The organism is Kitasatospora sp. NPDC040550 (genome assembly GCF_055594965.1).
In genome coordinates this window covers 217,354-266,015 of record NZ_JBVIWC010000010.1, presented here as the reverse complement: position 1 = coordinate 266,015, position 48,662 = coordinate 217,354, and the positions used below count along the sequence as shown (strand labels likewise).

Annotated in this window: 38 protein-coding genes; 18 read left to right on the top strand and 20 right to left on the bottom strand. The window is 74.6% G+C overall.

The window, feature by feature from the left end; all coding sequences use genetic code 11:
• Positions 1-415: 415 nt before the first annotated feature.
• Both ACZ58X_RS17720 and ACZ58X_RS17715 read left to right on the top strand, forming a co-directional pair.
• The gene (locus tag ACZ58X_RS17720; protein WP_470334553.1) at positions 416-1,243 is read left to right on the top strand and encodes an SDR family NAD(P)-dependent oxidoreductase; all 828 of its coding nucleotides are present in this window, start codon (positions 416-418) and stop codon (positions 1,241-1,243) included.
• 90 nt (positions 1,244-1,333) lie between these two features.
• Positions 1,334-2,428: an alanine racemase gene (locus ACZ58X_RS17715; protein ID WP_470334552.1), complete on the top strand. Its 1,095-nt coding sequence runs from the start codon at positions 1,334-1,336 to the stop codon at positions 2,426-2,428.
• 195 nt (positions 2,429-2,623) lie between these two features.
• Here the strand turns inward: ACZ58X_RS17715 and ACZ58X_RS17710 are convergent, their stop codons facing one another.
• Positions 2,624-2,875: a DUF6296 family protein gene (locus ACZ58X_RS17710; protein WP_470334551.1), complete on the bottom strand. Its 252-nt coding sequence runs from the start codon at positions 2,873-2,875 to the stop codon at positions 2,624-2,626.
• A 392-nt stretch (positions 2,876-3,267) separates the two neighbouring features.
• On the opposite strand from ACZ58X_RS17710, the gene ACZ58X_RS17705 reads away from it, so the two are divergent.
• Positions 3,268-4,878, top strand: coding sequence for an acyl-CoA synthetase (locus tag ACZ58X_RS17705; RefSeq protein WP_470334550.1), 1,611 nt, complete (start codon positions 3,268-3,270; stop codon positions 4,876-4,878).
• Between the two features lie 24 nt (positions 4,879-4,902).
• Here the strand turns inward: ACZ58X_RS17705 and ACZ58X_RS17700 are convergent, their stop codons facing one another.
• The 4 genes from ACZ58X_RS17700 to ACZ58X_RS17685 all read right to left on the bottom strand — a co-directional run bounded on the left by ACZ58X_RS17700 (position 4,903) and on the right by ACZ58X_RS17685 (position 9,731).
• The gene (locus ACZ58X_RS17700; protein ID WP_470334549.1) at positions 4,903-5,736 is read right to left on the bottom strand and encodes a polysaccharide deacetylase family protein; all 834 of its coding nucleotides are present in this window, start codon (positions 5,734-5,736) and stop codon (positions 4,903-4,905) included.
• 250 nt (positions 5,737-5,986) lie between these two features.
• On the bottom strand, positions 5,987-6,970 hold the full coding sequence (locus tag ACZ58X_RS17695) for an aldo/keto reductase (protein ID WP_470334548.1): 984 nt from the start codon (positions 6,968-6,970) through the stop codon (positions 5,987-5,989).
• Positions 6,971-7,185: 215 nt separating this feature from the next.
• Complete coding sequence (locus tag ACZ58X_RS17690; protein WP_470334547.1) at positions 7,186-8,421, bottom strand: glycosyltransferase; 1,236 nt, start codon at positions 8,419-8,421, stop codon at positions 7,186-7,188.
• 116 nt (positions 8,422-8,537) lie between these two features.
• Positions 8,538-9,731 carry an RsbRD N-terminal domain-containing protein gene (locus ACZ58X_RS17685; protein WP_470334546.1) on the bottom strand — a complete coding sequence of 398 codons (1,194 nt, stop codon included), beginning with the start codon at positions 9,729-9,731 and terminating at the stop codon, positions 8,538-8,540.
• A gap of 223 nt (positions 9,732-9,954) precedes the next feature.
• Here ACZ58X_RS17685 and ACZ58X_RS17680 point away from each other — a divergent pair, with 223 nt between their 5' ends.
• Positions 9,955-11,631: an FAD-binding dehydrogenase gene (locus ACZ58X_RS17680; RefSeq protein WP_470334545.1), complete on the top strand. Its 1,677-nt coding sequence runs from the start codon at positions 9,955-9,957 to the stop codon at positions 11,629-11,631.
• Positions 11,632-11,647: 16 nt separating this feature from the next.
• Here ACZ58X_RS17680 and ACZ58X_RS17675 read toward each other — a convergent pair whose 3' ends face one another.
• Complete coding sequence (locus ACZ58X_RS17675; protein WP_470334544.1) at positions 11,648-12,442, bottom strand: hypothetical protein; 795 nt, start codon at positions 12,440-12,442, stop codon at positions 11,648-11,650.
• A 211-nt stretch (positions 12,443-12,653) separates the two neighbouring features.
• Positions 12,654-15,437: an SdrD B-like domain-containing protein gene (locus tag ACZ58X_RS17670; protein WP_470334543.1), complete on the bottom strand. Its 2,784-nt coding sequence runs from the start codon at positions 15,435-15,437 to the stop codon at positions 12,654-12,656.
• 466 nt (positions 15,438-15,903) lie between these two features.
• Between ACZ58X_RS17670 and ACZ58X_RS17665 the strand changes: the two genes are divergently transcribed.
• Positions 15,904-16,605 (top strand): TetR/AcrR family transcriptional regulator, encoded by a 702-nt coding sequence (locus ACZ58X_RS17665; RefSeq protein ID WP_470334542.1) that lies wholly within the window; start codon positions 15,904-15,906, stop codon positions 16,603-16,605.
• Between the two features lie 163 nt (positions 16,606-16,768).
• Here the strand turns inward: ACZ58X_RS17665 and ACZ58X_RS17660 are convergent, their stop codons facing one another.
• The 5 genes from ACZ58X_RS17660 to ACZ58X_RS17640 all read right to left on the bottom strand — a co-directional run bounded on the left by ACZ58X_RS17660 (position 16,769) and on the right by ACZ58X_RS17640 (position 21,299).
• Complete coding sequence (locus ACZ58X_RS17660; RefSeq protein WP_470334541.1) at positions 16,769-18,406, bottom strand: amidohydrolase; 1,638 nt, start codon at positions 18,404-18,406, stop codon at positions 16,769-16,771.
• Between the two features lie 51 nt (positions 18,407-18,457).
• Positions 18,458-19,876, bottom strand: coding sequence for an APC family permease (locus ACZ58X_RS17655; protein WP_470334557.1), 1,419 nt, complete (start codon positions 19,874-19,876; stop codon positions 18,458-18,460).
• 318 nt (positions 19,877-20,194) lie between these two features.
• Positions 20,195-20,368, bottom strand: a complete 174-nt coding sequence (locus ACZ58X_RS17650; protein ID WP_470334540.1) for a CsbD family protein — start codon at positions 20,366-20,368, stop codon at positions 20,195-20,197.
• A 46-nt stretch (positions 20,369-20,414) separates the two neighbouring features.
• Entirely contained in the window at positions 20,415-20,963 is a 549-nt protein-coding gene (locus ACZ58X_RS17645) for a hypothetical protein (protein WP_470334539.1), read from the bottom strand.
• 180 nt (positions 20,964-21,143) lie between these two features.
• Positions 21,144-21,299, bottom strand: coding sequence for a DUF6131 family protein (locus tag ACZ58X_RS17640; protein ID WP_470334538.1), 156 nt, complete (start codon positions 21,297-21,299; stop codon positions 21,144-21,146).
• 403 nt (positions 21,300-21,702) lie between these two features.
• Between ACZ58X_RS17640 and ACZ58X_RS17635 the strand changes: the two genes are divergently transcribed.
• The 6 genes from ACZ58X_RS17635 to ACZ58X_RS17610 all read left to right on the top strand — a co-directional run bounded on the left by ACZ58X_RS17635 (position 21,703) and on the right by ACZ58X_RS17610 (position 30,936).
• A complete protein-coding gene (locus tag ACZ58X_RS17635; RefSeq protein ID WP_470334537.1) occupies positions 21,703-23,655 on the top strand; it encodes a glycoside hydrolase family 5 protein in 1,953 nt (650 codons plus the stop codon).
• Positions 23,656-23,814: 159 nt separating this feature from the next.
• Entirely contained in the window at positions 23,815-24,336 is a 522-nt protein-coding gene (locus ACZ58X_RS17630) for a signal peptide protein (RefSeq protein WP_470334536.1), read from the top strand.
• 344 nt (positions 24,337-24,680) lie between these two features.
• Entirely contained in the window at positions 24,681-26,096 is a 1,416-nt protein-coding gene (locus ACZ58X_RS17625; RefSeq protein WP_470334535.1) for a family 2B encapsulin nanocompartment shell protein, read from the top strand.
• Positions 26,083-27,561 (top strand): SufS family cysteine desulfurase, encoded by a 1,479-nt coding sequence (locus ACZ58X_RS17620; protein ID WP_470334534.1) that lies wholly within the window; start codon positions 26,083-26,085, stop codon positions 27,559-27,561. The genes ACZ58X_RS17625 and ACZ58X_RS17620 overlap by 14 nt, the downstream gene beginning before the upstream one ends.
• A 443-nt stretch (positions 27,562-28,004) precedes the next feature.
• Entirely contained in the window at positions 28,005-29,858 is a 1,854-nt protein-coding gene (locus ACZ58X_RS17615) for an alkaline phosphatase family protein (protein WP_470334533.1), read from the top strand.
• 121 nt (positions 29,859-29,979) lie between these two features.
• Positions 29,980-30,936 (top strand): TAXI family TRAP transporter solute-binding subunit, encoded by a 957-nt coding sequence (locus tag ACZ58X_RS17610; RefSeq protein WP_470334532.1) that lies wholly within the window; start codon positions 29,980-29,982, stop codon positions 30,934-30,936.
• A gap of 302 nt (positions 30,937-31,238) precedes the next feature.
• Here the strand turns inward: ACZ58X_RS17610 and ACZ58X_RS17605 are convergent, their stop codons facing one another.
• Positions 31,239-32,825: a glycine-rich domain-containing protein gene (locus ACZ58X_RS17605; protein ID WP_470334531.1), complete on the bottom strand. Its 1,587-nt coding sequence runs from the start codon at positions 32,823-32,825 to the stop codon at positions 31,239-31,241.
• 709 nt (positions 32,826-33,534) lie between these two features.
• Between ACZ58X_RS17605 and ACZ58X_RS17600 the strand changes: the two genes are divergently transcribed.
• Entirely contained in the window at positions 33,535-33,906 is a 372-nt protein-coding gene (locus ACZ58X_RS17600; RefSeq protein WP_470334530.1) for a fic family toxin-antitoxin system, toxin component, read from the top strand.
• 21 nt (positions 33,907-33,927) lie between these two features.
• Here ACZ58X_RS17600 and ACZ58X_RS17595 read toward each other — a convergent pair whose 3' ends face one another.
• The 3 genes from ACZ58X_RS17595 to ACZ58X_RS17585 are packed head-to-tail and all read right to left on the bottom strand — an operon-like array spanning position 33,928 to position 37,271.
• The gene (locus ACZ58X_RS17595) at positions 33,928-35,307 is read right to left on the bottom strand and encodes a sensor histidine kinase (RefSeq protein WP_470334529.1); all 1,380 of its coding nucleotides are present in this window, start codon (positions 35,305-35,307) and stop codon (positions 33,928-33,930) included.
• Positions 35,304-35,981, bottom strand: coding sequence for a response regulator transcription factor (locus ACZ58X_RS17590; RefSeq protein ID WP_470334528.1), 678 nt, complete (start codon positions 35,979-35,981; stop codon positions 35,304-35,306). Before ACZ58X_RS17590 ends, ACZ58X_RS17595 begins: the two co-directional genes overlap by 4 nt.
• Before the next feature lie 24 nt (positions 35,982-36,005).
• Positions 36,006-37,271, bottom strand: a complete 1,266-nt coding sequence (locus ACZ58X_RS17585; RefSeq protein ID WP_470334556.1) for an MFS transporter — start codon at positions 37,269-37,271, stop codon at positions 36,006-36,008.
• A gap of 403 nt (positions 37,272-37,674) precedes the next feature.
• Here ACZ58X_RS17585 and ACZ58X_RS17580 point away from each other — a divergent pair, with 403 nt between their 5' ends.
• Together ACZ58X_RS17580 and ACZ58X_RS17575 are read left to right on the top strand one after the other, a co-directional pair.
• Positions 37,675-38,172, top strand: coding sequence for a MauE/DoxX family redox-associated membrane protein (locus ACZ58X_RS17580; RefSeq protein ID WP_470334527.1), 498 nt, complete (start codon positions 37,675-37,677; stop codon positions 38,170-38,172).
• A gap of 55 nt (positions 38,173-38,227) precedes the next feature.
• Complete coding sequence (locus ACZ58X_RS17575) at positions 38,228-39,016, top strand: DsbA family protein (RefSeq protein WP_470334526.1); 789 nt, start codon at positions 38,228-38,230, stop codon at positions 39,014-39,016.
• On the opposite strand, the gene ACZ58X_RS17570 is transcribed toward ACZ58X_RS17575, so the two are convergent.
• Entirely contained in the window at positions 39,002-40,042 is a 1,041-nt protein-coding gene (locus tag ACZ58X_RS17570) for a LysR family transcriptional regulator (RefSeq protein WP_470334525.1), read from the bottom strand. The two genes, ACZ58X_RS17575 and ACZ58X_RS17570, sit on opposite strands and share 15 nt — an antisense overlap.
• A gap of 97 nt (positions 40,043-40,139) precedes the next feature.
• Complete coding sequence (locus ACZ58X_RS17565; protein WP_470334524.1) at positions 40,140-41,132, bottom strand: hypothetical protein; 993 nt, start codon at positions 41,130-41,132, stop codon at positions 40,140-40,142.
• 251 nt (positions 41,133-41,383) lie between these two features.
• Between ACZ58X_RS17565 and ACZ58X_RS17560 the strand changes: the two genes are divergently transcribed.
• Entirely contained in the window at positions 41,384-41,938 is a 555-nt protein-coding gene (locus ACZ58X_RS17560) for a hypothetical protein (RefSeq protein ID WP_470334523.1), read from the top strand.
• A gap of 573 nt (positions 41,939-42,511) precedes the next feature.
• Positions 42,512-43,156, top strand: a complete 645-nt coding sequence (locus ACZ58X_RS17555; protein WP_470334522.1) for a DedA family protein — start codon at positions 42,512-42,514, stop codon at positions 43,154-43,156.
• A 70-nt stretch (positions 43,157-43,226) separates the two neighbouring features.
• Here the strand turns inward: ACZ58X_RS17555 and ACZ58X_RS17550 are convergent, their stop codons facing one another.
• Positions 43,227-44,804, bottom strand: a complete 1,578-nt coding sequence (locus tag ACZ58X_RS17550) for an alpha/beta hydrolase (protein WP_470334521.1) — start codon at positions 44,802-44,804, stop codon at positions 43,227-43,229.
• Positions 44,805-45,126: 322 nt separating this feature from the next.
• Here ACZ58X_RS17550 and ACZ58X_RS17545 point away from each other — a divergent pair, with 322 nt between their 5' ends.
• Positions 45,127-45,819, top strand: coding sequence for a Tat pathway signal sequence domain protein (locus tag ACZ58X_RS17545; RefSeq protein ID WP_470334520.1), 693 nt, complete (start codon positions 45,127-45,129; stop codon positions 45,817-45,819).
• A 121-nt stretch (positions 45,820-45,940) separates the two neighbouring features.
• On the top strand, positions 45,941-47,194 hold the full coding sequence (locus tag ACZ58X_RS17540; RefSeq protein WP_470334519.1) for a threonine/serine exporter family protein: 1,254 nt from the start codon (positions 45,941-45,943) through the stop codon (positions 47,192-47,194).
• A 73-nt stretch (positions 47,195-47,267) separates the two neighbouring features.
• Here the strand turns inward: ACZ58X_RS17540 and ACZ58X_RS17535 are convergent, their stop codons facing one another.
• The gene (locus tag ACZ58X_RS17535; protein WP_470334518.1) at positions 47,268-48,542 is read right to left on the bottom strand and encodes a PP2C family protein-serine/threonine phosphatase; all 1,275 of its coding nucleotides are present in this window, start codon (positions 48,540-48,542) and stop codon (positions 47,268-47,270) included.
• Positions 48,543-48,662: the final 120 nt, after the last annotated feature.

Below are 48,662 nucleotides of genomic sequence, written 5' to 3'. Positions count from 1 at the left end.
GCGTTGGGGTGCGTGCATCGCAAGGCGGAGGAGGGAGTCCATGCGGAGCATCGGCGACTGACGACAACGCGGCGAGGTGCGTGCCCCGGCGTCGCACGCCCGGCGGGAATTGTCAGACACGCCCTAGCACGTCGAGGAGTTGGGCGGTGTCGGCGGCCGGGTGCGGGGCCTGCCAGGCGCTGCGGCCCTCGGGGCGGACGAGGGCGCACCGGTGGGGGAACGCGGCACCCGTGCCTGGGGCCGCTGCGCCACCCGCGTCCGCCTCGCCGCCCGGCGGGCCGCTCAGCGGGCCGGCGACCGAGCCGGTGCATCAGGCCTGCCGTGGCGGGCAGGTATGAGGGGTCGCCCGGCATCGGGGTGTGGCGACCGGGCCGGCCCCGGATGCGGCCGGGAGGGCGTGGGAGGGACGGCGGGCATGGGCGAGCTGGACGGCAGGACGGCGCTGGTGACGGGCGGGTCCCGTGGGATCGGACGGGCGGTCGCCCGGCGGCTCGCCGACGACGGCGCGCTGGTCGCGGTGCACTACGGCGGCAACGAGGAGGCCGCCGCGGAGACCGTGAAGCTGATCGAGGGGGCGGGCGGCCGGGCGTTCGCGGTGCCGGCCCGGTTCGACCGGAGCGACGGGCCGGACCGGCTGCTCCAAGGCCTCACCGCCGGGTTGGCGGAGCACGGCGAGGACGGCCTGGACATCCTGGTCAACAACGCGGGCGTGCACCTGGCCGGTTCGATCGGCGAGATCACCGAGGAGGAGTTCGACCGGGTGATGGCGGTCAACGTCCGCGCGCCGCTCTTCGTGATCCAGCGGACCCTGCCACTGCTGCGGGACGGCGGCCGGATCGTGAACGTGGCCTCGGCGGCCGCCCGGATCGCCTCGCCCCTCCAGATCGGCTACACCGTCAGCAAGACGGCCCTGGAGGCGCTCGCCGCGCCGCTCGCCAACGAGCTCGGCCGGCGCGGGATCACCGTCAACACCGTCAACCCGGGCGTGATCCTCACCGACATGACCTCGGCGTGGACCAGCGCCCCCGAGGCGATGGCCGGGCTGGAGTCGATCACCGCCCTGGGCCGGATCGGCACGCCCGAGGACGTCGCGGACGTGGTCGGCTTCCTGGCCGGGCCGCGCGGCCGCTGGGTGACCGGCCAGACCGTCGACGCCTCCGGCGGCACCTACCTGGGGCCGATCCCGCCGGGCAGCCCGCGTGCCGCCGCCGGGACGAGCGAGCCGGGTGCCGCGGAGTCCTGACGGGCGGCACGGTCCTCCGGCGCGGGCGGGGTCGAGGCGCCTGGAGGCGCGGTGGGAACCGGAGGCCGACCGGACGCGTGATCATGAGGCATGAGCACACATCTCCCCGAGGAGCCGGCGACCCCCGCGCTGGTCGTCGACGCCGATGTCATGGAGCGCAACATCGCCCGGATGAGCGCGGCGGCCCTGGAGGGCGGCTTCGCGGTGCGCCCGCACGCCAAGACCCACAAGTGCCCGGAGATCGCGCGGCGCCAGCTCGACGCCGGTGCGGTGGGCCTGAGCGTGGCCACCGTCGGCGAGGCGGAGGTCTTCGCCCGGAACGGCGTGTCCGACCTCTTCATCGCCTACCCCCTGTGGGTCGACGACGCCAAGGCCCGTCGGCTGCGCGCCCTCGCGGACTCGGTCGCCCTGCGGGTGGGCGCGGACTCCGTGGAGGGTGTCCGGCGGCTGGGGCGGGCGCTGCGGGGGGCGGCGGCCCCCGCGCAGGTGATGATCGAGATCGACTCCGGTCACCACCGGACCGGGGTCGTTCCGGCCGACGCGACCGAGATCGGCCTCGCCGCCGTCGACGCCGGGCTGGAGGTGGCGGGGGTCTTCACCTTCCCCGGCCACGGCTACGGCCACGACCCCCGCGCCCGCGAGCACGCCGCCCGCGACGAGGAACGGGCGCTCGGCGAGGCCGCGGAGGCCCTGCGGGCCGTGGGGATCGCGGTGCCGGTGGTGAGCGGCGGGTCGACGCCGACGGCCGGGCAGTGGCGGTCGGGCGCGGTGAACGAACTGCGCCCGGGGGTGTACGTCTTCAACGACGCGACCCAGCTGGCCATCGGCAGCTGCACCGCGGACGACCTCGGGCTCTACGCGCTCGCGACCGTGGTGAGCACCCCGGGCCCCGGCCGTTTCGTGCTCGACGCGGGCAGCAAGGTGCTGGGCTCCGACGCATCGCCGTGGGTCCGCGGCCACGGCTACCTCCCGGACCACCCGGACGCGGTGGTGGCCTCCCTGTCCGAGCACCACGCCACCGTCGTGCTGCCCGAGGGCGGGCCCACTCCCCGCCTGGGTTCCCGGGTCGCCGTCGTCCCGGTCCACGTCTGCACTCCGGTGAACCTGGCCGACACCCTGGAGGTGGTCCGGGCCGGCGAGGTCGTCGACCGCTGGACGGTGGCCGCTCGGGGCGCCAACAGCTGAACGGCGGCTGCCCTACGGCCGGAGCGCCTCCCTGGTGCGGAGCAGGACGGCCGCGGCGGCCCGGTCGGTGGACCGGTCCACCCGGCGCCCGGCCCCCTTCGCGGTCTTCAACGACAACATCCCGTCGTGGAAGCCCTGCTGACCCGGTAGGACGCAGGGCTCCGGGGCACTACGGGTGTGGCGCTACGGTGCGCGCTACGACGCGAGGCGGTCGGGCAGCGCCACCGCGTGCAGGCAGGGGTGCCGCCCCGTGCCCTCCGGGGCGGACAGGACGGTGGCGACCTCACCGGTGATCTCCACCCGGAGGTCGCCGTCGCGGTTCGTCCAGACCGGTCCGCCGCCGGGGCCCACAGCCTCGGTGACGCGGACCACGACGACGGGCGGCGGGGCGTGCCCGCCGATCGACCCGGGCAGGGTCACCGCGTAGCGGCGTTCAAGGCTCTTCATGGCCGGCCTCCTCGTCGGACTCCCCGCCCGGTGGCGTCGATTCTCCTCCGAGCTCAGGCCGTCGTACACGAACGGTGACCGTCTTCGCAGCACCCTTCGGCCCGGCACGGTGCCGGGCCCCGGAATCGATGGTCGCCCAGGCGCCTACCCGGCCGGGGCCGCTGCACACGCCCGCCCCGGCGCCACTCCGCCACCCGTCTCGACGGACCGGCGGGGCGGCAGGGCGGCGGACCGGCGGACCGGTCGGGCGGACCGACCGGGCGCAGACCCTGGTGCGGGCGGTCCGGAGCGGGCAGGCTGCTGCTGCCCGCTCCGGCCGTCTGCCCGGGCGGGCCCCGCCGCCCAACCGCCCGCCGCCCGACCGCCCGCCGTACGAAAGCGAGACCGTGACCATGAGCGACGACCCCCGAGCCGGCACCGTCGACGGGCTGCTGCGCCGGAGCGCCCGCCGGGCCCCCGATCGCGTCGCGCTCACCTTCGCCGACCGCAGCTGGACCTACCGGCAGCTCGACGACGCGGTCAGCCGCGCCGCCGGGCACCTGCTCGGGCTCGGTCTGCGGCCCGGCGACCGGGTCGCCGCCTACGGGCGCAACTCCGACGCCTACGCGATCGCCTTCCTCGCCTGCGCCCGGGCCGGACTGGTGCACGTCCCGGTCAACCACGCCCTCACCGGCGAGGAACTGCGCTACCTGCTCGGCCAGTCCGGCACCCGCGCGGTGCTCAGCGACCCGGCGCTCGCGCCGGAGGTCGAGCGGGTCCGGGACGGCCTGGCCGTCGAACACGTGCTGCCGCTCAGGGCGGACCCGACCGGGCTGCCGGAGGCCTCGCTACCGGGAACCGAGTTGCCGGGGGTCGAGTCTCCGGGGGCCGAGTCTCCGGGGACCGGCCTGCTGGAGGCCGCGTCGGCCGGCCCCGTGCCCGAGCTCGGCACCGGCCCCGCCGACACCGAGCTCGCCCAGCTGCTCTACACCTCCGGCACCACCTCCCGCCCCAAGGGCGCGATGATGCCCCACCGCGCCCTGGTGCACGCCTACCTGTCCGCCATCCACGCCCTCGACCTGCGCGAGGACGACCGGCCGCTGATCTGCATGCCGCTGTACCACTCGGCGGCCCTGCACGTCTTCCTGCTCCCGTACCTCGCCGTCGGCGCCTCCGTCCTGCTGCTGGAGTCGCCCGACATCCCCGAACTGCTCCGGCGGATCGAGGGCGACCGGATCGGCTCGCTGTTCCTGGCGCCGACCGTGTGGGTTCCGCTGGCCAACCACCCGGACCTCGACCGGCACGACCTGTCCTCCCTGCGCAAGGCCCAGTACGGCGCCTCGATCATGCCGGTGGCGGTGCTCGACCGGCTGCGCGCCCGCTACCCGCAGGTGGGTTTCTACAACTGCTTCGGCCAGTCCGAGATCGGCCCGCTGTCCACGGTGCTGCGGCCCGAGGAGCACCTCGACCGCCCGGCCTCCTGCGGACGCCCGGTGCTGTTCGTGGAGACCCGCGTGGTGGACCGGGACGGCACCGAGGTGCCGCCCGGCACCCCCGGCGAAGTCGTCTACCGCTCACCGCAGTTGTGCCTCGGCTACTGGGACTCGCCCGAACAGACCGCCGAGGCCTTCAAGGACGGCTGGTTCCACTCCGGGGACCTGGTGGTCGCCGACGAGGCCGGCTACCTGACCGTGGTCGACCGGATCAAGGACGTCATCAACACCGGCGGGGTGCTGGTCGCCTCCCGGGAGGTCGAGGAGGCCGTCTACAGCCACACCGTCGTCGCGGAGGTCGCGGTGATCGGCGTACCGGACGAGAAGTGGATCGAGGCGGTCACCGCCTTCGTCGTCGTCCGGCCCGGCACCGCCGCCCCCACCGAGGCGGAACTGATCGCCCACGTCAGGAGTCGGCTCGCACCGTTCAAGGTGCCGAAGCAGGTCCTCTTCGTCACCGAACTGCCCCGCAACCAGAGCGGCAAGCTCCTCAAGCGCGAACTCCGGGCCCGGGCCTCCGGGATCCGCTAGCCCGACCGGTCGGGGCGGCGAGGGTCACGGCGTGGTCCGGACCGGGAAGCCGGTGGCGCGGCCCTGGCTCTTCAACCAGGTGAGCACCTGGCCGAGGGCCTCGACGGTCTGCTGCCGGTCGCCGCCGCCGTCGTGGAACAGGACGGTCGGGCCGTTGCCGAGCTCCTTCTTGACGGTCTCGACGATGGCCGCCGTGCCGGGCTTCTCGAAGTCCTTCGAGTCGACGTTCCAGCCGAGCGGGCGCATGCCGTTCGCGGCGGCGATCCGGCGGCTGTCGGGGGTGAACGAGCCGCCGGGAGCCCGGTAGTACATGACCTCGGCGCCGCCGGCGGCCTGCTCGATCATCTTCTTCGCGTCCAGGATCTCCCGCTCCTGGTAGGCGACGGGCTTCTTGTCCATCGAGGTGTCGTGGTCCACGGTGTGGTCGCAGAGCCGGTGACCGGCCGCCACCACCTGCTTGACCAGGTCCGGGTGGGCCTTGGCCTGCGGTCCGATCATGCAGAAGGTCGCCTTCACCCCGTACCGCTTGAGCACGTCGAGGACCTTCGGGGTCCAGACCGGGTCGGGGCCGTCGTCGATGGTGATGTTGACGGCGTTGCCCCCGGCCTCCGAGGCGTGGGCTATGCCCTCGGGTATCCGCCCCTGCTGCCCACCGCCACCGCCGCCCTGGGCGCCGTCCTGACCGCCCTGCCCCTCGGCGGACCCGTCCTGGCCCTGGGCGACGTTCCGGTCGTGGCCGGGGACCGTCGCGGTGACCGTCGGAACCGCCCACGCCGTCGCCGCCGCGACGACGACCGCCACCGCGACGGCCGCCCGCGACCGGTTGCCCACGTTCCCCACGCGCGCCTTGAAATCCATCAACGACCCCTCCCCCGGCTCCACCTGCGTGTTCTCCGAGGTCGAGGACGTCAGCCACCCCACCGGGGTTCCCCGCTGCGACGCGCGTAGCAGACCGGTGACATTTCCCGTCGGGACGCGCTGACGCTCAGTGGGGCGGCGAGGGCCGCGAGGGTGGCGATGGCGGCGATGGCGGCGAGGGCCGCGAGGGTGGCGAGGGTGGCGATGGCGGCGGGCTCACGGAGCCGGCTCCGGATCGTCGGCCACGTGCCTACCAGCGGTCGTGCACCTGCGGCCGGATGCGGCGGTCGTACAGCTCCCGTACGGCGTCGAGCGTCGGGGCGGGCAGCGGGGCCAGCCCGGCGGCCGCGGCGTTGGCGCGGGCCTGGGCCACGTTGCGGGCCCCGGGGATCACCGTCGTGACCCCGGGCTGCTGGATGATCCACCGCAGCGCCGTCTGCGCCGCCGTGGCCCCCTCGGGCGCGAGCGCGGCGAACTCCCGGGCCGCCTCGACGCCCGTGGCGAAGTCCACGCCGGAGAAGGTCTCGCCCTGGTCGAAGGCCTCGCCGTGGCGGTTGTAGGTGCGGTGGTCGTCCGGGCCGAAGACGGTCCGCTCGCTGTAGCGGCCCGAGAGCAGCCCCGAGGCGAGCGGCACCCGCGCCAGGATTCCCACCCCGGCCGCCTCCGCGGCGGGCAGCACCCGCTCCAGCGGCTTGAGCCGGAAGGCGTTCAGGATGATCTGCACGCTGGCGACGCCCGGGCGCGCGATCGCGGTCAGCGCCTCCGCGCACGTCTCCACGCTCACCCCGTAGGCGGCGATCCGCTCCTCCGCCACCAGGGTGTCCAGGGCGTCGAACACCTCGTCCGAGGAGTAGACCGGCGTCGGCGGGCAGTGCAGCTGCACCAGGTCCAGCCGCTCCACGCCCAGGTTCTCCCGCGAACGGTCCGCCCAGGAACGGAAGTTGGCGAGCTGGTAGTGCTCGGGCCGCTGCTCGACCCGGCGGCCGAACTTGGTGGCGACGAACACCTCCGCGTCCGGGCGCTCCTTCCGGAACCGGCCGATCAGCCGCTCACTGCGGCCGTCGCCGTAGACGTCGGCGGTGTCGAGGAGCGTGACCCCCGCCTCCACGGACGCCTCCAGCACGGCCAGGGCGTCCTCCTCCCGGACGTCACCCCAGTCCGCACCGAGCTGCCAGGTGCCGAGTCCGACCACCGAGACGGGACGGCCGGTACGGCCGAGTACGCGCTGTTCCATGCCAGGAGCCTCTCACGCCGCACCGACCCGTGCCGCCGGGGGCCGGACGTCCGAGGGCGTGGAGCGGCACCGGCCGGCTCGGGCCCGACCCAGGCGCGGCAGCGAACGCAGACGACCCCTCAGGGGGACCGGGCCGATTGCCGCCCCGACTCCCTGGGTGGTCCTCCACCCAGGGAGTCGGTTCCACGACGACTGCGAACACGGGCGCAGGCCGCCTACTGCGACTTCGCGCCCCGGCTACCGGGCAGGGAGTCGAGGTGGGCGAGCAGTGGGGCGGTGCCGTCCTCCGTGGCGAGGCCGCGGGCGAGCCGGGTGGCGCGGTGGCGGTGGATCGGGTCGGTCAGGCAGGCGGTGATCGCGTCGCCGAGGGCTTCGGCGGTAAGTTCCTGGAACGGCACGGGCCGGGGGGCCACCCCCAGGTCGTGCAGCCGGGCCGCCCAGAACGGCTGGTCGGCCAGCACGGGCACGGCGACGGCGGGCACCCCGGCCCGCAGGCCGGCTGCCGTGGTGCCGGCTCCGGCGTGGTGGACGACGGCGGCGGTGCGCGGGAACAGCCAGTCGTGCGGGACGTCGCCGATGGTCAGGACGTCGCCGCCGCGGCCGTTCAGCTCGGCCCAGCCCGCCTGGACCACCGCCCGTACGCCCGCCCGCTCGACCGCCGTGGCGACCAGCCCGCTGAGCCGCTCCCCCTCCCCGACCGCCATGCTGCCGAAGCCGATGAACACCGGGGGTGGGCCGGCCCGGAGGAAGTCGACCAGCTCGGCCGGGGGCTGCCAGCCGTCCGGCCGTGCGGGCCACCAGTAGCCCGCCACCCGGGCCGAGGACGGCCAGTCGGCGGGGCGCGGCAGCACCAGCGGACTGTAGCCGTGGAAGGCGGGCCGGATGTCGGCCGCTGCCGTGGGCGGCGGGTCGGCGGGCAGTCCGAGCCGGGCGCGCAGCCTGGTCACGGCGTCCGCGAAGAGCCGTTCCGCTCGCCTCAGCACGTCCCGGCCCGCCGCGAGGTTGCCGTCCGGTCCCAGGTCGTCCGCGTTCCGGGAGTTGGGCAGCGCGAACTCCCGGGTGGCGAACGACGGGGCGAGGTAGCTGCCGACGACGGGGACGCCGAGCGCCTCGCCGGCCGCCCGGCTCAGCGGGGCCGGGCCGAAGGCGGTGAGCACCAGGTCGGCCCCGCCTGCCGCCGCCGCCGCGACCCCGTCGGCCAGACCGTCCGTGTAGGCCCGCAGCGCCGCCTGGGTCTCCGCGCGCGACGTCGCCCGGGAGAACTCCCGGACCAACGCCTGCGGGTCTCCCGGCACCGGCCGGTGTTCGAGGCCGCAGTCGGCGAGCAGCCCGGCGAAGGAGGCGTGGGCGGCCACGGCGACCTGGTGGCCCGCGTCCGACAGCCGCCGCCCCAGCCCGGTGTAGGGGGCGACGTCTCCTCGTGAACCGGCCGTGACGATCAGAATGCGCATGGCCCGATTCTGCCGCCTCCCGCCGCAACTCCGCTCCCACGTTCCGCTGTTGCGGACGGCGGTGAGGGCGCGGCGTCGGCTTCGGCTTCGGCCGGGCGGCCCTGCGCGGGGGGGTGTCAGGGGGTGGCCGTGAGGAGGGCGGTCTGGAAGACGTAGCGGTTCCACGGGGTGCGTGGGTCGCGGCCGGTGGTGGTGGCGAGGCGGCGGAGGCGGTAGCGGACGGTTTGGGGGTGGAGGTGGAGGCGGGCGGCCGCGCCGGCGGCGCCGTCGGCGTAGATCACCGCGTCGAGGGTCCGCCGGGTGTCGTCGTCCTGGGCGAGGTGGCCGAGCACGGCCTCGGTGACCCGGGCGGGGGCCGCGTCCGGGTGTCCGGTCACCAGGGCCACCACCTCCAGGTCGCCGCGGTCGAGGACCCGGCGCTCGGTCCGCACCAGGGGTGGGGCGTGCCGGAGGCCGTGGAGGGCCAGGCGGTAGTCGCGCGGGGCGGTGGCGGCGGTGACACCGGTGAGCCGGGCGCCGGTGAGGGTGTGCGCGCCGGTCAGGCGGTCCAGTGCCGCCGGGTCGGCCGCCTTGAGCAGGGCGACCCCGACGCCGTCCATGACGGTGTGCAGCGAGGTGAGTTCGAGCTCGCCGGACCGGCCGGCGGCCCGGGGGTCGAGGGCGGTGGCCACCAGCGCGGCCGCCTGCGCCGCTTCGGCGGCTCCGAAGGCTCCGGCGGCTCCGGCGGCTCCGGCGACACCGACGGCCGGGGAAACCACCAACAGGTCGAAGATGGCGGGCAGTTCGGCGTCGAGTTCGCGCAGCCGCGCGCGCAGGGTGCCGGCGTGGCTCTGCCGGCCGAGCAGCAGGTCCGCGAGGAGGCCGCGCAGCGCGCGTTCACGGTCCTCGCTGAGGATGCGGCCGGTGGACTCGTAGCCGTCGAAGACCGCCTCCGAGGACTGGTCGAGCACCGTCAGCCAGACCCGGGCCAGCGCGCTGAGGTCGCGCGATGTGACGGCGTCGGGGAAGCGTTCGCCGATCCGGTCGAAGAAGGCCAGCGCGGCGACCCGGTAGGCGCGCAGCACGGCTGCCAGCGGGCGGGCGTCGCGGGCCCGGACGGCGCCGACGCCGCGGAACATCCGGAGGTCCTCGGCGTCCAGGGCGCCGTCCACCGACCACAGGTCGAGCACCCGGCGGAGGGTCCAGACGATCAGGGAGCGGACCTCTTCGAGCTGGCGGGCGTCGAGGTTCGCGTAGGCGGGGATCTCCCGGGTGACGGCGGCCAGGGCGGCCTCGACCATGCCGGGCTGGTCCGCCAGGATCCGCGCCACGGCGGCAGGCCGGGCGGCGGCAGGGCCGTCGGCGGCAGGCCGGTCCGCAGCGGCCCCGGCGCCCGCCGACGCGCCCCCTACCGGTGTGCCGTGCTCCGGTGGCACAGTCTTCTTCATCACCACCTGACAAGCCTAGTGCCCGCCCCCGCGGCCCGCCCGTGACCATGGGGACCGTACGGTCGTCGCGCCCGGGCGACGGCGGATTCCCCCGAGGGAGAGCTGAATGCCGTTCCAGCCTGAGGTGATCGTGGTCGGGGCCGGCCTGGCCGGACTGGTGGCGACGCACGAGCTGGCCAAGGCCGGCCGGCGGGTGCTGGTCGTCGAGCAGGAGAACCGGCGGAACCTCGGCGGCCAGGCGTTCTGGTCGCTCGGCGGCCTCTTCTTCGTCGACAGTCCGGAGCAGCGGCGGGTCGGGATCAAGGACTCGCTGGAGCTGGCCCGGCAGGACTGGCTCGGTTCGGCCGGCTTCGACCGCCCGGACGACGAGGACGTCTGGGGCCGGCGCTGGGCCGAGGCGTACCTGGCGTGGGCGGCGGGCGGCAAGCGCGGCTACCTGCGCGAGCTGGGCCACCGGGTGGTGCCGCTGGTGGGGTGGGCGGAGCGGGGCGCCGGTTCGGCCACCGGCCACGGCAATTCGGTGCCGCGCTTCCACATCACCTGGGGCACCGGGCCGGGCGTGGTGGAGGCCTTCCTGCGCCCGGTGCTGCGGGCGGAGCGCGCCGGGCTGGTGCGGTTCGCCTTCCGGCACCAGGTGGACGAGCTGCTGACGGAGGACGGCCCGGGCGGCGCGGTGGTCGGCGTGCGGGGCTCGGTGCTGGCGCCTGACGACTCGGCGCGCGGGGTGAAGTCCTCGCGTGAGGTGACCGGCCCGTTCGAGGAGCGGGCGGCGGCGGTCGTGGTGACCTCCGGCGGCATCGGGCACAACCACGCGCTGATGCGCGCCAACTGGCCGACGGAGCGGGTCGGTCCGGCGCCCGAGCACCTGATCTCCGGTGTGCCCGCCCACGTCGACGGCCGGATGCTGGCCATCACCGAGCGGGCGGGCGGCCGGGTGGTCAACCGCGACCGGATGTGGGCCTACACCGAGGGGGTGCACAACTGGGACCCGGTCTGGCCGGACCACGCCATCCGGATCCTGCCGGGCCCGTCCTCGATGTGGTTCGACGCGGAGGGGCAGCGGCTGACCGGGATGTCCGGGGTGCCGGGGGCCGACTCGATCGGCGCGATGAAGCAGATCCTGGCCACCGGCCACGACTACTCCTGGTTCGTCCTGACCCAGTCGATCATCGAGAAGGAGTTCGCACTCTCCGGCTCGGAGCAGAACCCCGATCTGACCGGCCGCGACCTCAGGTTCGCGCTGCGGAGCCGGCTGGCGAAGGGCGCCCCCGGGCCGGTGGAGCGGTTCAAGCGGCACGGCGAGGACTTCGTGGTCGCCCGGACACTGCCCGAGCTGGTCGCGGCCATGAACGGGATCGCCCGCGGCCCGAAGCTCGACCTCGCCTTGATCGAGCGTCAGATCATCGCCAGGGACCGGGAGTTGGGCAACGAGTTCAGCAAGGACGTGCAGGTGATGGCGATCCACAACGCCCGCCGGTCGCTGACCGACCGGATCGCCCGGGTCGCCCGGCCGCACCGGATCCTCGACCCGGCGCACGGCCCGCTGATCGGCGTACGGCTCAACATCCTGTCCCGCAAGACCCTCGGCGGCCTGCAGACCGATCTGGACTCCCGGGTGCTCGGCGCCGACGGGGCCCCCGTCCCGGGCCTGTACGCGGCCGGGGAGGTGGCTGGCTTCGGCGGCGGGGGCGTGCACGGGTACAACGCCCTGGAGGGCACCTTCCTCGGCGGGTGCATCTTCTCCGGGCGGGCGGCCGGCCTCGCCATCTCCCGTACGCGCTGAGCGGATTGACGATTCGTCAGCTGGTGAGCCAGGGCGCCTCGGGGAGCTTGGCGTCGGCGTTGCGGCCGGAGAACTCCACGGTGGCCGGTGTGCCCAGGCCCGCCATCCGCATGGTGACCCGGCGCAGCGAGCCGTCGCCGTCCACCCAGTAGGTGAGCGGCGAGCGGTTGCCGTCCGGCGCTGCGCCCTGGGCGCGCGGGCCGGAGAAGCGGTCGTAGCTGCGGCCGTCGATCCGGTCCTGGCCGAGCCAGCGGGCGCCGGACTGGGCGAGCAGCACCGGGTTGTCGGGGCGGTCGGCGCCGAGTTGGGTGAGCAGTTGGAGGCCGGCGTCCAGCGGGTCGGCGGTGTACGAGCGCGGCGACCAGCCGGAGCGGGGGACGTGTTCGGCCTGCTGCCAGGGCGGGCTCTGGTCGCCCGCGGGTTCGGGGGCGAGGCCGAGGCCGCCGGTGTCCCAGACCACCAGCCCGTGGTCGAGCGGACCGCTCGCTCCGCTGGACCGGTAGCGGCCGGCGCCCCGGTGGGTGCGGTAGTCGACGACCCCCTCGACCTGGATCCGCACTCCCCCGCCCTCGTCCGCGGTGAGCACCACGTTCACGGGGCTGGCCTGGTAGAGGTTCAGCCGGGACAGCGCCAGGCGGGCGGCCTCGTCGCTGCTGACCGGCCGCTCCGAGGCCTGGTCGGAGACCGTCCGGTACGCGGCGACGCCGCCCGCGACGGCGGCGCACACCGCGAACGCGACCAGCGCCGTCAACCAGCGGGGGCGGCGGCGCCGGGACGGTTCTGCGGCGGGGGCCTTCGTCTTCCGGGCCATGCGGGGGTGTGCTCCGATCGGTCGTTGCGGTCAGGCCGTCAGGCGGTCAGGCGGGTGCGCCGATGGGCGGTCGGGCGGGTGGGCCGACCGGGCCGGGTGGTTCGGGCCGGCCGGGTACGGGAACCGGGCGGGTCCGCGGTCCTCTCGGTCCGCGGATCCGCCCGGTCCGGGCGTCACCCCGTCAGGCCGGGGTGGGTGGCCGACAGCAGGGCTACTGGTGCTGGCCCCGGCGTCGGCGCACCACCAGGAACAGTCCCGCGCCGAGGGCGATCAGCACCGCGGCGCCGGTCGCGATCAGCGGCATGCCGCTGCTGGCCCCGGTGTGCGGGAGTTCGCCGCCGGGAGCGGGCGCCGGTGGGGCCGGCGTGCTCGGCGGGGTCGTGGCCGGAGTCGGCGTCGGGGTCGGCGTCGACGAGGTGGTGGGTGTCGGGGTGGGGATGAGCTTGTTGACGGCGGTGACGCCGACCCCGTCCTCCAGGTTGTCGGCGGTGAGCACCAGCGGCCCGAAGACCGTGTTGTCGGGCGCCGAGTAGCCGTCGGGCGGGCTCAACTCCTGCCAGTAGTACGTCCCGGGCACGCCGGTGCCCTGGCAGATGCCGTCCTTGCCGGTGGTGCACGGGTCACCGACGGGCGTGTCCGGCTTGGCCCCGGTGGCCTGGAGGCCGTCGGTGCCGTTGGTCTCGTGCCAGAGCTGGAACGTGGCACCGGCGAGCGGCTTGCCGTCCTGGTCGTTCTTGACCAGCTTGAGCGCGCCCTCCTGCTGGCGGTAGCCGAAGTCGAAGGTGTGGTCGTTCTCGCCCGGTCCTCCGGTGGTCAGCGCCCGTTCCGGGAACTTGGCGCCGGCGGGGACGATGCCCTTCGAGTCGATGAAGTGGTTGTCGCCGACGTCGTGGTCGGTGGGCACCCAGTGGTACAGCGGGCCGCCCTTGGCGTAGTCGGCGGGGTTGTCGATCCGGATGGTGTACTTGGTGTGCGGCTTGAGGCCTCCGGGGACGTTGCTGTTGTCGAAGTAGTACTCGCCGCGCGCCGTGGTCCTCGTGGTGCCGAGGACCTTCCCCGACTCGTCGTAGAGGTTGACGGTGGCGCCCTTGACCGGGGTCTGGCCCGGGTTCTGGATGCCCTTGCGCTCGGGGTCGTACCAGACCCGGTTGCCGATCTGCAGCGGCGCCTGGTCGCAGAGCACTTCCAGGTCACCCATGGCCGCGCCCTTGCCGAACGGGGAGCCGGTCCCCGCCGGGGTCAGCCGCAGCCCGAACTTCGGGTCGTTGCTGCCGTCCGCGCGCTCCATGAAGGAGGTGCCGTAGCCGACCGGGGTGTGGTCCGGGTCGAAGGCGGAGCCCGCCACGGTGCTCTCGACCTTCGAGAGCGCGATGCCGGCGAACACCGTGTTGTGGTGGCCGACCGCGTCCCAGCCGGTGGAGAAGAACCGGGCACCGCGGACGGTCTTGCCGCAGCCGAGGTTGACGTCCATCACGTACGTGCCGTTCGACGGGCAGGCCTTGTTGAGGTCGCCGCCGGACATCACGGTGGCCGAGTTGGGCGCCGGGGCGCCCGGTCCGCGGTCAGCGAAACGGTCCTTAAAGGCCAGCAGCATCGAGCCGTCGGTCTCGAACAGGATCTCGCCGAGCTCGGGCTCGGGGAACGCGATGGTGCTGTTGCCGCAGACCTTGCCGTTCTGCGAGGCCGGGAAGGTGCTGGTCCAGGCGAACCAGCCGGCGCCGTCGCACGGGCCGCTGCCGACCGTGGACTGCCGCGGGTAGTCCATCGGCTGGTCCAGCACCGGCTTGCCGAACGCCCCGGTGCCCAGGTCGAACGGCAGGACCAGGGCGCGCACGTCCGTGAGCTTGCCGGTGGACTCGCCGGAGCAGACCCCGCCGAGGAAGCCGGTGCCGTCCTGCAGCCCCAGACCGTAGGGCCGCCAGTCCGCAGCCGACGGGCAGCCCGGGTCCGGGATCGGGTAGGCGGCCTTCGGCGCCGAGGCCGTCGGTGCGGTGGCGTCGTAGCGGTAGAGCTTGCGGTCGTTCAGGTTGACGACGAACAGGTCCTTGCCGTCGTCGGTGATCTTGATGCCGCCCAGGCTCTCCTTCCCGGGGACGTCGAGGAAGGCGTCGTCCGTCCCGGACCCGTGCGCGGTGCTGCCCGCGTTCGGGACGGTGGTGAAGACGCTCGTCCTCCCCGGCTTGGCGGGGTCGCTCAGGTCGGTGACGTAGATCCCGCCGGAGCCGGCGGGGCCGTAGTCGGTGGTGCGCTTGGCCGTCGCCGCGGAGAACACCCGCTTGTCGGCCTTGTTCCAGGCGATGCCGAAGATCGTCCCGGTGTCGGCGTCGGTGGCGACGTTCGTCGCGACGACGTCCTTGCCCGGGCCCTCCTGGCCGCGCGAGCCGTACGGGAAGGAGACCAGCGTGCGCTGGGACTTGCCCTGGTACGTGGGCGTCTGGCAGGCGGTCACCAGCGGCGCGTTCTTCTGGCAGTAGTCCGCCGGGTTCCACAGCCCGGTGGTGTAGGAGACGTTCTTGCCCCCGCCGAGGTCGACGAACTCCTCGTTGGAGCTGAGCCGGTTCGGCGCGCCGTCCAGGCCCTGGCGGGAGGCGAAGGCCGGGAACAGCACGCCCGGCTTCGGATTCACCACCTGGACGCGGTACTTGCCGCCGGTGGCCTTGCTGGTCGCGGGCGCCAGGGTGACCGTGCCGTCCGCCGCCGTGGTGCCGTCGACCGACACCCCGGCGTCGTCGGTGAGCGTCACCTTGACGCCCGCCATGTTCGGCTCCAGCGCGGGCGTCCAGGTGCCGGAGTCGTCCACGGCCCGGATCACCCGGACCGTGACCGTCCCGTCGCCGGTCTGCGAGACCGCCGCCGGGACCGCCGCCAGCGAGCTGCTGCCGACGACGACGGCGAGCGCCGCGATCCGGCCCACGACGCGGCGGCCGGACCGGCCCGGCCGTGACCGGTCCGGGCCGCGCGCGGCGCCGTTCATCAGTTCATTCGTTGTGTTCATCCCTGCTCTCATCGTCCGAAGAGCCCAAATGGCCCGACTGCCTGAGGGAGCCCACAGCGTGGCCTGAAACCGCTGTGGTTAACGTGAGCTTAAAGGGATTTCACCCAACCGGGTGGTCGATCGTGGAACTTTGATGACCTGTCAGACGTATCCACCACGACTCCCCTGACGAATGGTCACGATCCACCCCCTCCCACCAGCGGGAATCCGGGCCCGGACAAGCTCTCGACACGGAATGAGCGCCATGTCGACAAAGCCGCCCGACCACGGAGGGTGACCGAACCTCGAACAGCACTACGAATGCCCCGGGAATTCGGCACGGCCTGCACAGAACCGTCCACGATTCATTCCAACCCACCAACCCCAGGAGCAACGTTTGCCCGCGCTCGACCTCCCCCACGATCCGGCCGCGAACGGCACCACCCACCCCTGTCCTGCGTCAACACCGCTGACATAACCTGCGGGCATGAGCGAACGCGTGGTCCCCGAGCCCCAGCGCCGTCGGCGGCGACCCACCAAGCAGGGCGTCGTGCTCTCCCGGGAGCTGATCATCGACACCGCGCTGCGGCTGGTCGGGCAGCACGGCGCCGAGGCGCTCACCGTCCGCCGGCTCGGCACCGCGCTCGGCGCCGACCCCAGCGCCGTCTACCGCTACTTCCACAGCACCGACGACCTGCTGCTCGCCATCGCCGACGAGCTCATCGGGCGCGCCCAGGCCGGCTGGCGCCCCACCGGCGACTGGCGCGCCGACCTGCGCGCCATCGGCCTGCGGATCCACACCGCCTACCTCGCCCACCCCCAGGCCGCCCTGCTCGCCGCCCACCGCACCACCGGCCGCAGCCACGAGGCGGCCGCCGTCGAGACGATCCTCGGCGTGCTGCGCACCGCCGGCTTCCCCGACCCGGAGGCCGTCGCGATCTACCACGCCTTCGTCGACCAGAGCCTCGGCTTCGCCGCGCTGGACGCCGCCGCCCTCGCCCTCCCCGCCGCCGCGGCCACCGCCGACCTCCAGGTCTGGCAGGCCTCCTACGCCCGCCTCGACGCCACCACCCACCCCCACATCGCCGCCACCGCCCACCTGCTCTCCACCGACATGCGCCGCAGCGGCTACCCGTACGCCCTCGACCTGCTGCTCGACGCCGCAGCGGCCCGGCTGGCGGCGGGCTGAGGGGGAGGGGCCGCGCGGCGAGGCGGGCCGGGGCGGGCAAGGCGGGCCGGGGCGGGCGGTGCGAAGCCGAACGGCCCCGGCCCACCGCAAAGGGCGGGCCGGGGCTGCGGTGCCGGGCCGCCGGACGCTGCGGTCCGGCGGCCGGGTGCGGGGCATGGTCGGGTCACTCGGCCGCGTGGACCAGCTCGCCCCCCACGTAGGTGCGCAGCACGCGGGCCTCGGCGATCTGCTCCGGGGGGCCGGTGAGGATGTCGCGGTCGAGCACGACCAGGTCGGCGAGGTGTCCGACGGCGAGGGTGCCGGCGTCGTCGTGGCCGTTCACGTGGGCGGAGCCCGCGGTGTAGGCCGCGAGGGCGGAGGCGAGGTCGAGGCGCTGCTCGGGCAGGAAGACCCGGCCGTCGGTGGCGCCGGGTTCCCTCCGGTTGACGGCGACGTACAGGCCCGCCAGCGGGTCGGGGCTGCTCACCGGCCAGTCGCTGCCCGCCGCGAGGGTGGCGCCGGCCCGCTGGAGCCCGCCGAAGGGGTACTGCCAGGCGGCGCGTTCGGGGCCGAGGAAGGGGATGGTGAGTTCGTCCATCTGCGGTTCGTGCGCGGCCCACAGCGGCTGGATGTTGGCGACGGCGCCGAGCCGGGCGAAGCGCGGCAGGTCGTCCGGGTGGACCACCTGGAGGTGGGCGAGGTGGTGCCGGGTGTCGCGTCGGCCGTTCGTCGCCCGGGCGGCCTCGACGGCGTCCAGCGCTTCACGGACGGCCCGGTCTCCGAGGGCGTGGAAGTGCACCTGGAAGCCGAGCGCGTCGAGTTCGGTGACGTACCCGCGGAGCGCGGCCGGATCGACGAAGCTGAGGCCGGAGTTGGCGGTGGCGCAGCCGCAGCCGTCCAGGTAGGGGCTGGTCATCGCGGCGGTGAAGTTCTCCGCGATGCCGTCCTGCATGATCTTCACCGAGCCGGCCCGGAACCGGCCGTGGCTCAACTCGGCGCGGCGGCGGACGAGTTCGGGGATCTGTTCGGCGCCGCGCGCGCGGTCCCACCAGAGCGCGCCGGTGACCCTGGCGGTCAGTTCGCCGGAGCGGGCGGCGGCGAGGTAGGCGTCGGACGGGTCCGGCTGGCCGTTGAACTCGCCGAGCAGGGCGTCCTGCCAGCCGGTGATGCCGAGCGAGTGCAGCAGGCGCTGGGCCCGGAGCAGGCCGGCCAGTCGCTGGGCGGCGGTGGCCGGGGGCACCAGGCGGGCGAGCAGTGCGGTGGCGCCCTCCTGGAGGGTGCCCGCCGGGGTGCCGTCGGGTTCGCGCTCGATCCGGCCGTCGGCCGGGTCGGGGGTGTCCCGGGTGAGGCCGGCCAGTTCCAGGGCCCGGGTGTTGGCCCAGGCACCGTGGTGGTCCCGGTTGGTCAGGTAGACCGGGCGGTCGGGGACGACGGAGTCGAGCAACTGCCGGGTGGGCAGGCCGCCTTCGAAGCTCTCCAGGGACCAGCCGCTGCCGGTGATCCACTCCTGGCCGGGGTTGGCCTCGGCGTAGTCGCGGATCCGGTCCAGGTACTCGGCCACGCCGACCGTGCCGGTGAGGTCGCAGGCGGCCAACTCGACGCCGCCGTAGACCGCGTGGACGTGGGCGTCCTGGAAGCCGGGCAGCAGCAGTTTGCCGGTGAGGTCCACGACCTCGGTGCGCGGCCCGATCAGCTGGTGGACCTCGTCGTGGCCGACGGCGCTGATCCGCCCTCCGGTCACGGCCAGGCTGCTCGCCCGGGTGCGGGCGGCGTCGCCGGTGTGGACGGGGCCGCGGGTGAGGACGAGGTCGGCCTCGGTCATGGGTGGTGCTCCTTCGTGCGGTACGGGGGTGCGTGCGGTACGGGGCGCGGGTCAGGCGGTCGGGTCGAGGAAGTACGGCGAGCGGCGCCGCCAGCGGGCCCAGGCCGCCGACGGGAGGCCGGTGACGATCATCAGTACCACCACGGTCAGCTCGAACCAGCCGTTGTCGGCGGACAGTTCGAAGTGGTCGGTGGAGTCGTAGAAGGTCCAGGCCAGGTAGCCGCCGACGGCGAGCAGTGCCGCCGCGCCGAGCAACGGGCCGACCACCGCGCGCAGGCCCTGCAGCGGGTCGGTGCGCAGCAGGCCGCGGAAGCGGACGGCGGAGGCGATGGCGGTGAGCGCGTAGTAGAGGGCGACGATGATGCCGATCGCGTTGACGGCGGCCGAGATCAGGTCGTTGACGGTCGGGATGGCGATCGAGGCGAGGGCGAGCAGCACGGCGAAGCCGGTGACCAGCAGGGTGCCGACGGCGGGGGTGGCGTGCCGGCGGTGCAGTCTGGTCCAGACCGGGCCGAGCACGCCGTCGCGCCCCATCGCGTACATCCCGCGCGCGGTCGGGATCACCGAGGACTGGAGCGAGGCCACCGCGGAGAAGGTGAGCGCGATCAACGGCAGTGCGGCGAGCGGCTGGTGGGCGAGGGTGGTGCCGAAGTAGGTGAGGCCGTGGGCGCCGTTGTCGGCCAACTCGTCGAGCGGGAGCACCCGTTGGAAGGCCGTCCCGGCGAGCAGGAAGAGCAGCATCATGACCACCAGGGCGAGGAAGCCGCCACGGGAGGCGTCCCGGGGGTCGCGGACCTCCTCGCCGACGCTGAACACGGACTCGAACCCCCAGTAGCAGAACACCGCGAGCACCATGCCCTGGGCCAGGGCGCCGAAGGAGGGCAGGTCGAAGGGGTTGAACCAGTGGAGCGAGAAGGGCTGGTCACCGGCGAACAGGCCGTAGCCGCAGAAGCCGAGCAGCACCGCGTACTCGAAGACCAGCAGGGCCTTCTGGAGGCGGGCGGCGAGGTCGAGGCCGCGGACGGCGACCAGGGCGGCGCCGATCAGGACGACCAGGCCGAGCAGGGTGCACTGGACGGTGGAATCGGCGTCCAGGCGCAGTCCGGCGATGCTGCGCAGGTGTGCCTCGTCGAGGAGTTGGATGACGGCCGAGCCGGTGACGGTGGTGGTGTAGGCCATGAAGACCACGGTGCCGACGGTGTTCACCCAGCCGGTGAGGAAGCCCAGCCAGGGGTTGAGCGTGCGGCCGACCCAGCGGTAGCTGCTGCCGGCGTCGGGTTCGACGGCGTTCAGGCGTCCGTAGCCGCCCGCGATGGCGAGCACGGGGAGGAAGGCCAGCAGCATGATCGCGGGCAGGTGGAGGCCGACGACGCCCGCCATCAGGCCGAGGCCGATCCCGATGCTGCTGGTGGCGGCCGTGCTGGAGGCGGCGATGACCGCGCCGTCCAGCAGGCCGATGGACTTGTGCATGACGCCGTGCTGCGCGCCGGTTCTCGGGCCGCTGCCCGTGTCGTCCCTCAGCGTCGATGCCAACGGATCACCACCTTGCTCGTGGGGGTGTGGGGGTGGGCGCGGATGTTCGGGGGGCGCCCGGGGGTGGGGGAAGTGCGAGCCATGAAACCGGCGGCGTCGTTTCACGTCAATGCTGTTGTCATAAGCGCTCGACCGACGGCGGTGGAAACCGCCCGGCGCTCCGGAACGTGCTCGTTCCCCTCCGGGCCCGACTCCTCGTACGGAGTCGGGCCCGGAGGGGAACGGCGGGCGCCGCTGCGGCGCCGCGCCTGGCCGTCAGTGCTTGAACGCGTCCTTGACCTTGGCCCCGGCCTGCTTGAGGTTGCCCTTGGCCTGGTCGCCGCGGCCCTCCGCCTCCAGGGCGCGGTCACCGGTGGCCCGCCCGACGGACTTCTTCACGCCGCCCTTGACCGCTTCGGCCTTGTGCGCGACCTTCTTGCCGATACTCATGACTGGATTCCTTTCGTGATGGCGTCCGACGCGCGGACGCGGCCGCCTACCGTCGGCCGGAGTCCCGGCCGAACAGCAGGTGCGACCTGCGGCGCCCGTTGTCGGCCGCCGGTACGTCGCCGGCCACCGGTACGTCGTCCTCCGGCATCGGGCCGAGGCGGGTGCCGGCCGTCTGTTCCCGAGTGCCGCCGGGCCGCCCGACGAGGTCCTGGCGCTCCCGCGCGAGGCCGTCCCGCGCGAGGCCGTCCCGCTCGGTGGCGGCCGAGGTCGCCTCGGCCCGAGCGGTGTCGCGCTGTTCGACCAGTTCGTCGCGGTGCTTCCCGGCGGCAGCCGTCTCCCGGCGGGAGCGCCGCAGTCCGCGGCGTGCGGTGGCCCCGCGCCGGGCGCCGGTCAGCAGGAGGGCGAGCCCCAGCATGCCGACGGCCCCGATGACGATGCCGTAGAGCAGCAGCGTGCCGGTGGAGCCTGTCACGTGGTACCCGAACACCGTGAACGCGTTGGTGAGCTCGTGCCCGCTGCCCGCGTTGCCGAGGATGCCGGCCACGGCGACGACGGCCGCGGCGGCCAGCAGGATGAGTCCGACGATAATGATCATGGCATGCTCCGTTCGGCTCTGTGCCGTGTGACGGTGGGGACGGATGAGTCCGGCCGACGGTGCGGCTCGCACCACCCGCCTCGCCCGGTACGCGTTCCCCCGCCCGGCCCCGGCCGGTACGCGTTCCCCCGCCGGGCCCCGACCGGGCCCGGCGAGCGCTGGGAGAGCAGACGGCCACGCCTACCAGTAGTGGCGGCGGCCGCCGACCTCGCGGCCGACCGCGCCCATGACCAACAGGACGAGGCCGATGAGCAGCAGGATGATGCCGACGGTCCACAGGATGGAAATGCCGCTGACGAATCCGATGACGAGGAGGATGACTCCGAGGACGATCACGACGAGCTCCGTTCTTTCGCCCTCCCGGTGTGGTCCTTCGCTGGTGCGGAGGCATGCTGCGCCTTCCCCGTTCTCGGGCTTCGATTCAGGAATCCCGGAATTTCCCTGGTGACCGCCGCCGGACGCGAGCCGGCCGGGGTGACCGGCTTGGCCGGGGCGGGCCGAATCGGCCGGGGCAACCAGGCCGACCGGTACACCGGCCCGCCCCGGGAGGTGCCGTTCGTCCGAAGCGGCTCCCGGGCCCGCGCACCGGGTGGTTCGCCCGCTCCCCCGGCGGCACCGGTGCGTGGTCGCGCGTGGTCGTGCCCGCTCCACCGGCGACCGGTCCACGGGTCTCGTCCCGGACAGTGGTTTTGACGTACCGTCGACAAACCCTGCCCCCGTCACCCTCACCGGAGCATCCGTGACACCCCTCAGAAAGGCCCGCACCGCCGCGCTCGCGGTGGCCGGCCTGCTTGCCGCGCTCATCAGCGCCGTCCCGCCCGCACAGGCGGCCTCCCCCGCCTCCCCCACCGCCCAGGCCGCCCAGGCCGCCGCGCCCGTGCCGAGCGGCGCCCGGCTCGCCGCCTCCTGGACCGGCCCGCTCAGCACCCGGGGGAGGTACGTGGTCGACGCGAACGGCGACCGGTTCAAGCTCAAGGCCGGCAACTGGGCTGGAGCACAAGGGACTTGGGAGGGCAGCGGCCCGACCACGGACCCCGCGGACAACCAGGCCGGCCAGGTCTCGTACAACATCCCGCTCGGCCTGGACCGGGCCCCGCTCGACCGGATCCTGGCGGGCTTCCACGGCCTGGGCCTGAACGCCGTCCGGCTGCCGTTCGCCAACGCGATGATCCACGACACCGCCGCGGTCCCGGACGCCGCCGTCGCCGCCAATCCGCAGCTCAGGGGCAGGACCCCGTTGCACGTCTACGACGCCGTGGTGGCCGCGCTGACCGCCGACGGATTCGCGGTCGTCCTCAACAACCACACCACCAGCTACCGCTTCTGCTGCGGCCTGGACGGCAACGAGCGCTGGAACAGCGGTCAGAGCACCCAGCAGTGGGAGGACGACTGGGTGTTCATGGCGAACCGCTACAAGGCCGACAAGCGGGTGGTCGGCGCGGACCTGCGCAACGAGGTGCGCCGCGACACCTGGGACGACCCCAACTGGGGCCTGGGCGACGCCCACGACGAGTACGCGGCCTTCGAGGAGGCCGGCAACCGGATCCTCCAGGCCGACCCGGACCTGCTGGTGATCATGGAGGGCATCAACTGGTACGGCATCCCCGCCGCCGGGTTCTCCCACGGCCGGCCGATGCTCACCCCGGTGGCGACCCTGTCCAACACCCTGATCCGGTCCGACAAGCTGGTCTACGCGGCGCACTTCTACGCCTACACCGGCCCCGCCAACACCGGCGCGGGCAGCGGCCCGGGCTCGACCTCCGACCCGCGCTACGAGGACTTCACCCCCGAGCAGCTCGCCCAGGTGGTCGACCAGGAGGCGCTGTTCGTCACCCAGGACGGCCAGCACTTCACCGCCCCGGTCTGGGTCAGCGAGTTCGGGGCCGGCGGTCGCGGCTCCACCGACGCCAAGGAGCAGGCCTGGTTCGACCGCTTCACCGACCTCCTGGTCGCCAACGACACCGACTTCGCGGTCTGGCCGCTGGTCGGCTGGCAGCACGACGGCGTCCCGAACGACAGCTGGGCGCTGCTCTCCTACGACACCGGCGGCCGGCAGCTCGGCCTGAACGATCCGGGCGACTGGCGCGCCGCCGACTGGAACAAGCTGGTGAACGCCCCCTCGTACACCGGGCCGGTCGCACCGGTCGCCCGCTGGAACATGCTCGACCTCGACCACGGCGACCAGAACGTCTCGGCCCGGATGCTGGCCCGGCCCGACTGGAGCCCCGGCAACCGCAAGGGCGACTGCCCGGACGGCCAACGGCTGGCCGGCCTCGGCCGCGGCAGCAGCCGGGGCCTGTGCACCGACGCGGGGCAGCCGCCGCTCGGCGCCGGGGACTGGGTGACCGTCACCGACCAGCGCTACGTCACCGGCGGCGACTGGGCCTCCGGCTACGACAAGCTCCAGTGCCCGGACAACACCTTCGCCGTGGGCTACGGCGTCCACAACAACGCGATGTCCGCGCTGCTCTGCGCCCCGGCCGCGACCGCGCTGCCCGGCACCGGTCGCACGGTCTGGTTCGACCGCGGCGACAACCGGCCGGCGAACGGCGGCTCGGTCGCCAGCGACTGGGCGCCCGGCTCCTACAAGGGCCAGTGCGCCGACGGCGAGTATGTCGCCGGGGTCGCCGACACCTGGCGCGGACTCCAGTACGGCGTCCCGGACGCGCTGCTCTGCCGCCCGCTGCGCTGACCACCGCATCGGCGGGCCCGGGCCCGGCGGATGCGCCATCCGCCGGGCACGTGCAAGGTGGTGGAGTACGAACCGCCCGGCCGGCGACCGTCCGTGACCCTGCGGACACCGTCCGCCGGGCGACCGGCCCCCAGCCGCCCCTCGACCGAAGGAGGCGCCATGCCGTCCAGGACGATCCCCCGTCGGGCTCTGGTGCTGACCGCCGCCGCCCTCGCCGTCCTGCCCGCCACGGCGCTCACGGCGCCCGCGCGGGCGGCCGCCGCGCCCCCGGCCGCCACGGCCACCACCGCAGCCCCCTCCGGTCCGGCCACTGCCGTGCCGGTGCGCTTCGTGGACCTGCCCGACTCCGCGCTGCCGACGGACCGGGCGCCGCACCGGATCACCTTCCGTTACCGCAACGACACCCCGAAGGACCAGACGGTCTCCCCGCAGATCCTGGTCGAGTCGCCCCAGCGGGGCCCGTTCCTCAGCCCCTCCGACGTCCGGCTGGAGATGCGGGGGACGGACGGCAGCTGGCACACCGTGCCGCTGGCCAGCCAGACCGGCACGCTGTACACCGCGCTGGTCCCGGCGAAGATCGTCCTGCACTCCGGCCACACCCTCACCGAGAGCTACCGGATCACCGTCCTGCACGCGCCCGCCCCGGGCACGGTCGAGCCCCGGCTCGCGGTCTACCCCTGAGGCCCGCTCCTGCGGCCCCTGCCTGAGGACTGCGCCTGAGGTCGACGCCTGAGGTCTGCGCCTGGTCCCGGCCCACCGGCGCAGCCCGGGTGCCCCCACCGTGCGCCCCAACTCGCCCCCCGTGCTTCCAAGGTGCGCTTGGGGAAGCATCGGCCCCTGTTATGGAAAACTCACCCGATCGAGTGAGTTTGGCGGGCGGGAGTCGCCCGTTTGCGCAGGGGCTGTCCGCTATCCGGCGCCTTCAAACGTGCCCACGTCAATCCGCTCCAGCGGCAAGAATCGGCGAGGCGGTCCGACACCGGTCGGATCCCGTCCTCCCACACCTGCCGCAGAGGGGACCAGCCGTGACCACCGAGGCCGTTCCGCAGAACCAGCCCAGCCAGCAGAGCCTCAGTACCTCCGCCGCCCGCAACCTCGCCACCACCACCAAGACCGTGCCGCAGATGCTCGGGATCACCCCGCGCTACCTGCTGCGGGTGCTGCCCTGGGTGGACCTGGAGGCGGGCGTCTTCCGGGTCAACCGCCGCCGGGGCTTCATCCTCGGCGACGGCCTGGTCGGCACCTACGTCGACGGCTCCGGTGCCACCCGGGTCATCCCCGAGGACCTGCGCGAACTGGCCTTCCTCAGCCAGGTCGACGGCCCGGTGCTCACCGCCCTGGCCGCCGGGTTCACCGAGCGCGAGGTCGCGCCCGGCGAGCTGATCGTCGACGCCGACGCCCCGGCCGAGCAGCTGCACGTCATCGCCTCCGGGCGGGCCGAGAAGCGTGCCACCGGCGAGTACGGCCAGGACGCCCTGCTGGGCATGCTCGGCGACGGCGACTTCTTCGACGCCGCCGCCTGGGCCGCCGGCGCCGCGATGCCGTTCCGGGTGAAGGCCGTCAGCTCCTGTACGGTGCTCACCCTGGACCGCCGCCTGCTCACCGAACTCGCCGCCCGGGAAGCCTCGTTGCGCACCCAGCTGGACGAGTTCGCGACCGCCCGGAGCCAGGTCGACGCCGAGCACCCGATCGACCTCAGCTCGGGCCACTCCGGCGAGCCGTACCTGCCGGAGACCTTCGTCGACTACGACGAGAGCCCGCGCGAGTACGAGCTGAGCATCGCCCAGACCGTGCTCAAGGTGCACACCCGCGTCGCGGACATCTACAACTCCGACATGGACCAGGTCCAGGCCCAACTCCGGCTGACCGTCGAGGCGTTGCGCGAGCGCCAGGAGTGGGAGATGCTCAACCACCCCGAGTACGGCCTGCTCAACAACGTGGTGCCCACCCAGCGGGTGCGCACCCGCGGCGGCGCGCCCACCCCGGACGACCTGGACGAGCTGCTCGCCCGGGTCTGGAAGCAGCCCGCCTTCTTCCTCGCCCACCCGCGGGCGATCGCCGCGTTCGGCCGCGAGTGCACCCGGCGCGGGGTGCCGCCGCAGATCGTCGAACTGTTCGGCAGCCCCTTCCTGACCTGGCGCGGCGTGCCGCTGCTGCCCTCCGACAAGCTGGACCTCAAGGGCTCGGCCAACTCGGCGCCCGGCACCACCAACATCCTGCTGATGCGGGTCGGCGAGGAGCGCCAGGGCGTGGTGGGCCTGCGGCCGGCCAAGGTCCCGGACGAGGTCGAGCCCGGGCTGGCGGTGCGCGCGATGGGCGTCGACCGGCAGGCCATCACCTCCTACCTGGTGACCAGCTACTTCTCGACCGCCGCGCTGGTGGACGACGCCGTCGCCGTGCTGCAGAACGTCGAGGTGTCCAACTACCATGACTACTCCTGACGGATTCGGGCGCGGCACCGGCGTCAACGCGGCACCGGGAGCACCGGCTGTCCCGGGAGCTCCGGGAGCACCCGCCGCGCCGGGAGCTCCGGCCGCACCGGGCGGACTCACCGCCGCCCCGGCCGCCGCGCCCCCGTTCCCGCTCCCCGAGGCCCTCGCCCACGCCGCCGGCGGCCCCCGCTACTGGCTGCCCACCCGGGCCGACCGGACGTCACCGCCCACCGCCCCCGCCGCGGGCTTCGACGTCGAGGCCGTCCGCCGCGACTTCCCCCAGCTGCACCGCGAGGTCAACGGCCGCCCGCTGGTCTGGCTGGACAACGGCGCCACCACCCTCAAGCCCCGCCAGGTGGTCGAGGCGGTCGGCGAGCACTACTCGGCGGGCACCTCCAACGTCCACCGGGGGGCGCACACCCTCGCCAAGCAGGCCACCCAGATCTACGAGGAGGGCCGCGCCGAGGCCGCCAAGCTGCTCGGCGCCCCGGACCCGGACGAGATCGTCTTCGTCCGGGGCACCACCGAGGCCGTCAACCTGGTGGCCCAGACCTGGGGCCGGGCCAACCTCGGCGTCGGCGACGAGATCCTGGTCTCCGCGGCCGAGCACCACTCCAACCTGGTGCCCTGGCAGCTGATCGCCAAGGAGCGCCGGGCCCGGGTCGTCCCGATCCCGCTGCTCCCGGACGGGCAGCTGGACCAGGACGCCTACCGGGACCTGCTCTCCTTCCGGACCAAGCTGGTGGCGCTCACCCACGCCTCCAACGTGCTCGGAACGGTGCCGCCGGTGGCCGAGATGACGGCGCTGGCCCACCGCTACGGCGCCAAGGTGCTGGTCGACGGCGCCCAGGCGGTGGCCCACTTCCCGGTGGACGTCACCGCGCTGGACGCCGACTTCTACGCCTTCTCGGGGCACAAGATCTTCGCCCCGACCGGGATCGGCGCGCTGTACGGCAAGCGGGAACTGCTGGAGGCCATGCCCCCGTGGCAGGGCGGCGGCAACATGATCGACTCGGTGAGCTTCGAGGAGACCAGCTACGCCCCCGTCCCGCACCGCCTGGAGGCCGGCACCGGCCACATCGGCGGGGTCGCCGGGCTGCGGGCCGCCCTGCGGTACGTCGCCGGGCTGGACCGTGCGGCCGCCACCGCGCACGAGGAGCAGCTCACCGCGTACGCCACCGCGGCGCTGCGAACGGTACCCGGGCTGCGGCTGATCGGCGAGGCCCCGGGCAAGATCGGGGTGCTCACCTTCCTGCTCGACGGGACGGACCCGATCGCCCTCGCGGGGGCGCTCGACCAGCAGGGCATCGCCATCCGGGCCGGCCACCACTGCGCCCAACCCGCCCTCGCCGCCTACGGGTTGCAGAGCGCGGCGCGGGCCTCGCTGGCCCTTTACAACACCGTGCAGGACGTCGACGCCCTGGTCGCCGCGCTCCAGGGCGTCCAGGGCGAGGCCGCCGCGGCCGGAGCCTGACCGGACCGGGGGCGGGCACCCCGACCACCCCCGCCCCCGGTCCCCCGGCCCCGGTCCCTCATCTCCCGGACCCTCACCTCCCGGTCCCTCTTCTCCCGCCCCCGGCCCCGCTCCGCAGCGGGGCCGGGGGCGTTCCGTGAGATCGACCACGGTTTCGCGCCGGGTCGGTCGGTGGCCCCGGCCGGGATGGAAGCGACATTTCTGGCCGGAAACCGTCGAAAGACGTCCCGTATTCGTCGGATTCGAGGGGCATTCAACGGACTTGTCTTCCCGGTGTCAGCCCCGGCGAAGAGTTCCGTCCCCCGGCGATTTACCGCGTGTTCACATGCACTCGTCAACCGTGTTCACCGCTACGCTCTAGCGTCTAGCCGCCGCGCCGCTCGTGCTACGCGCGTCACGGCCCCACTTCTGACACACATGACGATGACGTCGAGGATCCGACCATGCACGCAGTTCCCTCCCGCAACAGGTGGCTCCGCTACGGTGCCGGCCTGATCGGCGCTGCCTCGCTGACCGCCTTCGGCGGTGCCCCCGCGGCCTTCGCCGCCGACGGCCCGCAGACCGCCACCCCGGTCAAGCACCTGGTGGTGATATTCCAGGAGAACGTCTCCTTCGACCACTACTTCGGCACCTACCCGAACGCGGCCAACACCGCCGACGACAAGGTGAAGTTCACCGCCAAGCCCGACACCCCCAAGGTGGACGGCCTGAGCGACGACCTGCTGCACAAGAACCCGAACCGCAACAACCCGGTCCGGCTGAGCCCGTCCCAGGCGGTCACCTGCGACCAGGACCACACCTACAAGGACGAGCAGCTCGCCTTCGACGGCGGCAAGATGGACAAGTTCGTCGAGCACACCGACATCGAGAACTGCAAGGCTCCGATGTACACCGCGCCCGGCCTGGTGATGGACTACTACGACGGCAACACCGTCACCGGCTACTGGAACTACGCCCAGCACTTCGCGATGAGCGACAACTCCTTCGGCACCAACTACGGGCCCTCCACCCCCGGCGCGATCAACCTGGTCACCGGCAACACCCACGGCGGCTACCCGGTCGACCCGAAGACCGGCCAGCAGACCACCGACGCCTACGTGGTGGCCTCCCCGGACGCCAAGGGCGTCGGCACCGTCATCAACGACCCGGACCCGGGTTACGACGACTGCTCCAGCCCCGCGCACAACCAGCTGGTGATGACCGGCAAGAACGTCGGCGACCTGCTCAACGACAAGGGCGTCAGCTGGGGCTGGTTCCAGGGCGGCTTCAAGCCGACCGGCACCAAGGACGGCAAGGCGGCCTGCGAGTCCGCGCACAAGAACATCGTGGGCGCCTCGCAGACCGACTACAACCCGCACCACGAGCCCTTCCAGTACTACAAGTCCACGGCCAACCCGAAGCACCTCGCTCCGAAGGACGTCGAGGAGATCGGCCACGCCGGCCAGGCCAACCACCAGTACGACCTGACCGACTTCGACGCCGCCCTCCAGCACGGCAACCTGCCCGCCGTCAGCTACCTCAAGGCCGCCAACTACCAGGACGGCCACGCCGGTTACTCCGACCCGCTGGACGAGCAGCACTTCGTCGTCGACACCGTCAACAAGCTGCAGAAGTCCAAGGACTGGGCCTCCACCGCCGTCGTCATCGCCTACGACGACTCGGACGGCTGGTACGACCACAAGTTCGCCGAGCCGGTCAACGGCTCCAAGGACCCGGCCAACGACAGCCTGAGCGGCGCCGGCCAGTGCGGCCAGGACGCCGGCTGGGGCGGCTACGCCGACCGCTGCGGCTTCGGCCCGCGCCTGCCGCTGCTGGTCGTCTCGCCGTACGCCAAGGCCAACTTCGTCGACCACACCCAGACCGACCAGACCTCGATCCTGCGCTTCGTCGAGGACAACTGGAAGACCGGCCGGATCGGCGACTCCTCCTTCGACGAGCACGCCGGCTCCATCGAGGGCATGTTCGACTTCAAGAACCCGCAGTCGGCCACCCTGATCCTGGACCCGACCACCGGCGCCCCGGTCGGCGGCGACACCCCGAGCGGCCGGCCCACCGGCGGCTCCTCCGCCACCACCCCGGCCGGCTCGGGCGGCTCGGCCACCTCGGCCGACGGCTCCACCGCCGTCGCCGGAGCCACCGCCGTCGCCGGAGCCACCAGCAGCGTCTCCGGCCCGCCGCTGGCCGAGACCGGCGCCGACTCCAACACCGGGCCGATCGCGGCCGCGGCCGTCGCCCTGCTGGCGATCGGCGGCGGAGCGGTCTTCCTGGCCCGCCGCAAGCGCGGCCGCCGCGCCTGACGCACGGCCCGCGCCCCGCACCACCTCCGGCACCGCCGGGTCCTGCTCCCAGGGCCCGGCGGTGCCCGCGTTCCCGGGGCCCGGCGTCCGCCGCACCCCGGGCTGGGCTACCCTTCCCGCCATGACCGCCAGCGCTCCGCGCCGCCGCACGCTGCTGGGCGCGGCCCTGGCGGCGGCCCTCGGCGCGGGCTGGGCGGCCGGCTGCTCCGGCCGCGAGGCACCCGCCCGCGCACTGCGGCTGGCCACCGGGCCCGAGGGCGGGCCGTACAACGCCTTCGGACACTCCTTCACCGGGGCCGTGAACGCGAGCGGCCGGCTCACCCTCACCCCGGTGAGCAGCGCGGCCAGCGTCGACAACCTGCAACAGCTCGCCGACGGCTCGGTGGACCTCGCGCTCACCACCGCCGACGTCGCCGAGGACGCCGTCCTGGGCCGCGACACCTTCGACCGTCCGCTCGGCCTGACGGCGCTGGCCCGGGTGTACGTCAACTACCTGCACCTGCTGGCCCCCGCCGACGGGCCGGTGCGCGAGCTGACCGACCTGGCCGGCCGCCGGGTGGCCACCGGCGCGGTGGGCTCCGGCAACCAGGTGACGGCCGGGCGGCTGCTGCGCCGGGCGGGGATCGACGTGCGGCAGCAGTCCCTCGGACTGGCCGAATCGCTGGCCGCGCTGCGCGCGGGCACCCTGGACGCGGCGTTCTGGTCCGGCGGCGTCCCGACCCCCGCAGTGGCCGCGCTGGCCCACGAACTGCCGCTGCGCTTCGTGCCGTTGGACGCCGTCGCCGCGCTGCTGCGGGAGCGCTACGGCCCGGTGTACACCGCCGTCACCCTGCCCGCCGGCGCCTACGACCTGGCCGGCCCTGTGCCCACCCTCGGCGTCGGCAACTACCTGACCGCCCGGCCGGGCGTCCCCGAGGACGCCGTCCGGCGGCTGCTCGGCATCCTCTTCGACCAATGGGCCACCCTGCTGCGCTCGGTGACGGCCGGCGCCCGGCTGGAACCCCGCTTCGCCGTCTCCACCGGCGCCGTCCCGCTGCACCCGGGGGCGGCGGCCTACTACCGCTCGGTCTACGGGTAGGAGCACCTCGTCAGGTCCGCGGTGGCCTGCCGGTGTGCGGCAAGCGGCCACCATCCGACGGGCGGCCCACCGCCACCGAAGCACGGGGCCGCCCGGCACGAACGACGGGTCGAGGCGAGGTCGCGCGCGAAGGGGACGAAGCGGGCGATCGTCCATCGACGGGTCGGGGGATCGGCCAGGAGGCCGGGGCCAGCACGAGCCGGCCCCGGCCGAGGACGAGGACCGCGGGCCGGCAGGTGCCCCCGGCTACCGCGGTCGCCCGCCGTCCCGCCGGGCCGGTCGCGGTCCGGCAGCGCCCCGGTTCACGGGGTGGCGACCAGGAGGACGCAGCCGCTCGCGCCGGCGGTCCCGTTCGCGCCGTTCTGTCCGTGGGGTTGTGCCCTGCGGCCGCCGCTTCCACCGTTTCCGCCGCTTCCAGCGTTGCCTGTCGCGGTGCCGGCGGGACAGGCACCGGTGATGTCGGGAGGCAGGGTGATGGTCCCACCGGTGCTGCCGGTCTGCTCCTCGGTCACCACGCCGCCGGCGGTGCCGGTGTAGGCGGTGGAGGTGGCCTTCACTCCGGTGGCGGTGGCCTCGCAGACCGGGGAGGTCCCCTGCTGGCCGCCGGTGGCCTTGGCGAAGCCGCCGGATCCACCCGCCCCGCCGCCCTGGCCGGCCGGGCCGCCGTCGGTTCCGGAACCGCCCGCAGGACGGTTGCCGGAGCCGTGACCGCCCGCTCCGCCGCCTCCGCCGGGCGCGAGGACCGCGATCCCACCGGAGCCGGTGACGGACGCGGCTTGGCCGCCGGTGCCACCGCGGCCGGGGCTGCCCGCGGACGCGGCCGTGCCGCCCGCCCCGCCGGAGGTGGCGAAGGGCACCGTGACGTCCAGGACGGTGCCCGGCTGGAGCCCGGTGAAGGTGCAGGTGAGGGCTGATGCCGCGCCGCCGCCCGTGCCGCCCTGGCCGCTGCTGCCGTCGCCATAGATGCCGTTGGCGTCCTGACCGCCGCCACCACCGCCGCCGCTACCCGCGGCGCCCACGGCCGTGACGGTCAGGGTGCTGCTCTGGGCCGGGACGGTGTACCGGGCGACGCCGGGGGCGCAGACGGAGGTGGAACCGCTCGGAAGGCAGGACACGACGGGGGTGATCAGGACGCATCCCGGCGCGCCGTCGCCAAGGCTGAATCCGGGGAGCCCCGAGCCGCCCAGGGCGTTCGAACCGCCTCGGCCGCCGAAGCCGGCCCCGGGGCACTGGGGTGCGAGGCCGTCGGGAGAGATCCTCCCGCCGCTGCCGCTGCCGCGGAACGGGCCGGGTTGCCCGGCGGAGCTGGTGGCGGCCGGACCCGTGACGGCCGTCAGCCCGTCGCCGGAGGCCGTACAGGCCGGCGAGGTGCCCGGCTGGCCGCCGGTCGCCCCCTGAGGGCCGTTTGCCGTACCGCCCGCGCCCCCGCCGCTGCCGCCACCGGCACCGCCGTCGACGCCACCGAGCCCGCCAACACCGCCGAGCCCGCCGAGCCCGCCGACGCTGCCGGCGCCTCCTCCGCCACCGGCGGCTGAGATGGCCAGGCCGGAAGCGGTGACGGAGGCGGCCTGACCACCGCCCGCAGGGCTCAGGACCCGCGAACCCACTGCCAGGGCACCGGCGTTGCCGCCGGCGGGCACGGTCACCGCCAGCACCGTGCCCGGCGCCAGGCCGGTGACGGTGCAGACGATCGCCGCACCGGCTCCGCCCCCGGCGCCGCCAATCCCTCCGCCCCCACCGCCGCCCCCACCGATGACGGCGAACCGGACCTGCAGCGCGTCCTGCGGCACGGTGTAGGTGGAGGAGCCCGGGGTGGCGCAGACCGTTGTACCGCTCGCCACCGAACACGCGCCGGCGTCCACGGCCGCAGCTGTGCTGCCGGTCGCCACCGCGGCGCCTGCCACAGGCAGTGGCAGAACCGCGCCACCACTCAGCGCCAAGGCGCCCACCGAAGCGAGCGCGCCCAGCAGACGGCGCCCCCGCCCCTCGCCTCCGCCTTCCCCCGGAATCCATCGTCCCAACACGTCGCCTCGGCCTCCCATACAGGTCATCTCTGGTGGAAGCGCAGCGGATCCACACCGCGCACTCACGGAAAGTGTCAACACGGACACACTCGGTGCGCAACGGCAGTCCTCCGCGGCTGCCCGCCCACCAGCGCTCCAGGCCCGAGCACCCGATGACAGCTCGCCACCCGCACGGCCCCGGTCCGCACCCCGAACGCGTAGCCCCGCGTGCCCCGGCACCCATCGACGAGACCCTGGAACGGCGGCCCCCGACCCGAACCCCCGAGCGGTCCGGGTGCCGCGGACCCCGCCGCCGACCGGACCACCAGCCGCTACCACGGAATCGGCCACTCGGGCCCTGTCCGCCATATGGCTCCTCGTCGTCACCCGGGCCCACCACTCAGGGGCACGGCGGCGCCCACCAGTGCGCCCGGGGCCGCGACCGAGGCACCGTCAAGCCCGTTTGGTAGCGGCCGCTACGGCTGGCTACGCTGCACCCCATGCGGTTGAACGTCCGGCCGGGGCAGCGGCGCCGGCTCCACCAGGCCCCCGAACAGCACACCCGCCGGCGGCGCGGACCCGCCCTGGACCCGGCGTGATCCTGCGCATCGACCGGGCCTGGCTGCTCGACATCGCCCACCGCTTCCTGCCCACCGACCCCGACATCACGGACTACGGCACCCTCACCGCCGCCGTCGCCCGGCACGCCGACGAGGTCATGGACGTCCCCGTGTACGAGGGCCCGCACCAGCGCGCGGCCGCGCTCATGCACCAGCTGATCCGGGTCCCGGCGCTGGAGTCCGGCAACGAGCACTTCGCCGCGGTCGTCGCCGCCGCCTACCTCAGCGCTTCCGGCGTCACCGTCACCGTCGGCCCGAAGGCCGCCGCCGAGCTCGCCGCCCGCATCCGCGACGGGGGCGCGGACGTCCGGGCGGCCGCCGCCGCCATCCGCACCTGGTACCGCTGAACCGCCGCACCGCTGCGAGGTTCAGGGCGCGGGCAGCCGGAACTCGACGGTCAGTCCGTGTGGGCTGGTCAGCGCGACGGTGAGCGTTCCACCCCCCGCGCGGGCGAGTTCGTCCGCGATGGCCAGGCCGAGGCCGGTGCCGGGGAGGTTCTGGTGTTCCGGTGAGCGGGCGAAGCGCCCCAGCAGCAGCGGGAGTTGAGCGTGCGGGACGCCGGGGCCGGTGTCCCGCACCCGGACCACCGCGCCACCGTCCGGGCCGGGCCGGGCGGTCACCCGCACCCCGGCACCGGGCGGGACGAACTTGCCGGCATTGTCCAGCAGGGCGTCCAGGATCCGCCCGGCCGCATCGGGCAGGGTGCGGGCACGCAGCCCGGGAGCGATGTCGGCGGTCAGCTCCGGGCCGCCCGCCTCGAACACCGGAGCCCAGGCCGCCACCCGCTCGGCCACGGCCGCGGAGACGTCCTCCTCCTCGACCGGCGCGGCGGCCGCCTCCAGCCGGGCGAGGGCGAGCAGGCCGTCGAGCAGCTCGCCCAGCCGGTCCGCCTCGTCCAGGGCGAGGGCGTGCGCCTGCCGACCGGGGCCCGGTGCGACATACGGCTCGGCGTTCTCCAGTTGCAGCACCAGGGTGGCCAGCGGGTTGCGCAGCTGGTGCGAGGCGTCGGCGACGAAGTCCCGTCGGCGGCGCAGCGATTCGCCGACCGCCGCCGCCATGCCGTCGAAGTGCTCGCGCAGCCGCCGCAGTTCGGGCGGGCCGGTGTCGGCGGCGCAGGAGTCGGCGGCACGCGGTTCGAAGCGGCCGTCGGCCATGGTGGCGACCGCGCGGTCGAGTTCGTGGACGGGCCGCAGCAGCCAGCGGGCGATGGCGGCCGCGACCAGGGCGGCGGCGCCGAAGGCGGTGACGGCGCCGGCCGCGATCAGCGTCCAGCGGACCAGCACGTCGTGCCGCGCCGCGTCGGTGGGGACGGTCAACAGGACGGCGCCGCCGACCCGTTCGTCCTGGCCGACCGGTTCGGCCAGCACCACGGTGTCCGGTCCCCAGGGGAGGATGGTCGGCAGCGCCTCGGTGGAGCGGCCGGTCAGGGCGCGCTCCTCGGCCTGCCGGGCGGCCGGGCCGACCGGGGCCGGACCGGCCCGGCCGACGGTGTGTCCGGCGGTGTCGACCACGGTCACGGCGGCGCCGTAGAGCTGGGCGTAGCGGGTGAGTTCGGCGTCGAGTTCCCGGCGGTCGGCGTCGGTGCGGATCCGGTCGGCGAGCTCGGCGAAGCGGACGCCGTCGGCCCGGCGTTGCAGCAGCAGGTGTTCGGTGCGGCTGCGGGCGTAGGAGTCGGCCAGCGGCAGGGCGAGCAGCAGCACGGCCGTGCCGATGAGCGCGGTCAGCACGGCCAGCAGCCGGCGTCTCACCGGCCTTCCAGGGCGCCGAGTTGGTAGCCGTAGCCGCGGATGGTGCGGACCAGCGCGGCCCGGCCGGTCTTGGCCCGGATGCCGGCCACGTGCACGTCCAGCGAGCGGGAGGAGGCGAGGAAGGCGTCGCCCCAGATCCGGTCGAGGATCTCCTCACGGGAGCGGACGTCGCCGGGTTGCCCGGCGAGCAGCGCGAGCACGTCGAACTCGCGCCGGGTGAGCCGGACTTCGGCGCCGTCGACGGTCACGGTGCGGGCCGCCAGGTCGATCGTGACGTCCCCGGTGCGCACCTGCCGGTGCCCGTCGGCCGGTGCGGGGGCGGCGCCAGTGCGGCGGCGCACGGTGTCGATCCGGGCGATGAGTTCGGCCATCCGGAACGGCTTGACCACGTAGTCGTCGGCGCCGGCCCGCAGGCCCTGGAGGACGTCCCGCTCCTCGCCGCGCGCGGTGACCACGATCAGCGGCACCGCGCAGACCGTACGCAGCTTGCGCAGCAGGTCGAGGCCGTCCAGGTCGGGCAGGCCGAGGTCGAGCAGGACGAACTCGGCCGCCCGGGCGTGCCGCAGCGCCTCGGCGGCGCGGACCACCCGGCGCACGGTGTGGCCGCGCCGGGCGAGCGCGGTGGCGAGGGCCTGGGCCATCCGGTCGTCGTCCTCGACCAGCAGCATGTGCACGAACCCTCCCCGGCGGTGAGGTGACTACGGTACGGGCTGCGCCGCGGCAGCCGGCGCCGGGGTCTCCGCGGGGTCGATCACGGCGTGCCGGGTGTCGGGCATCAGCACGTAGACGACCAGGGAGACCAGCGCGCAGCCGGAGACGTACCAGAAGAAGCCGGACTCGTGGCCGCTGTTCTTGAACCAGAGCGCGATGTACTCGGCGGTGCCGCCGAACAGCGCGTTGGCGAGGGCGTACGGGAGCGCGACGCCGAGGGCGCGGATCCGGGTGGGGAAGAGTTCGGCCTTCACGGCCGCGTTGATCGAGGTGTAGCCGGTGACGACGAGCAGCGCGACGAGCGAGAGGCCGAGCGCGGACCAGTAGCCGGAGGCCGAGCCGAGGGCGGTCATCAGCGGGTAGGTGCCGACGGTGCAGCCGAGCGCGAAGGTGATCAGCAGCGGGCGGCGGCCGATCCGGTCGGAGAGCAGTCCGGCCAGCGGCTGGACGGCGGCGAACACGGCGAGCGCGGTGAAGCTGACCAGGGTGGCGGTGTTCTTGGCGAGCCCGGCGCTGCCGATCAGGTACTTGGTCAGGTAGGTGGTGTACGTGTAGTAGGCGACGGTGCCGCCGAGGGTCAGGGCCATCACCAGGGCGGCCTGGCGCCGGTGCTCCCACAGGCTGCGCAGGGTGCCGCGGGCGTCGGCCCGCTCCCGGCCGGCGGACTCGGCGGCGAAGGCCTCGGTCTCCGGCAGCCGGCGGCGCAGCCAGAGCACCACGACGGCCAGCACGGCGCCGAGCAGGAACGGCAACCGCCAGCCCCAGGAGTGCAGTTGGGCACTGTTCAGGGTGTGCTGCAGGACGATCAGGATGCCCAGGCCGAGGAGTTGGCCGCAGGTCATCGAGACGTACTGGAAGGAGGAGCCGAGGCCGCGCCGGTTCGGTGCGGAGGCCTCGGTGAGGTAGGTGGCGCTGGCCGCGTACTCGCCGCCGATGCTCATGCCCTGGAGCAGCCGGGCGAGCAGCAGCACGACGGCGCCGAGGTAGCCGGCCCGGGCGTAGGTCGGGGCGACGGCGATCAGCACGGCGGCCGCGGACATCATGGCGACGGTCAGGGTGAGCGCGCTCTTGCGGCCGTGCCGGTCGGCGGCCCGGCCGAGCAGCCAGCCGCCGACGGGGCGCATCAGGAAGCCGACCGCGAAGATCCCGGCGGTGTTCATCAGCTTGGCGGTGGAGTCGCTGCCGGGGAAGAAGTCGTCGGCGAAGTAGACGGCGAAGCTGGCGTAGACGAACCAGTCGTACCACTCCACCAGGTTTCCCAGCGACCCGCCGATCAGGGCGCGCCGCCGCCGGGCGGTGGCGCTCCGGGACGGTGGCGGCGGCGGTCCGGCGGCGGCTGCGGACGACTCCCGCGAAGGCGAAGGCGACGGCGACGGCGAGGAGGAGGACGGCGACGGGGACATGGCGGCTCCGGAGCGGGGGGCTGGTGCGGCGGGTGGGTGTCCCCGAGCGTGCGGCCGGTCGCGGCGCGGCGGCAAGGCGCACCGCCCAGAACTTACGTTCCGCTAAGGAAGCCTGCGCCGCAGCTCACCCGCCGACCCGGCACCGACCCCGGCGCGCGGTTATGGGGCGATAACCGCAGGGGATCTGGCGGTCGGGGCGGCCGGCTCGGTTCGATGGCGGGGAAGGAATCGAGTCCCCGGTCGGGAGCCCATCATGCGAGACCACCTCCGAAGGACCGTCCGGCACCACCGCCCGCTCCCGCCCTGGGGCGGTACGGCGGCCCGCGTCGTGCTGGCGCTGGTCTGGCTGTGGGCGGCCTGGGCGAAGATCGGCGAACCGCTCGGTTCCGCCGGGGCCGTGCGCGCCTACCAGGTGCTGCCGGAGTCCCTGGTGGAGGCCGTCGCCGGCGGGCTCCCGGTGCTGGAGCTGATGCTCGGGGCGCTGCTGCTGCTGGGCCTCTGCACCAGGGGCGCGGCCTTCGGTTCCGCCGTGCTGCTCGCGGTGTTCCTCGGTGCGATCGCCCAGTCCTGGGCCCGTGGCCTGTCGATCGACTGCGGCTGCTTCGGCGGTGGCGGGGAGAGCACGGGCGGTGCCGGGCACTACCTGGTGGAGCTCGCCCGGGACCTCGCGCTCCTGGTGCTCGCCGTGCTGCTGACCGGGTGCCGGCGCACCCGCTTCGCCGCCGACGGCCTGCTGCGGCAGCCGGGTTGACCGGTTCCGCCCCGCCTCCGCGGCACCGCCCTCCCCCACATCGACGAGGAGACCCATGGTCGACAACCGACACCCCGCCCGCACCGTCCGGTCCCCGCGCCCGGCCCGGGACCGGCTGCTCGCCGAACGCCGCCGCGCCGCGGTGCTGCGGCGCCGGCGGCGGATCGCCCTGGGAGCAGCCGTCCTGACGGTGGCGACGGTCGTCGCGGCGGGCGTAGCGGTCCAGTACGAACGGTCCCACGACCCCCGGCCGGTGGTCCCGCCGCGAGCCGGCGGCGACGCGCTGACCGTCAGCCTGGGCCGCCCCGACGCCCCGGCCACACTGACGGTCTACGAGGACTTCCGCTGCCCCGGCTGCGCGCAGGCCGAGCAGGTGATCCACCGGGCGGTCAACTCGCTGGTCGACGGCGGGAAGCTACGGGTCGAGTACCACGTCCTCTCCCTGGTGGACGGCATCGTCCGGGGCCATGGGTCCGCGTACGCCGCCAACGCCGCGGTCGCCGCCCACGACGCGGGCCGGTTCCGCGAGTACCACGACCTGCTGTTCGCGAACCAGCCCGAGGACGAGCACGACGACCGCTTCGGCTCCAAGGACTACCTGCTCGGCCTGGCCGAGGAGGTGAAGGGCTTGAAGACCACCGAGTTCACCGAGGCGGTCAGCAACGGCACCCACGACACCTGGGTGCGCAAGGTCCAGCGGAACTTCGAGCGGCAGGACGCGATCCGGGGCACCCCGGCCCTGTTCCTCGACGGCGAGGACCTGCTCGGCGATCCGGAGCAGCCGCTCACCGAGGAGCGCCTGCTCCGGCTGGTGAACGAGGCGGCCGAGTCACCGGCGGGCTGAGCCGGGACCGGACGCCGGACCTGCGCCGGAGCCGTGCGCCGTACTGGAGCCGGGGCCGTACACCGGACTGGAGCCGGAGCCGGAGCCGTACGTCGGACCTGAGGCGGTACGGCCCGGACCCCGGCGGACCGCGCGGCGGGCCATCGACAGCAGGTCGCGGGCCGGTCCCTGCGGACGCCGGCCGCTGGGCCAGACCGCCCGCAGGGACCGGCTCAGGTCCACCCCGGTCACCTGGACGGCCACCAGCCGCCGCGCCCGCAGGTCCTCCTCGACCGCCAGCCGGCTGAGCACGGCCGGTCCGGCCCCGACGACCGCGGCGGCCTTCACCGCCGTCGAGGAGGGCAGTTCCAGCAGCGGGCCGGCCAGCCCGCCGTGCGGCGCCAGCACGGCCGTCAGCACCTGCCGGGCGCCCGACCCCGCCTCCCGCAGGACCAGCCGGGCGGCCGCCAACTCCTCGGGGGCGACCCGGCTGCGGCGCGCCCAGGCGTGCTGCGGGGCGGTCACCACCACCAGCTCGTCCCGGGCCACCACCGCGGTGTCCAGCCCGGCCGGGACAGTGGCGCTCTCGACGAACCCGAGGTCGACCTCGCCGCGCAGCACCTTCTCGGCCACCAGACCGGAGTTGTCGGCGCTCAACGAGACCACGGTGTCCGGCCGGTCCGCCCGGAGGGCGACCAGCCAGCCGGGCAACAGGTGCTCGGCCACCGTCAGGCTCGCGGCGACCCGCAACCGGTCGTCGCGCTCGCCGCGCAGCGCCTCGATCCCCGCGTCCATCGCCCCGGCGGCCTCCAGCACCCGGCCGGCCCAGCCGGTGACCAGCACCCCGGCCGGCGTCAGGCGGGAACCGTTCGGGGAGCGTTCGAGGAGGCCGACCCCGATCCTGGTCTCCATCACCCGCATCCGGGCGGAGGCGGCCGGCTGGCTGATGCCGACCTCCCGGGCGGCCCGGCCGAGACTGCCGAGCCGGGCGACGGCGAGCAGCAGCTCCAGGCTGGGGAGGTCGGGCACTCGGGGGGAAAGCGGCATGGTGGGTTCACAGACGTCGGGGCGGATCGAGCCGGACGGAACGGGGCGGGACGGCGAACTGCCGTCCCGCCCCGGGGGGTTCTGGTCGTGGTGGGGTTCAGCGCCGTCGGCGGCGAGCACGGGCCGCCCGGGCGGCGAGGGCGAGGGCGGCACCCGCAGCGATCGCGACGAGGCCGACCGGCAGCGCGGTGCCGACCAAGTCCGTTCCTGTGCGGGCCAGTTCACCCCCGGGCGCGGGGGCTGCCGGCCCGGGGGAGCGCTCGCCGCCGGTGCCTGCGCCCGGTGCGGGCGGGGCCGCCGAGGCGGACGGGCTCGGGCCGCCGGACGGGCCGGGGCCGGGTGATCCCCCCGGGCCACCGGGGTCCGTGGGCGTCCCGCTCGGGGTGGTCGTCGGGGTAGCCGTCGGGGTGGTCGTCGACGTCGGCGTGGACGTGGGTGTCGAGGTGGGCGTGGGCGTGGGCGTGGATGTGGGTGTCGACGTCGGGGTGGTGGTCGGCGTCGCCGTCGGGGTCGGTTTTCCGGGGACGAGCCGGATGACCTTCAGGGGCTGGATCTCCACGATGTCGTCCTTGCCGAGGTAACCGATGACGCCGATGTCGACCCGGTCGGTGAACGGGTTGTCCGGCCCGAACTTCAACCGGACCGGAATCTCCGTGACACCGGGCGGAATGAGCCCTTCGTCCTCCGGGAGCGGGAAGTCCTGCCAACTGTCCATCGGATCGTTCTTCGACGCGGTCGACTGCCACCGGCCGTCGAGGAAGTACTGGACCTCGATCTGGTCGGACCTGATCCCGACGGACTGGGTGTCGTGGACCTCGAAGAACACCCGGTTGAACTGCCCGTCCGTCTCCGCGCGGTGGAGAACGACGGTGAACTCCTGCCAGTCGGCCCCGGGTTCGAAGTCGCGGGGCAGTCCGCGCAGGTCCAGGGAGGCCTCCGTCGCGGTCGCCGACGTCCCGGGCGCCGTCGCTGCCACCGGATTCGCCGCCGTCGGATTCGCCGCCGCCGCGGTCGGAAGCACCGCCGCCGCGACGAGCCCGGCGGCCCCTGCGGCGACGGCGGTGGCAGCGGCCATTCTGCTCAGTTGCACGTGATTCCCTCGTCCCATTGATGATCAATACACCGGGAATCCTCTGTGCACCGACCAGATCCGGGTAGTACCCCCTTTCCTATGGGGTCATAGGCCGGGTTTCTGACTCACCCTGGCCGCCCTCCGCTCCGTTGATGCACCCATCACCACCCGACCCCTTGGCGGGGAAGGCCCTTCGTCGACACCGTGGGATCGGACGTCCGTTCCGAATTCCCCACCCCGAAGCGCCCGTTCGAAGGGATGACTACTCCGTGCTCGCACCGGTCAAGGCCCTGTCCCGCCGCTCCGTCCCGCTCTTCGCCGCCCTGACGGTGTTCTGCTGCGGCGTGGCCGCGGTCCGCCACTCCCCCTGGTGGTGGTGGCTGTCGACCGCTTCCGTCCTGGCGCTGGTGGCGGTGGGGCTACGCGACCTGCGGCAGCGGTCGGACGCGGCCCTGCGCGGCCACCCGGCGCCGGGGCGCGCCAGGTCCGCGACGGAGCGGATCCGCCCGGAGGTCCGCCGGCGCTTCGGCGCGTCGAACCCGGACGGCCGGCCGCTCCCCCGCGAGCCGCGGAGCCCGGTGTGCGAGGGGACCGGGAGCCCGGTGTGCAAGGGGACGGAGCGGCGGGACCCGGCCAAGGCCCTCGGGGCCGAACCGGACCTCTACGCGCGGGGACACGAGTTCCTCGTCCCCGGCATCTACGCCGAGCTCTACGAGTGGCTGGAGCGGGGCGAGTTGCTCCGCCGGCCGGGGCCCGGCCGCGCGGCGGACCGGGACCTCGCCTCCCCGGACACCGTCAACCCCGGTACGGACCAGCGCCCCTGAGGCCGCGCGGGCTCCCTCCGCCCGGGCGGGATCCCGCGCCGCACAGCCCCGGAGCGGTCCGTTCCACGGGCCGAGCGGGACGGGTCGTCGACGATCGGCATCCGACCCTCGCGGTGGGCGGCGCGCAGGTCGTCCAGGTACGCCCGGGTGAGCATCGGCCAGGTACGCCGGGGTGGGCATCGCGGAGCCGGTCGCGACGCCGCCCCGGTTGATCCGGACCTCGCCGTCGAGGGCGGCGCCGGTCAGCCGCCCCCGGCGGGACGCCGGGGGCGGCCGGGGCCTGGTGGTCCTTGACCCTCCCCGGCCGGTCCAGCGCAGGTCCCAGTGCTCCAGGTCGGTGTCCTCGGGAGCAGCAGCGTGACCACGGCGCGCTGGAGGTCGAGCCGGACCCGACCTTCCGGGGGACCTGCGGTGACCGCCGGCCACCCGGGCTGCGGCGGACTGGCCGGCAGCCGACCTGGAGGACCTGCGCGCGCGGGCCGGCGGCCGTGGAGCACTGCACCGGCAAGCAGCACACCGGACAAGCGTTACATTGGGGCAGAAAGGGGACCGATCACCGGCGAGGTGCGGCGGATGCACGCGATCACCGACTGGCTGCGCGGACTGTCCGGCCCGGTCGTGTACGCGGTCGTCGGCGCCATGGTCTTCACCGAGGACGCGCTGTTCTTCAGCTTCTTCATCCCGGGTGAGTCGGCCGCCGTCCTCGGCGGCTTCATCGCCCACCAGGGCAGCGTCTCGCTCGGCTGGATGATCCTGGTGGTGGTCTGCGCGGCCGTCCTCGGAGACTCCGCCGGCTACGAGATCGGCCGCCACCTCGGCCCGACGATCCTGCGCACCCGCCCGCTGCGGCGGCACGCGAAGCGGGTCGAGACGGCGCAGGACCTGATCCGCCGGCGCGGGCCGGCCGCCGTGTTCGTCGGCCGCTTCATCGCCTTCTTCCGCCCGCTGGTGCCCTCGCTGGCCGGGATGTCCCGGATGCCGTACCGCCGGTTCCTGTTCTACAACGCCCTCGGCGGGCTGACCTGGGCCTTCGGCTTCACCCTCCTGGGCTACTTCGCCGGAGCCGCCTACACCAGGGTGGAGGGCACCGTCGGCCGGGTCGCCGCCATCACGATCGCCGGGCTCGTCGCCGTCGCCCTGCTGGTCTGGTTCCTGCGGCGCCACCACGCGCGGGGCCGGGAGCCGTCGGACCAGGACGGCGGCGGGCGGGAGCAGTGAGCCGGGCCGGGGCGGGGCGCGGCGCCGGGCCGTCACCGATCCGGCAGGCCCGCCCGCCGGTCACCGACCGCTACCGGAACGGCGGCCCGTCCGGCACGCAGACCCGGCCGCGCGGCGGCAGGCCGCCGTCCAGCAGGTAGCGCGCCTCGTAGCCGGCGGCGCAGCCGCTCGGATTGCCGAGCACGCTGTGGCCCGGGCCGTCGACGGTCAGCAGCCGGCCGCGGGCCAGGGTGTCGGCCAGCGCGCGGGAGCCCTGGTACGGCCAGGCCGGGTCGCCGGTGTTGGCGACGACCAGCACGGGCGCGGCGGTGTAGCGGTCCCAGGGCCCGGTGTAGCGGTCCCGGGCGGCCTCGGCAGGCCAGTCGGCGCAGCGCTGGGTCTGCCAGACCCAGTACGGGCCGAGGGCGCCGGAGCGCTCCCGGGCGAGGTCGGCGAGCGCCGGGTAGTCGGTGCCGGCGGGCGGGTTGACGGTGTCGGCGCACAGCACGCCGAGGACCTGCGTCTGGCCGGGCTGCGCCCCGGTCGGCAGGGGTGCCGCCGGGGTGTCGGCGGCGGTCCACAGGCTTTGCAGCTTCCCGCCCAGGGCGGCCCAGCCGGGGCTGCCGAGCTGCGGCAGCGGCTGGGCCGAGTACAGCAGCAGTGCGACGGTCGAGACGGCGCTCGCCTCGTCGTAGGTGACGGCCTGCGCGCCGGTGCCGACGGTGACCGGTCCGCGCGCCAGGCGCTCCGTGAGCGCGGCGTACTTGGCCCTGGTCGCCTCCGGGCTGCCCGCGGAGAAGGCGCAGTCGGCCGGGGTGGCGGCGCCGCAGCGGTCGAGGAAGTCGTCCAGGGTGCGGGCCGAGCCGAGATCGCTGCCGGTGCGCAGGAACGGCGGCAGTGCCCGGTCCTGGGGGGTGCGGCCGGTGGACCAGGCCACCGGGTCGACGGCGCTGTCCAGGACCATGGCGCGCACCCGGCCGGGGAAGAGGTTGGCGTAGGTGGCGCCGAGGTACGTCCCGTAGGAGGTGCCGAGGTAGCTGAGCCTGCGGTCGCCGACGGCCTGGCGCAGCAGGTCGAGGTCGCGGGCGACGTCCGCGGTGGACAGGTGGGCGAGCAGGCCGGTGCGGTCGTTCTCGGCGCAGCGGCGGCCCAGTTGCGCGTAGGTGTCGGCCCAGCGCGACTGCTGTTCGGCGCCGATCGGGTAGCCGGCGGGGAGTCCGCCGAGCAGGGCCTGTTCGCCGGCCGGGTCGGGGAAGCACCGCAGGGTGGTGGAGGCGCCGACGCCGCGCGGGTCGAAGCTGACGATGTCGAAGCGCCGGCGGACCTCCTCGGGGAACAGCGGGGTGGTGGAGGGCAGCGCCAGGGTGCCGGGGATCGCCGGGCCGCCCGGGTTGTAGAACAGGGTGCCGATCCGGTGCGCCGGGTCGTCGGCGGGGTGGCGGATGAGCGCCAGGTCGATGGAGCGGCCGTGTGGGTCGCGGTGGTCCAGCGGCACCTGGGCGGTGTCGCACTGGAAGCCGGGGGCGCAGGGCTCGGCCCAGGTCAGGACCGGCACCGGTGGGGCGGGCGCGGCGGCCGAGGCGGCGGCCGGGGTGAGCGCGGCCAGCAGCAGGCCGGCGGCCGTGGCGGCGGCGGCGCGGAGGGTGGCGGCGGTGCGGGGTCGGGGCACGGGCGGCTCTCTCGGTCGGTCGGCTGAGCGGGCGTCACGGAGTCTTCCGTTCCGCACTGCCAGGGCGCTGCCAGGACACTGTCAGGGCACTGACACCGCGCTCTCCACGCGCGGTCCGCTCGCCGAACCGCGTCGCCCGATCGTTGTTGACGAAAAGTCAGCAGGTTCGCCGCCGCGCCTTGACGGCCCACCGACACGGTCCTACAACGGAGTCAGCTCCCCGCTCTCAGCTCCCCGGCTCTCAGCTCCCCCGGCTCTCGGGAGCCCGTCGGGAGCAGCGGAAGTTCGCCTTCTCGCCCCTCACCGAGGAAGAGGCTTTCCCATGCGCGCACTCCCCCACCGCACCGCACCCCTGGCCCTCGCCCTGCTCGCCGGGCTCGCCCTGGTCGCGACGGCCCCCGCCACCGCCACCGCAGCCCCGGCCGACGACGCCGGCCCCGTGCTCACCACCGGCAGCACGGGCGGCGCCGCCGTCGCGGCGGGCGACGCCCTCGCCGCACCGCTCGCCGGCGGCTCCGCCACCTTCTACTCCACCGCCACCAGCACCACCGGCGTCACCTGCGCGACCTCCCGGCTGTCCGCCACCGTGTTGACCAACCCGGCCGCCCCCGGCACCGCCACCGAGTCCCTGACCGGCCTCACCTTCGGCTCCTGCACCGCCAACGTCACCGGCGTCACCTCGGTGCGGAGCCTGACCGTCGACACCCTCCCGTACGGCCTCTCGATCGACGACGGCGCCGGCCTGCCCGTCACCCTGACCGGCGGCAGCGCCGGGCAGATCCAGGCCACCGCCGTCCTGAACAGCTGGTTCGGCACCATCACCTGCACCTATCGGCTCAGCGGAGCCTTCACCGGCGCCGCCGACAACGGCGGCCAGAGCCTGACCTTCACCAACGAGCACTTCGCCAAGAGCGGCGGCTCCGGGCTCTGCCCCGGCGACGGCTACTTCTCGGCGAGCTACGGCCCGGTCACCGACACCAGCCAGTCCGGCGCCCCCGCCGTCTACGTGAACTGACCGCCGGGCCGCGGCCCGCCGCACCGGAGGCGGTTCAACGGCGGCGGCAGCAGCAGCAGCACGAAACGATCAGGCCAGGGCAGATTCGGACCCAAGCGGGCGGGATGGGACGATACCTGCCATGTCTAGCAAGTCTCCGCCGGTCCGGGGCAACGAGGCCCCCGCCGACCCGCTCCGCCGCCTGCTGCTCGACCTGGGCGACGCCCTGCTGGGCGGGGGCCTTCCCGTCCATGAGGTCGAGGAGGAACTCCGCGGGCTCGGACGGGCACTGGGGGCTCCCGAGGTGCGGGTCGCCGCGCTCACCAACGGCCTGTTCGTCGCCCTCGACGCGGTGGAGGCCACCAGCTTCCGGCCGGTCGGCGCCGCGCTGCGGTTCGAGCAGACGGCGGACGTCCTGCACCTGGTGCACCGGCTGCGCGCCGGCGAGCTGGACGGCCCCCGGGCCCTGGCCGAGCTGGACGCCATCCGGCTCGCCCCCGCCCGCTGGCCCGCCTGGGTGGCGGACCTGGGGGCACTGCCGGTCGGGGTGGGCGTCTGCCTGTTCCTCCAGCCCGTGACGGCGAACGTGCTGGCCGCCGGGGCCGGCTCGCTGGTCGTGGCGGGCCTGACCGTCCTGGCCCGCCGGCTGCCCAGGCTGCGCCCGCTGCTGCCGGTCACCGCCGGGTTCCTGGTGGCCCTGCTCGTCCTGTCGCTCACCCGGGCCGGCCTGCTGGAGGGCCCGCTGCGCACGATCGTGGCCACCCTGGCGATCCTGCTGCCCGGCGGGCTGCTGGTCACCGGACTGTCGGAGGTCGCGGCGGGCGCCGCCAGCGCCGGGACGGCCCGGCTGGTGTCCGGCGCGGTGCAGCTGGCGCTGTTCCTCGCCGGGGTGGCGGCGGCCACCACCGCGCTCGGCGTACCGGCCAGTGAGCTGGCCAACATCCAGGTGGCCAGGCCGAGTTGGTGGGTGATCGCGGTGGGGCTGGCGATCGCCGTGGCCGGCGTCGTGGTCAACGTGAACACCCCGCCGGCGGCGATCCCGTGGATCGTCGCGGTGATCGCGGTCAGCGTCACCGTGCAGGTGGTGGTCGGGTCGGTCCACGGCGCGGCGATCGGCGGGCTGGCGGGCGCCGTCAGCGCCGCGGTCGCGGCCACCGTGGTGCACTGGCTGCCCGGCGGACCGCTCTGGCAGGTGCTCTACCTGCCCGCGTTCTGGATCGTGGTGCCCGGCTCCTTCGGCCTGCTGAACACCGCGCAGATCGAGGTCGGCAACGGCGCCCAGTCGGTGCTGGCCGCCGTGTCCGCGGTGTTCGGGGTGTCGATCGGCACCCTGATCGGCTCGGTGATCAGCCGGATCCCGCGCCCCTCGCTCGCCGTGGCCCAGCTGCGGGCCTGACCACCCGCACGCGCGAGCACCGTTCTCCACGAGCACCGTTCTCCGCGACCACCCGACCGGCGCGGTCCCCGGCTCAGCCGGCGGCCGCGCCGTTTCCGTTGCCGCTGCTGCCGTTTCCGATGCCGTTGCCGCTGCCGCCGCTGCTGCTTCCGGTGCCGTTGCCGCTGCCGCCGCTGCTGCTTCCGGTGCCGTTGCCGCGGCCTCTGCCGCCGCCCATGCCGTTGCGGACCGCGAGCAGCGCGGTGTCGTCCGTCAGGCGCCCGCCGGTGTGCCGGAGGACGGCCCCGACGACGGCCCCCACCAGGCGCTCCGGCTCCCCGGCCCCGGGCAGGCCGGCCAGGCCCTCCAGGTGGGCGCGCAGGTCGAAGAAGTCGCCCTGGCGGTCCCGGGCCTCGGTCACCCCGTCCGTGACGATCAGCACGGTCTCGTCCACGTCCAACCGGAGGCGCTGCACCTCCGGGAGCCGGCCGGCCAGCGGGGCGAGGCCCAGCGGGACGCCGCCGCCCGGCGGCAGCTGCCGCACGCCGCCCGGGCCCAGGACGTACGGGCAGTCGTGGCCGAAGTTGACCACCTGGATCTCCCCGGGGGCGTCGTCGGGGAACCAGACGACCACCGCCGTGGCGAACCGCTCGTCCTCCTCGCCCAGCCGGGCGGAGAGCCGGTTCTGCCGGTGCACCCGCTCCTCCAGCCAGGAGGCGACCGTCGCCAGGCCCTCCTCCCGGAAGGCCGCCTCCCGGAAGCAGCCGACCAGGGCCGCCGCCGTGGCGACCGCCGGCAGGCCCTTCCCCTGGACGTCGCCGAGGACGACCCGGGCGCCGTACGGGGTGGCCACCACGTCGTAGAAGTCGCCGCCCACCCGGGCCTCGACATCGGCGGCCAGGTAGCGGGCCTCCGCGTCCACCCCGCCCCAGCCCGGCGGCACCGGGCGCAGCACCACCTGCCGGGTGGTCTCGGCGGTGCCCTGCAGATGGCGGACGTAGGCGGCGGCCCGGGCCCGGAAGACGCTGAGCGGATACGCGAGGACGCAGCCGGCGATCACCAGCAGGAAGTCCTCGATCCCGTGGGACTTGCCCCAGAGGCCGTTCAGCCCGGGATAGGCGACGACCGCGAGACCGGCGAAGGCCACCGTGACCGCCGGGCCGCACAGCCCCGCGGCGACCACCGGGACCAGGGCCAGCCAGCTGAGCGACTCGAAGGAGCGGGGGGTGAGGGCGTCCACGGCCACCACCGCCGCCAGCAGCACGGCGGGGATCAGCCAGGACCGGTGCCCGTACCGGACCAGCACCGGCAGCTGGGGCCCCGGGTCGGACGGCGACTGCGCGGGCCCGGACGCCTTCGCGGCACGCACCAGCAACGGCCCCTCCGCTCTCCTCCGGTGTCGGGGGGGGGGGGGGGGGGGGGGGGGGGAGTGGAGGGGGGAGGGGGGGGGGGGGGGGGGGGGGGGGGGGGGGGGGGGGGGGGGGGGGGG

Coding starts and splice junctions, on each gene's coding strand:
- ACZ58X_RS17720 (WP_470334553.1), top strand. CDS start 416: ATGGGCGAGCTGGACGGCAGGACGGCGCTGGTGACGGGCGGGTCCCGT.
- ACZ58X_RS17715 (WP_470334552.1), top strand. CDS start 1,334: ATGAGCACACATCTCCCCGAGGAGCCGGCGACCCCCGCGCTGGTCGTC.
- ACZ58X_RS17710 (WP_470334551.1), bottom strand. CDS start 2,875: ATGAAGAGCCTTGAACGCCGCTACGCGGTGACCCTGCCCGGGTCGATC.
- ACZ58X_RS17705 (WP_470334550.1), top strand. CDS start 3,268: ATGAGCGACGACCCCCGAGCCGGCACCGTCGACGGGCTGCTGCGCCGG.
- ACZ58X_RS17700 (WP_470334549.1), bottom strand. CDS start 5,736: ATGGATTTCAAGGCGCGCGTGGGGAACGTGGGCAACCGGTCGCGGGCG.
- ACZ58X_RS17695 (WP_470334548.1), bottom strand. CDS start 6,970: ATGGAACAGCGCGTACTCGGCCGTACCGGCCGTCCCGTCTCGGTGGTC.
- ACZ58X_RS17690 (WP_470334547.1), bottom strand. CDS start 8,421: ATGCGCATTCTGATCGTCACGGCCGGTTCACGAGGAGACGTCGCCCCC.
- ACZ58X_RS17680 (WP_470334545.1), top strand. CDS start 9,955: ATGCCGTTCCAGCCTGAGGTGATCGTGGTCGGGGCCGGCCTGGCCGGA.
- ACZ58X_RS17675 (WP_470334544.1), bottom strand. CDS start 12,442: ATGGCCCGGAAGACGAAGGCCCCCGCCGCAGAACCGTCCCGGCGCCGC.
- ACZ58X_RS17670 (WP_470334543.1), bottom strand. CDS start 15,437: ATGAACACAACGAATGAACTGATGAACGGCGCCGCGCGCGGCCCGGAC.
- ACZ58X_RS17665 (WP_470334542.1), top strand. CDS start 15,904: ATGAGCGAACGCGTGGTCCCCGAGCCCCAGCGCCGTCGGCGGCGACCC.
- ACZ58X_RS17660 (WP_470334541.1), bottom strand. CDS start 18,406: ATGACCGAGGCCGACCTCGTCCTCACCCGCGGCCCCGTCCACACCGGC.
- ACZ58X_RS17655 (WP_470334557.1), bottom strand. CDS start 19,876: ATGCACAAGTCCATCGGCCTGCTGGACGGCGCGGTCATCGCCGCCTCC.
- ACZ58X_RS17650 (WP_470334540.1), bottom strand. CDS start 20,368: ATGAGTATCGGCAAGAAGGTCGCGCACAAGGCCGAAGCGGTCAAGGGC.
- ACZ58X_RS17645 (WP_470334539.1), bottom strand. CDS start 20,963: ATGATCATTATCGTCGGACTCATCCTGCTGGCCGCCGCGGCCGTCGTC.
- ACZ58X_RS17630 (WP_470334536.1), top strand. CDS start 23,815: ATGCCGTCCAGGACGATCCCCCGTCGGGCTCTGGTGCTGACCGCCGCC.
- ACZ58X_RS17620 (WP_470334534.1), top strand. CDS start 26,083: ATGACTACTCCTGACGGATTCGGGCGCGGCACCGGCGTCAACGCGGCA.
- ACZ58X_RS17615 (WP_470334533.1), top strand. CDS start 28,005: ATGCACGCAGTTCCCTCCCGCAACAGGTGGCTCCGCTACGGTGCCGGC.
- ACZ58X_RS17610 (WP_470334532.1), top strand. CDS start 29,980: ATGACCGCCAGCGCTCCGCGCCGCCGCACGCTGCTGGGCGCGGCCCTG.
- ACZ58X_RS17580 (WP_470334527.1), top strand. CDS start 37,675: ATGCGAGACCACCTCCGAAGGACCGTCCGGCACCACCGCCCGCTCCCG.
- ACZ58X_RS17575 (WP_470334526.1), top strand. CDS start 38,228: ATGGTCGACAACCGACACCCCGCCCGCACCGTCCGGTCCCCGCGCCCG.
- ACZ58X_RS17570 (WP_470334525.1), bottom strand. CDS start 40,042: ATGCCGCTTTCCCCCCGAGTGCCCGACCTCCCCAGCCTGGAGCTGCTG.
- ACZ58X_RS17555 (WP_470334522.1), top strand. CDS start 42,512: ATGCACGCGATCACCGACTGGCTGCGCGGACTGTCCGGCCCGGTCGTG.
- ACZ58X_RS17545 (WP_470334520.1), top strand. CDS start 45,127: ATGCGCGCACTCCCCCACCGCACCGCACCCCTGGCCCTCGCCCTGCTC.
- ACZ58X_RS17540 (WP_470334519.1), top strand. CDS start 45,941: ATGTCTAGCAAGTCTCCGCCGGTCCGGGGCAACGAGGCCCCCGCCGAC.